The sequence below is a fragment of the Bradyrhizobium sp. McL0616 genome, from assembly GCF_049993385.1.
Lineage (GTDB): Bacteria > Pseudomonadota > Alphaproteobacteria > Rhizobiales > Xanthobacteraceae > Bradyrhizobium.
Genome location: NZ_CP188255.1, coordinates 7,961,084 through 8,010,000 on the forward strand (window position 1 = coordinate 7,961,084; position 48,917 = coordinate 8,010,000).

Annotated in this window: 51 protein-coding genes and 1 pseudogene (2 of these 52 running past the window's edge); 19 read left to right on the forward strand and 33 right to left on the reverse strand. The window is 62.7% G+C overall.

Features of this window, described 5'->3' with window-relative positions; all coding sequences use genetic code 11:
• From ACPPVR_RS38425 to ACPPVR_RS38460, 8 genes are all read right to left on the reverse strand, one after another.
• A protein-coding gene (locus ACPPVR_RS38425; RefSeq protein WP_426611682.1) for a CobW family GTP-binding protein crosses the window boundary here: on the reverse strand, positions 1-936 show its 5' portion. The gene continues 108 nt to the left of window position 1, outside the view; the window shows 936 of its 1,044 coding nt (coding positions 1-936); its start codon is at positions 934-936; its stop codon lies beyond the left edge, outside the window.
• A 54-nt stretch (positions 937-990) separates the two neighbouring features.
• Positions 991-1,854: a metal ABC transporter substrate-binding protein gene (locus ACPPVR_RS38430; protein WP_426611683.1), complete on the reverse strand. Its 864-nt coding sequence runs from the start codon at positions 1,852-1,854 to the stop codon at positions 991-993.
• A gap of 5 nt (positions 1,855-1,859) precedes the next feature.
• A complete protein-coding gene (locus ACPPVR_RS38435) occupies positions 1,860-2,729 on the reverse strand; it encodes a metal ABC transporter permease (RefSeq protein ID WP_426611684.1) in 870 nt (289 codons plus the stop codon).
• Positions 2,730-2,735: 6 nt separating this feature from the next.
• Entirely contained in the window at positions 2,736-3,491 is a 756-nt protein-coding gene (locus tag ACPPVR_RS38440; protein WP_426611685.1) for a metal ABC transporter ATP-binding protein, read from the reverse strand.
• Positions 3,492-3,493: 2 nt separating this feature from the next.
• Positions 3,494-3,742 (reverse strand): hypothetical protein, encoded by a 249-nt coding sequence (locus tag ACPPVR_RS38445; protein ID WP_426611686.1) that lies wholly within the window; start codon positions 3,740-3,742, stop codon positions 3,494-3,496.
• Between the two features lie 43 nt (positions 3,743-3,785).
• The gene (locus ACPPVR_RS38450; protein WP_008138982.1) at positions 3,786-4,286 is read right to left on the reverse strand and encodes a hypothetical protein; all 501 of its coding nucleotides are present in this window, start codon (positions 4,284-4,286) and stop codon (positions 3,786-3,788) included.
• Entirely contained in the window at positions 4,283-4,894 is a 612-nt protein-coding gene (locus ACPPVR_RS38455) for a permease (protein WP_426611687.1), read from the reverse strand. Before ACPPVR_RS38455 ends, ACPPVR_RS38450 begins: the two co-directional genes overlap by 4 nt.
• A gap of 203 nt (positions 4,895-5,097) precedes the next feature.
• Positions 5,098-5,694: a superoxide dismutase gene (locus tag ACPPVR_RS38460; RefSeq protein WP_045004075.1), complete on the reverse strand. Its 597-nt coding sequence runs from the start codon at positions 5,692-5,694 to the stop codon at positions 5,098-5,100.
• Between the two features lie 244 nt (positions 5,695-5,938).
• On the opposite strand from ACPPVR_RS38460, the gene ACPPVR_RS38465 reads away from it, so the two are divergent.
• On the forward strand, positions 5,939-6,466 hold the full coding sequence (locus tag ACPPVR_RS38465; protein WP_426611688.1) for a GNAT family N-acetyltransferase: 528 nt from the start codon (positions 5,939-5,941) through the stop codon (positions 6,464-6,466).
• Between the two features lie 102 nt (positions 6,467-6,568).
• On the forward strand, positions 6,569-7,003 hold the full coding sequence (locus tag ACPPVR_RS38470) for a DUF2147 domain-containing protein (RefSeq protein WP_426611689.1): 435 nt from the start codon (positions 6,569-6,571) through the stop codon (positions 7,001-7,003).
• On the opposite strand, the gene ACPPVR_RS38475 is transcribed toward ACPPVR_RS38470, so the two are convergent.
• On the reverse strand, positions 7,000-8,154 hold the full coding sequence (locus tag ACPPVR_RS38475; protein WP_426611690.1) for a DUF3095 domain-containing protein: 1,155 nt from the start codon (positions 8,152-8,154) through the stop codon (positions 7,000-7,002). The genes ACPPVR_RS38470 and ACPPVR_RS38475 overlap by 4 nt on opposite strands.
• Positions 8,155-8,379: 225 nt before the next feature.
• On the opposite strand from ACPPVR_RS38475, the gene ACPPVR_RS38480 reads away from it, so the two are divergent.
• Positions 8,380-8,757 (forward strand): hypothetical protein, encoded by a 378-nt coding sequence (locus ACPPVR_RS38480; protein ID WP_426611691.1) that lies wholly within the window; start codon positions 8,380-8,382, stop codon positions 8,755-8,757.
• A gap of 13 nt (positions 8,758-8,770) precedes the next feature.
• Here ACPPVR_RS38480 and ACPPVR_RS38485 read toward each other — a convergent pair whose 3' ends face one another.
• The 5 genes from ACPPVR_RS38485 to ACPPVR_RS38505 form a co-directional block, all read right to left on the reverse strand.
• Positions 8,771-8,980: a hypothetical protein gene (locus tag ACPPVR_RS38485; protein WP_426611692.1), complete on the reverse strand. Its 210-nt coding sequence runs from the start codon at positions 8,978-8,980 to the stop codon at positions 8,771-8,773.
• Positions 8,981-9,108: 128 nt separating this feature from the next.
• Positions 9,109-9,831: an SDR family NAD(P)-dependent oxidoreductase gene (locus ACPPVR_RS38490; protein WP_426611693.1), complete on the reverse strand. Its 723-nt coding sequence runs from the start codon at positions 9,829-9,831 to the stop codon at positions 9,109-9,111.
• Complete coding sequence (locus ACPPVR_RS38495; protein ID WP_426611694.1) at positions 9,824-11,206, reverse strand: class I adenylate-forming enzyme family protein; 1,383 nt, start codon at positions 11,204-11,206, stop codon at positions 9,824-9,826. The genes ACPPVR_RS38490 and ACPPVR_RS38495 overlap by 8 nt, the downstream gene beginning before the upstream one ends.
• Positions 11,193-11,438, reverse strand: coding sequence for an acyl carrier protein (locus ACPPVR_RS38500; RefSeq protein ID WP_426611695.1), 246 nt, complete (start codon positions 11,436-11,438; stop codon positions 11,193-11,195). Before ACPPVR_RS38500 ends, ACPPVR_RS38495 begins: the two co-directional genes overlap by 14 nt.
• 144 nt (positions 11,439-11,582) lie before the next feature.
• Complete coding sequence (locus ACPPVR_RS38505; protein ID WP_426611696.1) at positions 11,583-13,394, reverse strand: long-chain-acyl-CoA synthetase; 1,812 nt, start codon at positions 13,392-13,394, stop codon at positions 11,583-11,585.
• Positions 13,395-13,626: 232 nt separating this feature from the next.
• Here ACPPVR_RS38505 and ACPPVR_RS38510 point away from each other — a divergent pair, with 232 nt between their 5' ends.
• Positions 13,627-14,607, forward strand: coding sequence for a Bug family tripartite tricarboxylate transporter substrate binding protein (locus tag ACPPVR_RS38510; protein WP_426616272.1), 981 nt, complete (start codon positions 13,627-13,629; stop codon positions 14,605-14,607).
• A 9-nt stretch (positions 14,608-14,616) separates the two neighbouring features.
• Here ACPPVR_RS38510 and ACPPVR_RS38515 read toward each other — a convergent pair whose 3' ends face one another.
• The 5 genes from ACPPVR_RS38515 to ACPPVR_RS38535 all read right to left on the reverse strand — a co-directional run bounded on the left by ACPPVR_RS38515 (position 14,617) and on the right by ACPPVR_RS38535 (position 18,600).
• A complete protein-coding gene (locus ACPPVR_RS38515) occupies positions 14,617-14,886 on the reverse strand; it encodes a DUF3551 domain-containing protein (RefSeq protein ID WP_426611697.1) in 270 nt (89 codons plus the stop codon).
• Between the two features lie 33 nt (positions 14,887-14,919).
• Positions 14,920-15,198, reverse strand: coding sequence for a DUF3551 domain-containing protein (locus ACPPVR_RS38520; protein WP_426611698.1), 279 nt, complete (start codon positions 15,196-15,198; stop codon positions 14,920-14,922).
• A gap of 156 nt (positions 15,199-15,354) precedes the next feature.
• Positions 15,355-17,232, reverse strand: a complete 1,878-nt coding sequence (gene htpG, locus ACPPVR_RS38525; protein ID WP_426611699.1) for a molecular chaperone HtpG — start codon at positions 17,230-17,232, stop codon at positions 15,355-15,357.
• 123 nt (positions 17,233-17,355) lie between these two features.
• The gene (locus ACPPVR_RS38530; protein ID WP_426611700.1) at positions 17,356-17,748 is read right to left on the reverse strand and encodes a hypothetical protein; all 393 of its coding nucleotides are present in this window, start codon (positions 17,746-17,748) and stop codon (positions 17,356-17,358) included.
• Positions 17,749-18,000: 252 nt separating this feature from the next.
• Entirely contained in the window at positions 18,001-18,600 is a 600-nt protein-coding gene (locus tag ACPPVR_RS38535; protein WP_426616273.1) for a nuclear transport factor 2 family protein, read from the reverse strand.
• Positions 18,601-18,785: 185 nt separating this feature from the next.
• Here ACPPVR_RS38535 and ACPPVR_RS38540 point away from each other — a divergent pair, with 185 nt between their 5' ends.
• Positions 18,786-19,751 carry an energy transducer TonB family protein gene (locus ACPPVR_RS38540; protein WP_426611701.1) on the forward strand — a complete coding sequence of 322 codons (966 nt, stop codon included), beginning with the start codon at positions 18,786-18,788 and terminating at the stop codon, positions 19,749-19,751.
• A gap of 73 nt (positions 19,752-19,824) precedes the next feature.
• Here ACPPVR_RS38540 and ACPPVR_RS38545 read toward each other — a convergent pair whose 3' ends face one another.
• On the reverse strand, positions 19,825-20,631 hold the full coding sequence (locus ACPPVR_RS38545) for a response regulator (protein WP_426611702.1): 807 nt from the start codon (positions 20,629-20,631) through the stop codon (positions 19,825-19,827).
• A gap of 221 nt (positions 20,632-20,852) precedes the next feature.
• Between ACPPVR_RS38545 and ACPPVR_RS38550 the strand changes: the two genes are divergently transcribed.
• Both ACPPVR_RS38550 and ACPPVR_RS38555 read left to right on the forward strand, forming a co-directional pair.
• Positions 20,853-21,086 carry a NepR family anti-sigma factor gene (locus tag ACPPVR_RS38550; RefSeq protein ID WP_426611703.1) on the forward strand — a complete coding sequence of 78 codons (234 nt, stop codon included), beginning with the start codon at positions 20,853-20,855 and terminating at the stop codon, positions 21,084-21,086.
• Positions 21,086-21,634 (forward strand): sigma-70 family RNA polymerase sigma factor, encoded by a 549-nt coding sequence (locus tag ACPPVR_RS38555; RefSeq protein ID WP_426611704.1) that lies wholly within the window; start codon positions 21,086-21,088, stop codon positions 21,632-21,634. Before ACPPVR_RS38550 ends, ACPPVR_RS38555 begins: the two co-directional genes overlap by 1 nt.
• A gap of 97 nt (positions 21,635-21,731) precedes the next feature.
• On the opposite strand, the gene ACPPVR_RS38560 is transcribed toward ACPPVR_RS38555, so the two are convergent.
• From ACPPVR_RS38560 to ACPPVR_RS38595, 8 genes are all read right to left on the reverse strand, one after another.
• A complete protein-coding gene (locus tag ACPPVR_RS38560) occupies positions 21,732-22,430 on the reverse strand; it encodes a nitroreductase (RefSeq protein WP_426611705.1) in 699 nt (232 codons plus the stop codon).
• Between the two features lie 148 nt (positions 22,431-22,578).
• Complete coding sequence (locus tag ACPPVR_RS38565; protein ID WP_426611706.1) at positions 22,579-23,823, reverse strand: acyl-CoA dehydrogenase; 1,245 nt, start codon at positions 23,821-23,823, stop codon at positions 22,579-22,581.
• Between the two features lie 9 nt (positions 23,824-23,832).
• A complete protein-coding gene (locus ACPPVR_RS38570) occupies positions 23,833-25,080 on the reverse strand; it encodes an acyl-CoA dehydrogenase (RefSeq protein WP_426611707.1) in 1,248 nt (415 codons plus the stop codon).
• Positions 25,081-25,095: 15 nt separating this feature from the next.
• Positions 25,096-26,223, reverse strand: coding sequence for an acyl-CoA dehydrogenase family protein (locus ACPPVR_RS38575; protein ID WP_426611708.1), 1,128 nt, complete (start codon positions 26,221-26,223; stop codon positions 25,096-25,098).
• A gap of 28 nt (positions 26,224-26,251) precedes the next feature.
• Complete coding sequence (locus tag ACPPVR_RS38580) at positions 26,252-28,123, reverse strand: AMP-binding protein (RefSeq protein ID WP_426611709.1); 1,872 nt, start codon at positions 28,121-28,123, stop codon at positions 26,252-26,254.
• A 43-nt stretch (positions 28,124-28,166) separates the two neighbouring features.
• Positions 28,167-28,973, reverse strand: a complete 807-nt coding sequence (locus ACPPVR_RS38585) for an enoyl-CoA hydratase/isomerase family protein (RefSeq protein WP_426611710.1) — start codon at positions 28,971-28,973, stop codon at positions 28,167-28,169.
• A gap of 180 nt (positions 28,974-29,153) precedes the next feature.
• Positions 29,154-29,912: an SDR family NAD(P)-dependent oxidoreductase gene (locus tag ACPPVR_RS38590; RefSeq protein WP_426611711.1), complete on the reverse strand. Its 759-nt coding sequence runs from the start codon at positions 29,910-29,912 to the stop codon at positions 29,154-29,156.
• Positions 29,913-29,966: 54 nt separating this feature from the next.
• Positions 29,967-30,569 (reverse strand): TetR family transcriptional regulator, encoded by a 603-nt coding sequence (locus ACPPVR_RS38595; RefSeq protein ID WP_426611712.1) that lies wholly within the window; start codon positions 30,567-30,569, stop codon positions 29,967-29,969.
• 209 nt (positions 30,570-30,778) lie between these two features.
• Between ACPPVR_RS38595 and ACPPVR_RS38600 the strand changes: the two genes are divergently transcribed.
• Together ACPPVR_RS38600 and ACPPVR_RS38605 are read left to right on the forward strand one after the other, a co-directional pair.
• Positions 30,779-31,951, forward strand: coding sequence for an acetyl-CoA C-acetyltransferase (locus tag ACPPVR_RS38600; RefSeq protein ID WP_426611713.1), 1,173 nt, complete (start codon positions 30,779-30,781; stop codon positions 31,949-31,951).
• 101 nt (positions 31,952-32,052) lie between these two features.
• The gene (locus tag ACPPVR_RS38605) at positions 32,053-33,597 is read left to right on the forward strand and encodes an acyl-CoA synthetase (RefSeq protein ID WP_426611714.1); all 1,545 of its coding nucleotides are present in this window, start codon (positions 32,053-32,055) and stop codon (positions 33,595-33,597) included.
• A gap of 10 nt (positions 33,598-33,607) precedes the next feature.
• Here ACPPVR_RS38605 and ACPPVR_RS38610 read toward each other — a convergent pair whose 3' ends face one another.
• A complete protein-coding gene (locus tag ACPPVR_RS38610) occupies positions 33,608-34,150 on the reverse strand; it encodes a methylated-DNA--[protein]-cysteine S-methyltransferase (protein WP_426611715.1) in 543 nt (180 codons plus the stop codon).
• Between the two features lie 141 nt (positions 34,151-34,291).
• Here ACPPVR_RS38610 and ACPPVR_RS38615 point away from each other — a divergent pair, with 141 nt between their 5' ends.
• From ACPPVR_RS38615 to ACPPVR_RS38645, 7 genes are all read left to right on the forward strand, one after another.
• A complete protein-coding gene (locus tag ACPPVR_RS38615; protein ID WP_426611716.1) occupies positions 34,292-35,110 on the forward strand; it encodes an alpha/beta fold hydrolase in 819 nt (272 codons plus the stop codon).
• Positions 35,111-35,112: 2 nt separating this feature from the next.
• Entirely contained in the window at positions 35,113-35,925 is an 813-nt protein-coding gene (locus ACPPVR_RS38620) for an alpha/beta fold hydrolase (protein WP_426611717.1), read from the forward strand.
• 186 nt (positions 35,926-36,111) lie between these two features.
• Positions 36,112-36,789, forward strand: coding sequence for a GntR family transcriptional regulator (locus ACPPVR_RS38625; protein ID WP_426611718.1), 678 nt, complete (start codon positions 36,112-36,114; stop codon positions 36,787-36,789).
• 146 nt (positions 36,790-36,935) lie between these two features.
• Positions 36,936-37,736, forward strand: a complete 801-nt coding sequence (locus tag ACPPVR_RS38630; RefSeq protein WP_426611719.1) for a phytanoyl-CoA dioxygenase family protein — start codon at positions 36,936-36,938, stop codon at positions 37,734-37,736.
• Between the two features lie 168 nt (positions 37,737-37,904).
• Positions 37,905-39,212 carry an NAD(P)H-dependent oxidoreductase gene (locus ACPPVR_RS38635; RefSeq protein WP_426611720.1) on the forward strand — a complete coding sequence of 436 codons (1,308 nt, stop codon included), beginning with the start codon at positions 37,905-37,907 and terminating at the stop codon, positions 39,210-39,212.
• Positions 39,213-39,434: 222 nt separating this feature from the next.
• Entirely contained in the window at positions 39,435-39,785 is a 351-nt protein-coding gene (locus ACPPVR_RS38640) for a response regulator (protein ID WP_426611721.1), read from the forward strand.
• 255 nt (positions 39,786-40,040) lie between these two features.
• The gene (locus ACPPVR_RS38645; protein ID WP_426611722.1) at positions 40,041-42,599 is read left to right on the forward strand and encodes an HWE histidine kinase domain-containing protein; all 2,559 of its coding nucleotides are present in this window, start codon (positions 40,041-40,043) and stop codon (positions 42,597-42,599) included.
• On the opposite strand, the gene ACPPVR_RS38650 is transcribed toward ACPPVR_RS38645, so the two are convergent.
• Complete coding sequence (locus tag ACPPVR_RS38650) at positions 42,596-43,141, reverse strand: biliverdin-producing heme oxygenase (protein WP_426611723.1); 546 nt, start codon at positions 43,139-43,141, stop codon at positions 42,596-42,598. The genes ACPPVR_RS38645 and ACPPVR_RS38650 overlap by 4 nt on opposite strands.
• 96 nt (positions 43,142-43,237) lie before the next feature.
• Between ACPPVR_RS38650 and ACPPVR_RS38655 the strand changes: the two are divergent.
• Positions 43,238-43,396, forward strand: a pseudogene (locus ACPPVR_RS38655) (flagellar biosynthesis protein FlgA); the annotation flags it as partial.
• A gap of 26 nt (positions 43,397-43,422) precedes the next feature.
• Here ACPPVR_RS38655 and ACPPVR_RS38660 read toward each other — a convergent pair.
• Positions 43,423-44,412, reverse strand: coding sequence for an alpha/beta fold hydrolase (locus tag ACPPVR_RS38660; RefSeq protein WP_426611724.1), 990 nt, complete (start codon positions 44,410-44,412; stop codon positions 43,423-43,425).
• Positions 44,413-44,674: 262 nt separating this feature from the next.
• On the opposite strand from ACPPVR_RS38660, the gene ACPPVR_RS38665 reads away from it, so the two are divergent.
• A complete protein-coding gene (locus tag ACPPVR_RS38665) occupies positions 44,675-45,295 on the forward strand; it encodes a TetR/AcrR family transcriptional regulator (protein WP_426611725.1) in 621 nt (206 codons plus the stop codon).
• Positions 45,296-45,489: 194 nt separating this feature from the next.
• On the opposite strand, the gene ACPPVR_RS38670 is transcribed toward ACPPVR_RS38665, so the two are convergent.
• Positions 45,490-47,214, reverse strand: coding sequence for a sulfatase-like hydrolase/transferase (locus tag ACPPVR_RS38670; RefSeq protein WP_426611726.1), 1,725 nt, complete (start codon positions 47,212-47,214; stop codon positions 45,490-45,492).
• Between the two features lie 126 nt (positions 47,215-47,340).
• Positions 47,341-48,426: an SDR family oxidoreductase gene (locus ACPPVR_RS38675; protein ID WP_426611727.1), complete on the reverse strand. Its 1,086-nt coding sequence runs from the start codon at positions 48,424-48,426 to the stop codon at positions 47,341-47,343.
• A gap of 292 nt (positions 48,427-48,718) precedes the next feature.
• On the opposite strand from ACPPVR_RS38675, the gene ACPPVR_RS38680 reads away from it, so the two are divergent.
• A protein-coding gene (locus ACPPVR_RS38680) for a TRAP transporter substrate-binding protein (protein ID WP_426611728.1) crosses the window boundary here: on the forward strand, positions 48,719-48,917 show its 5' end (the start). 893 nt of this gene lie beyond the right edge of the window; the window shows 199 of its 1,092 coding nt (coding positions 1-199); its start codon is at positions 48,719-48,721; its stop codon lies off the right edge, out of view.

The following is a 48,917-nucleotide window of genomic DNA, read 5'->3' on the forward strand; positions in this document are numbered from 1 at the left end:
CTGGTGGTTGCCCTCTAGCATCATGTGGACGCCCTGGAAGACGTAGCGGTCGTCATCGTCGTGGAAGGCGAGGATGCCCTTGGAGCGCAGGATCTTCCCGCCCTCGACCTGCACCAGGTTCTGGAGCCAGGGCATGAACACGTTCGGGTCGAGCGGCTTGTCGGTCTTGAGCGACAGCGATTGCATGTCCTCGTCGTGATAGTGCTTCAGGCCATGGCCGTGATCATGATGGTGATGATGGTCGTGGCCGTGATGATCATGATCGTGGTCATGATCGTCGACTTGCAGGAAGTCCGGCTCGATGTCGAGGATGCGGTCGAGGTCGAAGGCGCCGCGATCGAGCACGTCGGCCAGCGCCACCGAGCAGCGCTCGGTGCGATGCAGCTTGGCATAGGGGTTGATGGCGCGGATGCGGGCCTCGACCTCGGCAAGCTCCGCCTTGGTGACGAGATCGGTCTTGTTCAGCACGATGACGTCGGCGAAGGCGATCTGGTTCTTGGCTTCGGGCGCATCCTTCAGCCGGTCAGACAGCCATTTGGCGTCGGCAACCGTGACCACCGCGTCGAGCCGGGCGTTCTTCTGCACGTCCTCGTCGACGAAGAAGGTCTGGGCGACCGGCGCCGGATCGGCAAGGCCAGTGGTCTCGACGATGATGGCGTCGAACTTGCCCTTGCGCTTCATCAAGCCGTCCATGATGCGCACGAGGTCACCGCGCACGGTGCAGCAGATGCAACCATTGTTCATCTCGAACACTTCCTCATCGGCGCCGATGATGAGGTCGTTGTCGATGCCGATCTCGCCGAATTCGTTGACGATGACAGCGTATTTCTTGCCGTGGTTTTCCGACAGGATGCGGTTCAACAGCGTGGTCTTGCCGGCACCGAGATAGCCGGTCAGGACGGTCACGGGAATTTTTGGCGAGGTCGCTTCAGACATAACTACTCCGGGGTCGGGCTTGTCGCGCGACGCGAGGCGGGGTGGCCCCCTGCCCTAGTGGTCAAGCGCGCTGGTCAGGGCCTTTATATTGTGCCTGACCATATCAATGTAAGTGGGTGCAGGGCCCTTTTCGCCGGTCAAACTGTCCGAAATCAGGGTCCCGCCGACCTTGGCCCCGGTCTCGGCCGCGATCCGCCGGATCAGCCGGTCGTCGCTGATGTTTTCCAGGAAAACCGCCGGGATCTTTTGGGCCTTGATCTGGCCGATGATGCCAGCGATGTCCCGCGCGCTCGGCTCGGTCTCGGTGGAGACCCCCAGGGGCGCGATGAACTGGACGCCGTATTCGGCGACGAAATAGCCGAAGGCGTCATGGGTGGAGATCACCTTGCGCCGCTCCGGCGGGATTTTGGCCACGGCCTCGCGGACCTCGCGATCGAGCGTTTCGAGCTTTTCCAGATAGGCCTTGGCCTGGGCGCGGAAGAACTCCCCATCGTCGGGGTCGGCCGTCGCCAGCGCGTTGGCGATGTCCGTCACGTAGATTTTGGCGTTGGGGACGGACTGCCAGGCGTGGGGGTCGGCGGCCGAGCCGAGCTTGTGGGGCGCGATGCCCGCGCTTGCGGTGACGACCGTCGCCTTGCTGCCGGAGGACTGCACGAGGCGCGGCAGCCAGCCCTCCAGCCCAAGCCCATTGACGATGACGAGCTTTGCGTCCGCGATCCGCTTCGCATCGCTCGGCGCCGGCGTGTAGACGTGGACGTCGCTATCGGGGCCAACCAGCGTCGTCACGTTGACCCGGTCGCCGCCAATGGTGCGGACGAAATCGCCGAGGATCGAGAAGCTCGCGACGACGTTGAGCCGCTCGGCTGCGTGCAGCGGCGAGGCGATCAGCAGGAGCACACAAAGCAGGATACGCCGCATCGCCGTCACGCTTCCAGATGCCGGCCGGGAAACAACTGCCGGACGATGCCGCCGACCCGTCCGAACAGGACGGAGACGATGTAGAGCACACTCGCCACGAGAATGATCGCGGGGCCGGACGGAACGCGGGTCTGGAACGACAGCACGAGGCCGGCATAGCCGGAAACGGTGGCAGCAATCACGGCGATGCAGATCATCGCCGTCAGATCACGTGACCAGAATCGGGCGATGCCGGCCGGCAGGATCATCAATCCTACCGCGAGCAGAGTACCGAGCGCCTGAAAGCCGTTGACGAGGTTGATCACGACCAGCGCCAGGAAGGCGAGATGCGCGGGGCCCCCAGCGCGGCTCACGGTGCGCAGGAACAGCGGATCAACGCTCTCGATCACCAGAGGGCGGTAGATCACCGCGAGCACCAGCAGCGTGACCGTGGCGTTGAAGGCGACCACCAGCAGCGTCTGGTCATCCATCGCGAGGATGTTGCCGAACAGCACGTGCAACAGGTCGATATTGGTGCCTTTGATCGAGACGATGGTGACGCCCAGCGCCAGCGAGGCCAGATAGAAGGTCGCAAGCGAAGCATCCTCCTTCAGCCCGGTCGAGCGCGCGACGAGGCCTGAGAGGATCGCGACCGCAAAGCCGGCGATCAGGCCGCCGGCCGTCATCGCGAACAGGTTGAGGCCGGAGAGCAGGAAGCCGACGGCAGCACCCGGCAGGATCGCATGCGCCATGGCGTCGCCGACGAGGCTCATCCGCCGCAGCATCAGGAACACGCCGATCGGCGCGCCAGCCAGCGACAGCGCGATCACGGCGGCGAGCGCGCGCCGCATAAACTCGAATTCGGTGAACGGACCGATCAGCGCGTCAAAAATCATTGGATATCACGCCGCCCGCGAGCGGGCATCGTCGGCCGCGCAGGCGGTGGCGCTGTCGTCAAAGGCCTCGCACATCCGCATCGCGACCAGCAGGTTTTCCGGCGTCAGCACCTCCGCCGTAGGACCCCAGGCCACAGGGCCCCGCGCCAGGACCAGGGTCTCGGCGAAGTGGGTGCGGACCATCTCCATGTCGTGCAGCGCGGCGAGCACCGTGCGGCCTTCGCCATGCCAGTGCTTCACCAGCGCGAGCAGGTCGGCCGTGGTCTTGCTGTCGATGGCATTGAAGGGCTCGTCGAGCACGATCAGGCGCGCGTCCTGGAGCAGCACGCGCGCGAACAGCACGCGCTGCATCTGCCCGCCGGAGAGCGTGCCGATCGGACGGTTCTCGAAACCGTTGAGACCGACGGCCGCGATCGTATGCAATATCTTGTCGCGCGCAGCCTTGCCGATGCCGCCGAACAAGCCGGTCGCACGCCACAGCCCGGTCGCGACGAAATCGAACACCGAAATCGGGAAGGTGCGGTCGATCTCCGCACTCTGCGGCAGATAGGCGATGTCGCGGGCATCGAGCCCGCCGAGATGAATGCTGCCGTCAAGCGGCTTGAGGATGCCGACGATGCCGCGCAGCAGCGTCGACTTGCCGGCGCCGTTCGGGCCGATCACGGCGACCAGCGCGCCGGAGACGACCTCGCCGTTGAGGTGGTGCACGGCTGGGTGGCGGTCGTAGCCAAGCGTGACGTTGTGGAAGTGCACGGCTGCCATGGTCACCTCATCGCCAGCCAGACCACGACCCAGAGCACGGCACAGACGGCCACCGCGGCCGAGAGGCGCGCGGCCATGGTCATGCGCAGGATCGACCAGGGCGCCGCCTGGGCCGGATGCGGCGAAGTCGCATCGTGGACATGGGCGTGGCTGTGGTCGTGCCCATGCGCGTGGGCGTGGGCGTGGTCATGATGATGGCCATGCGCATGGTCGTGATCGTGATCGTGGGCGGGGGACGCGGCGGGAACCATGCCAAATACGTTATATTATAACATTACGCCTGTCCACGCCGGCTCAAGGCTTGCCGATCACCATCGCGATGGCGGCGGCCACGAACGGGAACGGCACCGAGACCGCGCACCGGAACCAAACGAAACGCGCGGGCATGAACGGGATTTCCCACAGAATCACCCGCTGGAAGGCAAACAGCGCCCAGGCGACGACATAGGCGACCACCTGGGGCACCCCGCCACCTGACTTCAGCGCCACCGTGCCGATGGAGAAGCCGATCACGGGACCGCCGGGCGTGGCGGCGCCGGCGACCACGGCGGTCGCCACCCCAAGCCAGCCGCTGTCCGGCCCGAGCCAGCCGGTGATCACCTCCTGCGGGATGATGGCTGCGATGTAGCCGGAGCCGATCACCCCGAGCGCGATCCGCGGCACGATATTGATGAAGTCCATCGAGCCTTCGCGCAGCGAGGCCTTGAACACCGGAGGACCGCGGCGGAAGGCGATCAGGCCGACGCCGAACACCGAGCCCCACAGCAGGATGTCGATGAGGAGTGCGGCGCTCAATTCGCCTCCTCGTCGTTCTCGCGCCTGGGATAGAGCCGGACATAGACGAAGCGGCCGAGTGCGCCGGCCAGCACCGGCAGTGGCAGCGAGATCACGATGCGCCACAGCGTGAAGTCGGTGCCCATGATCGGGATTTCCCAGGCCACCGCGCGGCCATAGCCGATCAGCGTCCAGCTTACGACCATGGCGATGGTGGCGCCGAAATCGGCGCCGACTGCGAGCAGCGCGCTCGCCACCGGATAGGCAGTGAAGGGCCCGCCCGGCAGGATCGCGCCGAAGGCGGTGCCGATCAAAAGGCCCTTCAGCCCGGATTTCGGCCCGAGCGAGCGCGAGACTTTTTCGTGCGGCAGGATCTCGGAGATGAAGGCGCCGAGCAGGCAGCCGGCCAGCACGCGCGGCAGGATGCCGCCGAACAGCGAGAGATCGTGGGTCAGGATGTCGAGAACACCGTCAGTACCGTCACGCCGCCAGACCAGCGCTGCGCTCACCGCCACCAGCACCGCGATCATGATGGTCGACCAGCCGATCGGCTTGCGCACACGTCCCGGCCGCGGCTCGGATTCTGCGTCGTCGGCAGGCGAAGGACTTCTCGGGGAAAGTTCTGACAATGGGCGCGGATCGACCAGGTGGGATGCCCGTCTTGATTAGGGGCGCCGTCCGACTGATGCAAACGGAACGATCACAGGTCGATGCGCGCAGGCTGCAGGGCTGGTTTAGTGAATTCCGCACAGCAAAAAGGCGGCCGCGCATGCGACCGCCTGATCTGCCGGGTTTGGCGCTGACGCACCATCCCGGAATGACCGAGTAAAACTCAGACCTTGTCGAACAGGGACTCGACGTATTCCCAGTTCACGAGGTTTTCGACGAACGCCTTCAGATAGTCGGGACGGCGGTTGCGATAATCGATGTAGTAGGAGTGCTCCCAGACGTCGACGCCGAGGATCGGGGTGGCGCCGTGCACCAGCGGATTCTCGCCGTTCGGGGTCTTGGCAATTTCGAGCTTGCCGTTCTTGACCTGGAGCCAGGCCCAGCCGGAGCCGAACTGGCCGACGCCGGCCGCCTGGAAGTCGGTCTTGAACTTCTCGAAGCCGCCGAGGTCTTCGTTGATCTTCTTCTCGAGCTTGCCGGGCAGCTTGGTGCCGCCGCCATTGGGCTTCATCCAGCTCCAGAAGTGGATATGGTTGTAGTGCTGGCCGGCATTGTTGAACACCGCGGGGTTCTTGCCGAACGAGCCCGTGACGATCTCCTCAAGGGATTTGCCTTCCCATTCGGTGCCCTTGAGCGCGTTGTTGCCGTTGGTGACGTAGGCCTGATGATGCTTGTCGTGGTGGAATTCCAGCGTTTCCTTCGACATGAATTGCCCGAGGGCGTCATAGGCGTAAGGAAGGGGGGGCAGCGTGAATGTCATGGGTTCTCGTCCGCAACTGATGGGAACTGGCTTAACGGTCACCCCTTATAGAAGGTTCCGCCGCCGTTAAATACCGCCAATTTGCGAAAAGGCGTGATGCAGTCGCTTGGCCGGATTGCATAAAATCAGCGCAAGGATGCAGGCATTTCAACCGTGTCTGGTCGCTGCTGGAAAAATATCATTCCCTTTGAGGCGCTTATGGCAGAACGAACGCCCCCGACGCGGAGATGCGAAAGAGAGAGCGATGAGCATCGAGATCGACATTCTGAACGGCGACGCCTCATGGTCGATCGCGGAGCCGCTGCATAGCGCGGTCTGGCCGCGCCACCGGGTCGAGAAGCAGCCCTGGGGTCACGTCATGTGGGCCCACGCCGATCTGCGCGTGCTGATCGAGACGCCCGAGGACGGCCTGGTCTGCCATGTCGGCATCTATTTCCGCACCGCGACCTGGAATGGACAGAAAGTGCATGTCGGCGGCATCGGCGGGGTCTGCACACGCGAGGACCGCCGCGGCCGCGGCTACGCCACCATGGCGATCGACGCGGCGGTGCATACCATGCGCGCCAACGAGGCGGTTCGATTTGCGATCCTGTTCTGCGAGCCGCACAATGTCGCGTTCTACGAGGCCCGCAACTGGCGGGCCTTCACCGGCGAGGTCTATTGCGAACAGCCGGAGGGGCGGGTCCGCTTTACCCACATGGCGCCCTACGTGTTCGACATCGTCCGCGCGCCGACGCTCGGCACCATCGACCTCTGCGGCCTGCCCTGGTGAAGCTTTATGCCGGGGCAAATCGGCGCAGGAATGTGATTCTATCAGGCGTTGCACTATCCTGATTTACTGCTATGGAGACCCCTCCATTCCAGGGTTCGCTCCATGACATTCAGATTTGCCGCTCTCACCGTCCTCCTGGCTGCGCTGCTTGGCGCGACTGCCGCGCATGCGCAGAGCGCCGACGGGACCTGGCTGACCCAGGCGGGCGATGCGCGTGTCAAGATCAGCAAATGCGGCGGCGGCATCTGCGGCGCCATCGTCTGGCTGAAGGAGCCCTACGACACCGCGACCGGCCAGCCCGCGACCGACAGCAAGAATCCCAATCCCGCGCTCGCAAAGCGCTCGATGATCGGTCTGCCGCTGTTCAGCGGCATGCAGCCAGCAGGGCCGAACAAATGGTCGGGCCAGATCTACAATGCCGATGACGGCAGCAATTATGCGAGCAGCGTCACCGTGACCGGCGCGGAAGCGCTGCGGGTCGAAGGCTGCGTCGGCACGCTCTGCGGCGGCGAGACCTGGACACGGGCGGGACGCTAGCTCGCGCCGGTCAGCATCGCCTTCAACGCCGTTGCCGCCGAGGCGTAGCCGCCGCGGGCGCCGTCGATGAAGTGCACGTGATCGCTGCGCAACGCCGAGGGCGTGAAGCAGGTCATCATCGCGGCATCCTGCTGGTAGAGGCCGTAATGAACGACGCCGTCGCGTGCAGCAGTCGCAAGGCGATCGCTCAAGGCGCGCTCGAGCTCCGGCGTACAGTCGAGGATCATGCGCAGGCCGTCGTCATATTTGCGGAAGTCTGAATTCTCGACCAGCTGACGCTTGTAGACCTTTGGCACGAAGCCCCCGACCTTGATGTCGAAGCGCATCAGGAGATAAGCAAAAAATGTATAGGCAAGCACGCCCGCGCGGCGCTTGAACAACGAGCCACCCCGCTTCGCGCGGGCTTCATAGTCCAGCCCCTGCGGCGGCCATGTCAGCGGCGGCCCCTGTGGCGGCACGGGACGGCCGGCATCCGGGCTGCGCTCGACGAGGTGGATGATATCCTCGATGACGTTGCGGAAGGCCTGCGGGTCGGCGCCGCGCGCGGGCATCACCAGCACCGACAGGATCAGGCCGCGCGAGGCCGGGATCACCTCGAAACGGCAGGACAGGCCGGAGAGATCGGGCTGCGTGCCGGCGGGCGCCTCGGGGACGGCGAACTCGCCGCGCTTCATCGCGGCATCGGCCCAGCTCAGCCCGCCGCCGGAAAACATCGCATAGGACAAATTGGCCGACGGACCGAAGCGGGCGACGCGCACATCCAGGCCTTGCGCGCGGATGGCGCTGACCGGCACAAGCGCGACGCGCATGGTCAGATCGAGGTCTACGCGCACCCAGGTCGCGGTCGCGGCCAACGCTTCGCGGGCAGATTCGAGATCGGCCGGCGCAATCGCAAAACTCGCGCCGTCGCCGCCGAACACGAAGGGGAATTCGCGCCCCTCCAGCGCATTCGTCACGGCCGCGATCACGGCAGCGCCGGCCATGTTCACCGCCTTGTAGCGCTGCGCCGCAATCGCCTTGGTGGAATCGACGATGTCGGCGACGCCGACGCTCCAGTCGTCCGGCAGCGGCGCATAGAGCTTGGGCTCCATCAGGCTGGTGAAGCCGCGGAAGACGGGAATGCCGCCATAAAAGGATTCGCCTGATGTCATCGGGTGATGCCGGATGGTTGGTGCGTTTCCGAGCGAGATACGGGGTAGGATCGATCGGGGTTCGCCGGCCGGCGTCCCCTTTTCAATCTTTGGCCGAAATGAGCCCGGACAACAAGATCGCGCCGCGCTGCAATGCCGCAGCGGATCATTGATCGGCATCAAACAGCCGGTCGCGGAGAGCGATTACAGTTGGGTCATCTCCACGGATTGCATGGGACGATCGAAGTGCCCGACCTCGGCAACAAGGACTCCACCGCTTCGGTCCGCCCGCATACGCGGCTTGACCCGATCAGCGCGGTGAAGATGCCGGAAAGACTAACCGCTGCCGTCGACGCCTGGGCCAAAACTCAACACCTGTCGCGCTCAGATGCGATCTGCAAGCTGGTCGAATTGGGACTGAAGATCGCGCCCCCGGGGCTCACGCCGACGCATTCGATCGCATCGGATGCCACCAAACTCGAAGAGTTGGCGGTGCAGGAGATCGGAGGGCTGCTCCATCCCGCATTGCCGGTGGACGAGCGCGAGCGCCGCATCCGCCGCCTGACCGAGGGGCCGCCGGAATTCTCGCACGAGCGGATTGATCTGCCGAAAAATCGGACGTGAGCACCGACGCGCGTCAGTGCAGCTTCTCGTCCTCGCGCTCGCGCGATGCGTCTGCGGGCACGTTGTGACAGCCGACCAGCCGCACGAATTGCTGCGGATACATCTCGTGGCCATGGTCGCCGGAATTTTGATGCGACATCGGCGGGCAGCGGACGTCATCCGACTTTGCGCGGGATTGCTCAGTCCGACCCTGATTTGAAGCGGTCATGTTCGACGCGGTCATGGACTGCTCCCTGTCGATTAGGGCAGATCGATTGACGTAACCCAACCGATTGCGGCGCATCTTACGACCAAATCCGGCTCGATGTCATTGAGCCGGATCAACTCAATTGTGGCGGCGGAGTTCCCGCCTTACGCCGTGTTGCCTGCGTCAATCGTGAACACCGTGCCAGTCACATTGCGCCCGCCCTCGCCGAGCAGATATTCCACCATGCGCGCGACGTCATCGGTCTCCGGCAGGCGCCGCAGCGCGCTACGGCCGGCGATGCGCTTGCGGCTCTCGTCAGAGAGATTGTGCGTGAGTTCGGTGTCGATGAAACCGGGCGCGACCGCATTCACGGTGATGCCGAGCTTGCCGACCTCGCGCGCGAGCGAACGGGTGAAGCCGGTGGCGGCGGCCTTGGTCGCGCCGTAGACCGAGAGCCCATTATAGCCCGTGGTCGCGATGATCGAGGAGATGTTGACGATGCGGCCCGCACCATCCGCCATCATCTGGCGCGCGACATATTTGGTGAGGATGATCGGTGACAGCACGTTGAGCTGCACCAGCGCCTCGATCTCCGAATTGTGCATGGTGGCGAGCAGGCCTTCGGTGCCGAGGCCGGCATTGTTGACGAGGCCGTAGATCGGGCCGAACTCGCTGCGCACGAGCTTTGCGTAAGCCGGGATCGCGTCGATCACGGCGAGGTCGCAGGCACGGAAATGCAGCCGGCCTTCTGAGACGGCGATTGCGGCCTGGAGCTCATCGCTCTCGCGGCGCGCCGCCGCAATCACGTTGTAGCCGGCACCAACCAGGCGCCTGCCGATCGCAAGGCCAATGCCGCGGCTGCCGCCGGTGACGAGAACATTATGCATCGGTACGCGCCAATTTGCCGGCCGGGGTGACGTCGAGCGCCTCGACGAAGCGGATCACCGCCGGCACCTTGTGGGAGGCGAGCTGCGCGCGGCACTGATCCAGGATCTGGTCGCGGATCTCCTTCGCGCGCGCCGGATCGGTGCCGTCGGCGAGGACCACGTCGGCAACGACGATACCGCCGGTGATCGGACTCTTTCGCGATTTCGCCCGCGACATCCGCACGTCGGGATGACGGTTGATCACCGCCTCGATCTCCTCGGGATGGACCTTGAGGCCACCGATATTGATGATGCCGCCACGGCGGCCGACGAAATAATAGCGATCGCCGCGCAGTTCGACCATGTCACCGCTGTCGACGAAGCCGTCGGCATCGGTGAGCGCGGCCGCGTCGCGGCCGATATAGGCATGCGCGGTGCGGCTCGAACGGATACGGAGCGAGCCATCGACGACCTTCATCTCAACGCCGTTGCGGTTGCCGAGATAGTTGGCCGGAAAACCTTCCAGTCCGTCATTGACGGCAAAGCCGACGCCGGCTTCGGTCGAGGCGTAGGCGTGGCCGACCGAAGATCCCGGGAATGCGGCCTTCAATCCATCGAGCACCGCCTGGTCGGCGATCTCGCCGGAGAGGCGGACGTAACCCGGTGCGAATTGCGCGGCCGAGCCGCTCATCAAAAGCTTGCGCCAATGCGAGGGCGTACCGGAGATGTGCGAGACACTGCGCGCATTGAGCCGCGCGACGTGATCGGTTAGCGCCTCATGCGGGTCCGACAGCACCATCGAGCCGCCGGAGAGAATGGCACGGAGGAAGATTTGCAGGCCGCCATAGCGGCGGATGTCGTAGAACGTCGCCCACACCGGCGCGGGTCCGCGCGCGGGGCCTTCGGCGACGATGGCACCGGTGAGCGCTTCCAGGGTATGGCCGACGATTTTCGGCACGCCCGAAGTGCCCGAGGTGAGCATCAGCCATTCGGTGGCGCGCTCGGTCTGCGCGCGTACGGCTGATACGAGCGGCAATTGTGCGGTGACGACGAGCGGCATGCCGGTCACGGCCCAGCGGTCGGGCTCGTCGGTGACGACGGCATTGATCCCGGCATCGGCGATCAGCGCGTCCAGATGCGCGGGATTGAGATCCGGCGGACACAGCAGCATGCGGCGCGCGATGCCGTCGAGCTCGATCATGGCAAGGCCCGACCGGAGCTGATCGGACAATTTGAGCAGCACGCTGCGGCCGGACAGCGCGCGCAGGCGACCGCCCAGGACCGTCTGCGACAGGATGTCGGTCAGCGACACGACGTCGTGCGCATCCGACAACGTTCTGCCCTTCAGCTCCGCGCCGAGATGGTCACGGAGCGCAAAGATCTCACGCGGGGACATTTTCGTAGGCCCGCACGAAATCGCCCACGGTGGCGGGGAACGCGGCGTCCTCGGAAATGGTAAAGGGGTCGATGCCGGTCTCGTCCTCGAGACGCGCGACCAGAATCGCGAAGGCGAGCGAGTCGAAGCCCGTCTCGTGCAGGGACAGGTCGTCCGAGAGTGCGGGAAGCGTGACGTGCTGCTCTTTGGCGATCTGCTGGATCGTTTCAATAACCTTAGACCTTACCGACATGGCTGGCTCGCTTTTGTTATCGATCGTTCGTGTTGCGGCGGCTCTTGATGACCGCCTCCCATGACCCGCTGTTTACCGGACAGAAGTAAATGGCTTCTTGGACAATTCAGATAAAATTGGACCTATCTCCCGATTTTGCTGCGGTTACAGCCTGATCGCACCCTCCAGGACCTGCGCATATGCCTCCGCGTCCACCGCGACATAGGCCCCGGATTTCGGCTCGGCCATGAACAGCGGATCGGCTATCGCGCTCGGATCAAATCCCTCACGCGCGAGCTCGCCCTTCTTTTGCTTGAACGTCTCGGTGGCATCGAGCTCGCGGGAGATGCGGATGAAGACCGGGCGGGCATAGGCCGGCAGACGCTGTGCGAGATGCGCGGGCAGTCTCGCGATATCAAAGCCCTCGTTCACGACGATCGCGCTCATGCCGGCACGGCCGTCAGCGCCGGGGATGCTGACGCCGTAGGTGGTGGCATCGACCACGCCGGTGAAATCGCGCACGGTGTCGTTGACCTCCGAGGTCGCGACGTTCTCGCCTTTCCAACGAAAGGTATCGCCGATGCGATCGACGAAATGGAAGAAGCCCTTGTCGTCGATCCGCATCAAATCGCCGGTGCGGAACCAGGCATCGCCCTCGGCGAAGACGTCGCGCAGGACTTTCTTCTCGGTCTCGCCGGCATCGGTGTAGCCTTCGAAGCGGCCACCGCCCTGATCGGCCGTGCCGATGCGGCCGATGGCCTCGCCGGCTTCCCCGCGCGTGCAGGCGATGCAGAGTCCATCTTCATTGCGCAGCGGCGCGCCGCTGTCGGGATCGAGCTTAACCAGGCTTGCGGGGAAGCGGTGCGCGAGCAGCGGCGGGATGCGGCCGATCGCGCCGGGCTGACCCTCGACGTTGAACAGCGAGAAATTGCCTTCGGTTGCGGCATAGAATTCGAGGATGCGGGGAATGGCAAAGCGCGCCTGAAAATCTTCCCAGATGTCGCCGCGCAGGCCGTTGCCGCAGGCGAGCCGCAAACGATGGCGGTTCTCGTATTCCGACGGGGGCGCCTTGAGCAGATAGCGGCAGAGCTCGCCGATATACTGGAACATCGTGCAGTCATGCCGCTCGATGTCGGACCAGAAATTCGAAGCCGAAAATCTTTCCGCAATCACCATCGAGCCACCGGCGGCGAGCATGCTGCAGGGCGCGACGATGCCGCCGACCGAGTGGAACAGCGGCAGGCAGTCATAGAGCCGGTCCTGCGGCGAAGCGCCCGTGAGGCCGGCGAACCAAAAGCCCCAATTGAGGATGCGGCGGTGGCTGATGCTGGCGGCCTTCGGCAGGCCGGTGGTGCCCGACGTATAGATCAGCAGCGCGCGGTCATCGATCGTGACATGGCCATGCTCTTCCGGCGAGAGCGGGCCGTCATCGAGCGCGGCAAGGGCGACGTCGATGGCACGCTCGCTGCGGGCATCGCCATGGGTCCAGATTTTTGCATCCGTGTTCAGATGCGGCGTTGCGCTCTCGAGCATCTCCGTCAGCTCATACGCGACGATGATATGCGAGGGCTTGGCGACATCGATGCAATGGGCGAGCGATTGGCCTACGAGTTTCGTATTGATCAGCGCGACCACGCCGCCGACGCGGCTGATGCCGAGCCATGCCGCGACATAGTCGATGCCGTTCGGCATGATCAGGCCGACGGTGTTGCCCTTGGCGACGCCGACCGAGAGCGCCCAGCGCGCATAGCGGTTAATGCGCTTCGACAGGCAGTCATAGTCGAGATTTGCGTCGTCCATGACCAGCGCGACTCGGTCAGGCTGGCGCCGAGCCCAATCGTCAATGACGTCGGCAAACAATCGGCCCGGCAGCGTCTCGATCCGCGCGGTCAGCTCGATCGCCTTCAGCCAGATCTTTGAGGCCGAGTGTGTGCGCGCTTTCGGTTGCTCGGTGACGCCGGTGGTCATGCCGTTCATTCTTTCGGGCGGTATCTGCTGGTTCCCGCAAGCTTAGCCCCCGCGCCCTGCCCAGGTGTTAAGAGACAAGGTAAAACTCGGTTAGCTCTCGATTAACTGCGATCATCCTTTACCAAGCCGGCGGGAACAGCATGCGGCCTGGCGCGATTCTTGCGATAGCAAATCCACGCAGCCGAATGACGTGCTTCCCTCTCCCTGCGAGAGACGTGAAGCGAAAGCGGGGATTTGGATGATGATCACCAGGCGACATTTCCTTCAGACTGCTGCCTGCGCCGCAGCGGTGCTCGCAGCACCACGTGCTTTCGCCGTAGGCAACCCGTCCTATCCGTCGCGCAGCGTGAAATGGGTGGTGCCTTATGCACCGGGCGGGGCCACCGACGTGCTGTCGCGACTGATCTGCCAGCGGCTATCCGATCGTCTCGGCCAGACCTTTGTGGTCGAGAACAAGCCCGGCGCCGGCAGCAATATCGGCACACAGGCTGTGATCACCTCGGCCCCCGATGGCTACACGCTGCTGCTGACCTCGACTGCGAATGCGATCAACGCGTCGTTCGACCCGGCACTGCCTTACGATTTCACCAAGGGCATCGCACCCGTTGCCGGCGTCGCGCGCATTCCGCTGGTGCTGATCGTCAACAACGATGTTCCGGTGAAAAGCGTCGCCGACTTCATCGCCTACGCCAAGGCCAATCCCGGCAAGATGTCGATCGCCTCCTCCGGCATCGGCACCTCGCTGCATCTGTCCGGCGAGCTGTTCAAGTCGCTGGCCGCCGTGCAGTTCACGCACGTGCCCTATCGCGGCTCCGCACCGGGATTGACCGACGTGATGAGCGGCCAGATCCAGGGCATGTTCGACAACGTCACCTCGTCGTTCGAACTGGTGCGCGCCGGCAAGCTACGCGCGCTCGGCGTCACCACGCGCGAGCGCTCGGAGATTTTGCCGGAGGTGCCGCCGATCGCGGAGACGCTTGCAGGCTACGAGACCTCATCGTTCTACGGCGTCGGCGCTCCGCGCGACACGCCGCGCGAGATTGTCGACCTGCTCAATCGCGAGATCGACACGGCACTGTCCGATCCCGAGATCAGGGCCCGCATCGCCGAGCTCGGCGCAATCCCGCTGCATGGCAATGCGAACGAGTTCGGCGGCATGCTGACCGCGGAGACCGACCGCTGGCGCAAGGTGGTGGAACTGTCGGGGATCAAGAAGGAGTAGCGTCCGGCGCTAACCGCTTCTGCGGTGCCGCGGGCGCGGCTGCGGCACGTTCACAGGATAATAGGGATTGGGATCGCAGGTCGCGGCGCGGCCGGAAGCCGTGGCGCGACACTGCGGCAGCGAGGTGAAGGAGCAATCATACCACTCCCCGCCGCCGCCGCTCGCGCCGGTATAGACGTGCATGCAGACGGGATAGCGGGGATCGAAAGTCTGCGCGTGCGACGGCGCCGCCGCGAGCAATGCACCGACGGTCGCGATCAGGCCGAATGAGCGACGCATAAAGACTGTTTCTGGAAGTCGCATTGCGAATCTCTACTGGACCTTCTTGTGGCGCCGGCGCGCAGGTGGCGGCGGCTCATTGAAGGCGTAGTAGGGATTGACATCGCAGCTCGCGGCGCGACCCGAGGCCGTCGCCTGGCACTGCGGCAGCGAGGTGAAGGAACAGTCGAAATAGTCGCCGCCACCGCCGAAGCCGCCGGGCGCAAAGACATGCATGCAGACCGGATAGCGCGGATCGTAGGTTTGGGCGCGGGCGTCCGCCGCAACAAACAGCGCGGCAATCGCGGTGAGGGTCAAGATCGGCAAACGCATGGAGGCATCCTCGAATCGGTGGCGTCGGCGACGTGATGCCAACGGGTTCCTATGGCACAACACTCCGCCGGAGGCGACTGTTTGTGGTGACGTATGACGGCAAGGTGAGTTGCGGTGCGTGATGCGCTGCACGGAAGCGACGGGCTTCGCCAGGCGCTAGCCGCTCAGTCCCTGCAGCACCAACCGGTTCAGCCTTGACGCGAATGCCGCCGGATCCTCCGGCAACTCCCCATCCAGAATCTGCGCCTGTTCGAGCAGCAGCAGGCTGAGATCGTCGACCACCTTCGAGCCGGCCTGCGCCTTGGTGATCGCCGTGACCAGCGGGTGGCGCAGATTGATCTCCAGGATCGGCCTGGTGCGCATGCCGCGGTTCTGCTGTGCCAGGATTCGCTCAAGCTCGCGGCTCGGGCCCTGGCTGTCGGCGACGAGACAGGAGGCGGAGCTGGTGAGGCGCGTCGAGGCCTTGACGTCGCTGACGCGTTCGCCGAGCGCGGCCTTTATCACCGCAATCGTCGCGGCCTCGTCCGCCTCCGGCTCGTCCTTTTTCGCCTCGTCGGTCTCGTCGACCCGCGGAATCAGATCGAGATTGAGATCGCCCTGGCTCAACGACTTCAGCGGCTTGCCCTCGAAATCCGTCGGCATCGAGGTCCAGAACGCATCGACGGGGTCGGACAGCAGCAGCACCTCGATGCCGCGCGCGGTGGCAGCCTCCAGCCGCGGACTGGACTTCAGGCGCTCGATGCTGTCGCCGACGAGATAATAGATCTCGGTCTGGTTCGGCTTGAAATCGGCGATGACGTCCTTGAGAGAACGTTTCTCGCCTGTCGTGGTGGTGAAGCGCGACAGGGCCAGCAGCTTTTCGCGACGCTCGAAATCCTCGTAGATGCCCTCCTTCAGCACCGCGCCAAAGGCCTCCCAGATTTTTGCAAAATTCTCGGCGTCTTTCTCGGCGAGGCTTTCGAGCTCGTTGACGACACGGGTCGCGACGGCTTTGCGGATCTGCGCCAGCTGCGGATTGTTCTGGAGCATCTCGCGCGAGATGTTGAGCGGAAGGTCCTCGCTGTCGACGACGCCGCGAATGAAGCGCAGATAGCCCGGTAACAGATCGGCATCATCGGTGATGAAGACGCGCCGGACATAGAGTTTGACACGCCCCTTGCGCGAGGGCTCGAACAGGTCGAACGGCTTTGTCGACGGCGCGAACAGCAGCACGGCGTAGGAGTAGCGGCCTTCGGCGCGATAATGCAGCGTCATGGCGGGATCGTCGAAGGCCGACGCAATCTGCTGATAGGCCTTCTTGTAGTCCTCGGCCGCAAGCTCGGATTTCGAGCGTTGCCACAGCGCGCTTGCCGAATTGATCTGGCGCGGCTCACCCTCTTCCGGCACGAGCTCGATGGGGAAGAGGATGTTGTCGGAATAGGCACTGACGACACGCTCGATCTCGTGGGTCTCGAGATATTTTTTGGCGTCGTCCTTGAGGTGCAAGACGATCTCGGTGCCGCGCGTCACGCGCGCCGCTTCCTCGTCGCTGACGCGCGCGATCTCGAAGCCGGAGCCGCCCGAAGACGTCCAGGTCCAGACGTCGCTCTCGCCGGCGCGGCGGCTGACGACGACGATCTTGTCGGCAACCATGAAGGCGGAATAGAAGCCGACGCCGAACTGGCCGATCAGGCCGAGCCCTTCCTTGGCCTCCTTCAACTTCGATACGAATGCCTTGGTGCCGGACCGGGCGATGGTGCCGAGATGGTCGATCAGCTCCTGCCGCTCCATGCCGATGCCGTTGTCGGCGATGGTGAGCGTCCCCGCCGTCTTGTTCGGGATGATGCGGATCTTGAGCGCGTCGCCCTCGCCCATCAGCTCAGGACTTGCGATCGCCTCGTAACGCAGCTTGTCGCAGGCGTCCGAGGCGTTGGAGATCAGCTCGCGCAGGAAGATGTCGGTCTCCGAATAGACGGAATGCACCATCAGGTGCAGAAGCTCGGAAACCTCGGCCTGGAAGGGCTGTGTGTGCGCAGCCGTATCGGACGTCGTCATGCGTTTACCCGGTCAATATGAAGGGAAAGAAACCCGGGATATAACGCGAGGGGATAGGGGATCAAGTGGACATAAGGGATCGCCCTCCCGGCGGAAGGGCGATTTGTCCATAGCCATTGCGGATCAGGTCACGCAGCGGCCCGGCTGGAGCAGTTTTGCGACCTCGGTCAGGGAGCTGACCATCGGCTCGCAGGCGACCGTCGGCCTGCCGCGGCCCGGCTTCTGCACCAAGGGAGCCGGCTTGGCATTGCCGGCCTTAATGACCGCTGGAACGCGCAACAACACTGACGTATCGGCAAGGTCGTTCAGCCGCATCGCGACGGTGCGGGTGGGAACTCCCGCCGGCTTCAGATCGGCCAGCCGGTCGGATTTGCCAGAGCGATTGACGACATCGACCGGCTTGTTGGAAACCGCCTGCCAACGGTCGCTGAGATCATGGCCAAAGGCCAGCTGCACGGCGCCAAGCGTCGTGGCAATCGCGACGGCGCCCAAAAATGCTTTGTAAATCTGTGACATGACTGTCGACCCCTCGCCCCATGGCGATTGCGGGAACAACGCAATGAGGGGACCGGGAGTTCTCAGTCGTTAAGATCACTTAACCGTGTGCGAAAAGGGCGCGAGCACGCGCAAAAAAATTCGCAACCGCCGGGAACGACTCCCCTTCCTAAGGAGTCATGTCAACAGCCGGCTATTCCCCCCTGCCCCATAAGCCGGCGACGTAGGGCGCGACTGTGGTGATGCCAGTCGCGCCTTACTTTTGTCTGCGGCTCACTTCGCCTTCCCAGCGAGCCAGTCCCGCCCCTCGCCATAGAGCTTCTCGACTTCGGCACCGGTCAGGCCCGGCATGTCGCGCTTGACCTTGTAGCCGATCAATTCCTGGATGTAGGCAAGATGGCGGTAGCCTTCGGGCAGCGCGGCGAGCGCCTGCTGATCGAGGCGAAGTGTCGCGGCGGGATCGACCGGATCGATCCGGTCCTTCTCGTAGATCGGCTGGCGGCGGACGATGCCCCATTTGCTCTGCCGCTTTTCCAGGAAATCGTAGAAGCGCCCGGTGCAGACGACGTCGCAGAGCACGTCCTGCACCGGGGCGCGCTGCGAGATCGTCATCTTGGTCTGCGCGATGGCGCGCTCGCCAGCAAGGTCGATGCTGGTGCCGCCGAGGAAATGCAGGATGCGCACGCCCTTGGCGAACCCCTCCTGGCTGACGCGGATGAAATCCCGCGCCGGCCCCTGAAACCAGGTGGCGGACATCCAGCCTTCCTCATGCCAGACAGTCGCAAAGCGCGCCCAGTCGCCGGCGTCGCGCCACACCGCCCAGTTCTCGACGAGATCGCGGATGGCGAGGCGATCGAGCAGCGCTTGGTCCAGCATTTGTCTCTCCTGGTGGATCGGAAACTGCGATGGAGATGTCATCGCGCCGACGTATCAACGGCGCAATTTACTTGCCGTCAAGCTGCGAGGCTTTTGCCGCCTGGAAGTTGCACTAAACCCGGCAAACTCCGTACGAGCAACGGGTATTGCAATCAACCTGAACGCGATTAATATTCGAACCGATGCAGATGAAATTCACTTTGCTTGGCGTGCTTCTCGGATTGCTCCTGGCGTTCCCAAATGGCGCCTATGCGCAGGATGATTCTATCCAGGTCTGGAAGAAGATGCTGGTCGAGCAGGTGGCCAGCAGGAGATTCTACCCACCCGAGGCAAACGGCGAGCCAGGTTCGACGCGCGTCCTGTTCGTCATGGATCGCTCGGGTAATCTGATTTCGAGAGTCTTGGTGGAGAGCACGGGTTCTCAAGTCCTCGATGCGGCGGCGCTTGCGATCGTCGAGCGAGCCGCGCCATTTCCCAAGCCGCCGCTTGAGGTGACGGAAGACCAGCCGGGTGTGATCGTGCCAATCGTCTTCCAGGGACGCAGGCTGCCAGCGCCGCCCGATCGCAAATTGTTGGACGCCTGGCTCGAGAGGCAGGCCAAGGAGTGCGAAAAAACGCCGTCGTCGGACAAGGACGACGCCAGATTGAATTCCAAGCTTCACAGCATCTGCCATGCTGCTGAGACATTGGGCCCGGCGCCGCAAAACATGCAGATCAAACATCTCCTGATGACCGGCTTGTTCGGATTAGTGCTGGCCGGACCGACTCCCGGCTTTGCGGAGTCAGAAGCCATGGCCGCATGGCGCAAGACGGTCACTGAGCATGTCTGGCGCAACAGAGAGTTTCCGCCGGAGGCGATCGGGCAGAGAGGGGATGCCGGCGTCACGTTCGTGGTCGACCGCTCAGGCAAACTGATCTCGCGCGTGCTGGTGGAAAGCACGGGTTCGGGGCTGCTGGATGGCGCGGCCCTCAAGATGATCGAGCGCAGCGAGCCCTTTCCAAAGCCACCTCCTGATGCGACCGACGACTTGCAGAGGGTCACGATCCTCATGACCCTCGACGGGACACAGCCCAAAGGATCGTGGTCGTGGGCCGAGGACGAAGCCAAGTTGAAGCCCAAGCTTAACGGCGTCTGCCGAGGTTGCTGAAGCAGAGCGCCGACGAACGCAAAAAACGGCGCACCTTGCGACGCGCCGTTTCCCATTTTCAATCCAGGCTTCGTTACGCCGCAGGCGCCTTCGGCGTGCGGTTGCGCGAGTTGCGCTGGAAGAACAGCGCCTGGCTTGCCACCGCCGACACCATCGCCGGCTGGAACGGCTTTGAGATCAGGAAGGCGGGCTCCGGCCGTTCGCCGGTGAGGAAGCGTTCCGGATAGGCGGTGATGAATACCACCGGCACCTCGAAAGTGCGCAGCAGCTCGTTGACGGCATCCAGTCCGGATGAGCCGTCGGCGAGCTGGATATCGGCGAGGATCAGGCCGGGCCGCTTGTTCTTTGCGAGCGCCACCGCATCGGCATGGGTGCGCGCGACGCCGACGACGTTGTGGCCGAGATTCTTCACCAGGCTCTCGAGGTCCATGGCGATGAAGGTCTCGTCCTCGATGATCAGCACGTCGGTGGCGATCTCGGCCGCCATCTCGCGTCCGGCGGTGTCCGCAAACCGCCGCGTCTCGGCAACATCGGTGCCGAGGACGTAGGCGACTTCCTCTTCCGAAAATCCCTCGAGCGACAGCAGCAGGAACGCTTGCCGCGGCAACGGCGTGATGTTCGACAGCCGTCGCTCCGGCGGCATCGGCAATGTCGCCACCTCGGCGGCGTCATTGACGGAGACCGAATTCCAGATTTGGGTGAACAGCCGGAACAGACCGGCCCGGGGCCCATGGCTCTCATCGAGCACGGAGGGATCTCCGAGGATGGCTTCCAACATGGCTGCGACATAGGCGTCACCGGAGGCCTGGTTGCCTGTCAGGGCGCGCGCATACCTGCGCAACAACGGTAAGTGCTCAGCAACAAGCTGCGAACGGGACATCCCCACTCCATTCATTTCGGGCCAAACCTTAAAAAAAGGGAACTGCGAGAGGAGGTCCGGGTTCCCCTACTAGGGCTGATTACGCTTCAGGATAAGAAAAGTTCCCCCGGTCCGGGAACTTTTTGTCGAACCTGGAATTGAACTCATCCAGGGAACGGCTCCCGGTTGAGAAAACTTCTCGACTTTGCAGTCACTTAACCCGGGAAAACGTGGAACAGGTCATGAAAGATCTCAAGTCTCAAGCCAACAAAAGCACGCCCCCCGGCAAGGGCGGCCTCACACCGGAGATCCAATCCCGGATCGGGCATCAACTCCGTGCCATGTACGACGACGTCGTGCGGCAGGGGGTTCCCGACCGGTTCGCGGAGCTCATCAAGAAGCTGGATGCGCCGGGAGGCGGATCTCAGGATGAGAATGGCGCTGGGGGCTCCAACGACAACCATGGGAGGGATTAATGCCTCTCACGAACTCCCTGCGTGACGACATCCTCGCGGCTGTGCCAAGTCTTCGCGCGTTCGCCATCTCGCTCAGCGGCAACGCGGACCGCGCGGACGATCTGGTGCAGGAAACGCTGCTGCGCGCGCTCGCCAACATCGACTCGTTCCAGCCCGGCTCCAACCTGCCGGCGTGGCTGTTCACGATCCTGCGCAACCTGTTCCGCTCGGACTATCGCAAGCGGCGGCGCGAGGTCGAGGATGCCGAGGGCAACTACGCCAAGACGCTGAAGACGCAGCCCTCGCAGAACGCCCATCTCGAGTTCGAGGAGTTTCGCACCGCGCTCGAGAAGCTTCCGCAGGACCAGCGCGAAGCGCTTATCCTGGTCGGCGCCTCCGGCTTCTCCTATGAGGATGCTGCATCGATCTGCGGCTGCGCAGTCGGCACCATCAAGAGCCGCGTCAACCGCGCGCGCTCGAAGCTCGCAGCGCTGCTCTATGTCGACGGCGCCGACGATTTCGGGCCCGACGAGACCGTGCGCGCCGTGATCGGCGGCAGCGGCGGGTAGCGACCGGCCGTCATCGGACCAAAACGACAGCTGTGAAGGCGGCCGTTCACTCGGCCGTCTTTGCATGCGTCTGAAAGTCTGATGGCGTCCCGCTCAATCACTCCTCGACGAACGTCACCGTGTCGACGACGCTCGCGCGCGAGGTGCGGTAGCTGTTGACCTTGTGCGCATCGTCGGCATAGCCGAACGAGATGCCGCAAACGACGCGGCGATCCTCGGGCAGATTGAAGTGGCGGCGGATCAGGCCGGAATGGCGTGCCAATGCTGCCTGCGGAATGGTGCCGAGCCCAAGCGCCTGCGCGGCCAGCATGAAGTTCGAGACGTAAGCGCCGCAATCGATCGCGCCATAGATGCCGAGCGGCTCGTTGGTGTGGATGATCGCGACATGCGGCGCGCCGAAGAAATTGTAGTTCTCCAGCGCCTGCTTGCCATAAGCGGCCTTGTCACCCCTGGCGATTCCCAGCGTGTTGTAGAGCTGAAAGCCGCTCTCGCGGCGGCGCTCCTGATAGACGCCGACATACTCGCGCGGCGGCGTGAAATCGTGGTCGTCCTTGCCGCCGGATGCCGCCTCCGCATAGATCGCTTTGCGGAAGCGTTCCTTGGCATCACCGCTCGCGATCAGCACCTGCCAGGGCTGGCTGTTGCACCAGGACGCGGTGCGCTGCGCCGTGGTCAGCACATGCTCGACGGTGGCGCGGTCGACTTCTTTTGGAAGGAAAGCGCGGACGGAGTAGCGCTCGTTGAGGAGTTCTTCGAGCACGCCGATGCGGTCGTTTTGGTTTACTTTTGCGTCCATGGATCGGTTCTCTTCGTAGGGTGGATTAGCCGAAGGCGTAACCCACCTCTTTTGTTTCCGCTGAGATAGACAGTGGTGGGTTACGCCTAGCGGATTGCGCTTCGCGCATCCGCGGGGCTAACCCACCCTGCGATTCCACCATCCGGGATCATCGCCCCTTCGTCGGGATCTTGTTATACGGCACGTCCTTGTCGACGCGAATATCGCCGGGCAGGCCCAGCACGCGCTCGGCGATGATGTTGCGCAAAATCTCATCGGTGCCGCCGGCAATGCGCATCGAGGGCGAGGACAGCAGCATCTGCTGGAATTGGCCCTGCACCGTCTCCTCGTCCGTGCCGGTGAGAGCACCGGCCGCGCCCTGGAGATCCATGGCGTAGGTCGCGATGTCCTGGAGCATCATGCCGGAAACAAGCTTGCCGATCGAGTTCTCCGGCCCCGGCCGTTCGCCCTTCGACAGCGACGAGATCGCGCGGTAGCTGGTGTATTTCAGCCCGCTCGACTTCACCGCCCAGCTCGCAAGTTTTGAGCGCACGGCGGGATCGTCGATGGCGAGCCCGTCCTCCAGCATCAGGTTCGAGCAGAACTCGAACAGTTCAGGCACGCCGGTCGCAAGCCGCGAACCGATCGACATGCGCTCGTTCATCAGCGTGGTCAGCGAGACGCCCCAGCCTTCTCCGACGGCGCCGAGGCGCTGGCTGTCGGGGATCACCACGTCGGTGAAATAGACCTCGTTGAACTCCTGCATGCCGTTGGCCTGCTTGATCGGGCGGACCTCGACGCCCGGGCTCTTCATGTCCAGGAAGAACATGGTGAGGCCCTTGTGCTTCTGCACATTGGGATCGGTGCGCGCGATCAAAAGACCGAAGTCCGAGTAGTGCGCGCCCGAGGTCCAGATCTTCTGGCCGTTGACGACCCAATTGTCGCCCTTCTTCTCGGCGCGCGTGCGCAGGCCCGCGACGTCGGAGCCTGCCGACGGCTCGGAGAACAGCTGACACCAGATCTCCTCGCCCGAAGCCAGCTTCGGCAGATGGCGGCGCTTGGCATCCTCACTGCCCCAGGCCATCACGGTCGGGCCACACATGCCTTCGCCGATCTGGAACGGCTGCGTCAGCTTGCCGTAGACGCCTTCTTCCTGCTGCCAGATCACCCGCTCGATCGGGGTGGCGCCACGGCCGCCATATTCCTTCGGCCAGTGCAGGCAGGCCCAACCACCCTCGGCCTTCTTCTTCTGCCAGGCCTTGCCGACATCGACGATGTCGTGCTTGGCGAGCCGGATGCGGCCGAGCGAGGATTTTGACAACTCGGCGTGCAGCTCTTTCGGCGCATTGGCGTCGACCCATTTGCGCGCGGTCGCGCGGAATGCGGCTTCCTGCGGCGTATCGTCGAAATTCATGGCGAACCTCTAACCTCTTCCCTTCGTCGGGATCTTGTTGAACGGCACGTCCTTGTCGACACGGATATCGCCAGGCAGGCCCAGCACCCGCTCGGCGATGATGTTGCGCATGATCTCGTCGGTGCCGCCTTCAACGCGGGTGCCCGGCGCGCGCAGCAGCATCGCCTGGAAGCGGCCGGCCACTTCGGCATCCTCCGGACCGCTGACCACGCCGGCCGCGCCCTGCAAGTCGAGCGCATAGGTCGCGACGTCCTGGATCATCGATCCCGCCACCAGCTTACCGATCGAATTCTCCGGCCCCGGCCGCTCGCCCTTCGACAGCGCCGAGATCGCGCGCATGCTGGTGTAGCGCAAGCCACTCGCCTTTACGGCCCAGTTCGCAAGCTTCGAGCGCACCGCGCGGTCCTCGATCGCAGGACCATCCTCCAGCATCAGGCTGGAGCAATAGTCGAACAGCTCCGGGAAGCCGGTCGAGACGCCCGCGCCGATCGACATGCGCTCGTTCATCAGCGTGGTCAGCGAGACGTTCCAGCCGTCATTGACCTCGCCGAGGCGCTGATGGTCAGGAATACGCACGTTGGTGAAATAGACTTCGTTGAAGTCCGAGGCACCGCTCGCCTGCTTGATCGGTCGCACCTCGACGCCCGGGCTCTTCATGTCCAGGAAGAACATGGTGAGGCCCTTGTGCTTGGCCACATTGGGATCGGTGCGGGTGAGCAGGATGCCGTAATCGGAATAATGCGCGCCGGACGTCCAGATCTTCTGGCCGTTGATCACCCACTCGTCGCCGTCTTTCTCGGCGCGCGTGCGCAGGCCCGCGACATCCGAGCCGCCGGCGGGCTCGGAGAACAACTGGCACCAGACTTTTTCACCGGAAGCGAGCGGCGGCAGGTAGCTGCGCTTATGCTCCTCGCGCGCGAACGCCATCATGGTCGGCCCGCACATGCCGTGGCCGATGATGAACATGCCGGAGAGCTTACCGAACGGCCCCTCCTCCTGCTGCCAGATCACGCGCTCGATCGGCGAGGAACCGCGCCCGCCATAGTCCTTCGGCCAGTGCAGGCAGGCCCAGCCGGCATCGGCCTTTTTCTTCTGCCAGGCCTTTGCGACTTCCAGGATATTGGCGTTCTTGAGCTGCGTGCGGCCGAGCGAAGACTTGCGCAGCTCTTCCTCATATTGCTTCGGCGCGTTCGCCGCGATCCAGGCGCGGGCCGTAGTGCGGAATTCGGCCTCTTGCGGGGTGTCGTCGAAGTTCATGACGCTGTCCTTCGCTTACGCCGCGTTCTTCTTGCGCATACGGTCGATCAACTGGTCTTCCCAATAGGACAGGCTGCCGAGCCCGAGCGCCATCGCGTTGGCGCGGCGGTAGTACATGTGGCAGTCGAACTCCCAGGTGAAGCCCATGCCGCCGTGAACCTGGATGTTGTTCTTGGCGCAATGCTGGAACGCCTGTGTCGCGCTGATGCGCGCGGCGGCTGCCGCTTCGGGCAACTCGCCCGCGTTGGTCGAGAGCGCCCAGGCGCCGTAATAGCTGTTGGAGCGCGCCAGCGTCGCCGACACATACATGTCGGCGAGCATGTGCTTGACCGCCTGGAACGAGCCGATCTGGCGGCCGAAGGCGATGCGGTCGAGCGCGTAGTCTCGGCCCATTTCCAGCGCGCGGTCGGAGCCGCCCACCTGTTCGAAGGCGCACAGCACCGCGGCGCGGTCGAGAACCTGGGTCAGGATGCTCCAGCCTTCGCCGGCAGTGCCGAGCGGTTCGGCCTTGCAGTCTTTGAAAGCGATCTCGGCTTGCCCGCGGGTCGGATCGAGATTGGTGAGGCTTTTGATCTCGACACCACCAGCTTTGAGATCGACCAGGAACAGCGAGATGTCGCTGTCGCGCCCGGCCGATCCCGTGCGCGCGGCAACCACCGCGAAGTCGGAGATCGCGCCATCGGCGACCGGCTTCTTCACTCCGTTGAGCACACCATTGGCGGCAGTAAGCTTGACGTTCTTCGGCGACGGATTGCCCTTGCCCTCGAACAGCGCCAGCGTGCCGATCGCCTCGCCCGAGGCAATCGCCGGCAGCCACTTCTTCTTCTGCGCAGCGCTGCCTGCGATCAGCAGCGCTTCGGCCGCGAGATAGACAGTCGACGAGAACGGCACCGGCGCGTTTGCCCGGCCCATCTCCTCTGCAATCACGCAGAGCTCAAGATGACCCGCGCCTGCACCGCCAAAGTCCTCAGGGATCGCGACGCCGAGAAAGCCCATCTCGGCGAGACCCTTCCAAAGCTCCTTGTCATACGGCGCCTTGCCGTCGAGCACGACACGCACCGCCTTCGGCGAACATTTTTCGGTGAGGAATTTGCGCGCCTGATCGCGGAGCTGCTTCTGGTCGTCAGAGAAATCGAAGTTCATGGCGGCGTACCCGTGTTGATGATGTCGATTACTTGAAAATGATGACGTCTTGATCCGGCGCGTCCGCATAGAGCCGCGCCACCAGCGCGGCACGGCGTTCCAGGCCGGCGCGCTGGTTGATGTAGCCCTTGTCGGTGAGCTCGTTGCCGTCGATCGAAGGTGGCTCGGCCATCAGCATCGCGCGCGCGATGATGCGGCTGCTGGCGCCTTCGCATTCCCTGTTATGAGCTTCCAGCCCGCGCTTGAAGCAGGCGATCACCTCAGGATGCTTCACGGCGTCCTCAAAACTCAAATCGGGATTGCCGACGAGCTGCCGACAGGCGTGCAGGTTCGGCCAGGCAAGCAGACCGATGAAGGGAAGATCCTGTCCCGCGACCAGCGCATCATGCACAGCCGGGGTCGCGGCAGCGATCGCATCAGTGCGAAGCGACCCGACATGAACGAAGGTCCCGGTGGTGAGCTTGAAGTCCTCAACCACGCGGCCGAAAAAGATGATGCCCTTCACCGGATCAGAATCATCGACGAAAATGCCGGCGTCGCCGATGCAGTAAAAGCCTTCCTCGTCGAACATCTTCTTCGTCAGATCCGGCTGGCCAAAATAGCCGGGCGTGACGTTGACGCCGCGCAGGCGCAGCTCGTATTTCGAGCCGCATGGCACCATCTTCAGTTCGACACCGGGGAACGGCAGGCCGATCAGGCCGACGCGCTCGGTGTCCCAATAGGTTCCGGTCGAGGTTGGCGCGGTCTCGGTCGAGCCCCAGCCGGTGTAAAACACGATGCGCTCGCCAGTGGTCTTCACGGCGAGGGCCTGCATGCGGTCGTAGAGATCGTCCGGCAGCCGCGCACCGCCATAGGCCATGATTGAGAGATTCTTGAAGAAGGAGCGGCAGAGCGCGTCGTCCTTCTCCATCGCCGCCGCAAGCGCGGCGTAGCCTGCCGGCACGTTGGCGTAATAGGTCGGCGAGATCTCGCGGAGATTCTTGATCGTCTCCTCGAGCTGGCCAGGCATCGGACGGCCGTCGTCGATATAGAGCGTTCCGCCATCGACCAGCACAGGATGGAACGCGGCATTGCCGCCCATGGTGTGATTCCAGGGCATCCAGTCGAGCACAGTCGCCAGCGGTCCACCCGCCGTGCGCGGCCGCACCTGCATCATCATCGCCGCATTGGCGCACATCATCTCTTGCGTGTTGATGACCGCCTTTGGCATGCCGGTCGAGCCGGAGGTGAAGAGCAGCTTGCCGACGGTGTCGGGCGTGATCTTCGCGATCGACGCGTCGACATCCTTCGTGACAGGCGTCGCCGCGAGCTCGGCAAAGCTGACGCTCTTGACGCCCTCGCAGGGCCGCACGACGTGAACGACAGTGACGCCGGTGAGATCGAGTGCGTTGAGCGCCTTCGCGAAGGTCGGGCCATCCTGCACCATCACCACGGCTGGCTTGATCAGGTCGAACAGGTACTTCAGCTTGACGTGATCGTGACTCATCAAGGAGTAGGCCGGCGACACCGGTGCTGCCGGCGAGCGTGCCTGCATCGCAGCCTGCGTCATCAGCGCATGCTCGATCGAATTGCCGGAGAGGATCGCGACCGGCCGGCCATTGAGTTTGAGATTCAGCAGCGCTTGCGTCAGTGCATCGGCGGTGCGCTTGGCGTCGCCGTAGGAGACCTTGCGCCATTCACGGTTCGGGCCACCGCGCTGCGCGAGCCAGATGCGCTCGGGCGCTTCCTTCGCCCATTTTGTCAGCGAGGCCGGAAGGTGCGTCTCGTAAGCCTGCAAGGGAATGCGCGACTTCAGCACCACCGTGCCGTCGCCGCGGCGCTCGACATCGATGTCGCGCGCCAGCCACTCAACCTTGCGAAAGGCGGGCTTTGACATCACCGCCGCCGCGCTTCCACTCATTTTGCGTCTCCCGGAATTATTGTCCTTTGCGGATCTTCGTCGTTCAGCGCTGGATATAGACAGGCTTTCGCTTCTCAAGGAAGGCCCTGATGCCTTCTGAGAATTCCTCGGAGCGGCTGCACAGGACCTGGTTGCGGTCCTCCATCGCGATGACAGCCTCCAGCGATCCGGCATCCACGCTCATGTTGAGACACTCCTTCGACAGTCGCAGGCCTACGGGCGATGCCGTGATCATGGCGTCGATGTACGGCTCGGCGGCGTCATCGAGCTTGTCTTCGTCCACGACCTCCGAGACCAGCCCGACTGCGAGCGCACGCTCGGCGCCGATAAAGCGTCCTGTCAGGATCAGCTCCGACGCAACGGAGACACCGACGAGGCGCGGCAGGAAGTAGCTGGTGCCGATGTCGCAGCCGCCAAGACCGAGCTTGATGAAAGCGCAATTCATCCGCGCGGACTTCGTCGCGATGCGGATGTCGGACGCAAGCGCCAACGCAAAGCCGCCGCCGGCCGCCGCGCCCTGCACCAGCGCCAGGATCGGCTGCGGACAGCGCCGCATCAGCATCACGATGTCCGCGATGCGCCGCTGCGAGTCGAGCGACTCGGTGACGCCGGGTGGCTCCTGCTGGCCAGCACGCCGCGCCATCGCAGCCTTGAGATCGAGGCCCGCGCAGAAATTCTTGCCCGCCCCCTTCAGCACCACCACGCGCGTGTCGCGGTTGCGCTGGAGGCCTTGGAAATAGATGTTGAGCGCATCGATCAGCGCCGGATCGAGCGCGTTGAGGTGTTCGGGACGATTGAGCGTCACCCGGTCGACGCCGTCGTTGTGCTCGATCAGCAGCGGTTGGGACATGGGATCCTCGTACATCCGCGCGTGAGATGGCTGTTGTTGCGCCCTCTCCCCCTGTGGGAGAGGGCATGTACGTCGCTGACCAGGTACTCACTTGGGTGAGGGGTCTGTCTCTGCGGATGCAAACCCCTCATCCGGCGCTTCGCGCCACCTTCTCCCACAAGGGGAGAAGGGAAGAAGAGTCTACCTTGGCGCCATACGAATCGCGCCGTCGAGGCGGATGGTCTCGCCATTCAGCATCGCGTTCTCGACGATGTGCACGGCGAGCGAGCCGTATTCATTGGCGTCGCCGAGGCGTGCGGGATGCGGCACCTGGGCACCCAGGCTCTTGCGAGCCTCTTCGTTCAGGCCCATCAGCAGCGGCGTCAGAAACAGGCCGGGCGCGATGGTGTTGACGCGGATTTTCTGGCTGGCGAGGTCGCGCGCTGCCGGCAACGTCAGGCCGACAACGCCGCCCTTCGACGCCGCATAGGCGATCTGGCCGATCTGGCCTTCGTAAGCGGCAACCGATGCCGTGTTGATGATGACGCCGCGTTCTTCACCGACCGGCTCGATCGTGACGAGACGTTCCGCGAACAGCCGCAGGCAATTGAAAGTGCCGATCAGATTGACGTTGATGATGCGCGCGAACTTTGCCAGCGGATAGACACCGTCCTTGCCGACGATCCGCTGCGAGCCGCCGATGCCGGCGCAGTTCATCAATACGCGCGCGACGCCGTGCGCGGCTTCGGCCTTGGCAATCGCGGCCTTGATGCCATCCTCGTCGGTGACATCGGCATGAAGGGCCACGCCCTTCACTTCGGCTGCTACCTTCTCGGCGTTTTCCTTGCTCTGGTCGATCACGCCGATCTTGGCGCCCTTGACGGCCATGGCGCGGGCGGTCGCGGCACCGAGGCCCGAGCCACCGCCGGTGATGAGAACGGCAACGTCTTTCAACTGCATCGTAACTACCTTTCCTTGGGCGTTTCTTCTCTAGACTTCTAAGTTCCGGCCGGATTATCCGGCCGCGACAGCTTCCTCGATCTTCGTGAGGATGCCGCCGCAGATCAGCGTTTCCATGTGCTTGATATATTGCCGGCAAACTTCGTCGGTGACCGGGCCGACGCCGGTCGCTCGAGACATCGCGTGCCGGCCGAAGAACAGATGATCGCAAGCGCCGATCAGACTGGTGTAGAACAGCACCGGATCGGTTTGGCGAAACTCGTCGCGGCTGACGCCTTCGGCCAGCAGGCGGCGATGGAAGTCGAGCAGCGGCGCCACGAAGAATTTCGAGACTTCGTCCGCGGAGCCCGCAACGCTCTCGTGCAGGAGATAGTGGATCAACCGGTTCATGTAGGGAAACCGGTGATAGGCGCGGATGATGCCGGCGATATGCAGCTTCAGCTTCGCGGTCGGCGTGATCGGCTGGGCCAGCAGATATTCGAGATTGGACAGCTCCGTCCCCGCGTCGCGCTCGAGCAGCGCCAGGAGCAAGCCGTCCTTGTTGCCGAAATGATATTTGACCAGGGCGGCGTTGGCGCCGGATTTTTGCGCGATGTCGCTCAGCGAAATCTCGATCGAGGAGCGTTCGATCATCAGCTCGCTCGCGGCCACGAGCAATTTCTCTGCCGTGGAATTCTTTCCGCTGGGGAGCCTGTTCGGTACGCTGGTAGTCACGGAGATCCCTGATGTGCCCTAGGCAGCGCGCAGATAAGCCGAAGCAGCGCCTCCCCACAAGAGTTAATTGATCGATTGACTAAACGATCTCTCGCCCCTTAAATCCGCGCCGACAAACAATTCGATACAGAACAATCCAGGGAGAGACCGAGATGGCCGAGGCTTACATCGTCGCCGCTGCGCGTACCGCCGGCGGGCGCAAGGGGGGCCGCCTCGCCGGCTGGCATCCGGCCGATCTCGCCGCAAAGGTGCTGGACGAGCTGGTCGACCGCACCAAGCTTGATCCTGCTTTGGTCGAAGACGTGATCATGGGCTGCGTGATGCAGGTCGGTGAGCAATCCAACAACGTCGCACGCAACGCCATCATGGCATCAAAACTGCCGGAGAGCGTACCGGGCACATCGATCGACCGCCAGTGCGGCTCGTCGCAGCAGGCGCTGCACTTTGCCGCGCAAGCCGTGATGTCCGGCACGATGGACGTGGTGATCGCCGCCGGCGTGGAATCGATGACACGCGTGCCGATGGGCCTGTCGTCGCAGCTTCCGGCCAAGAACGGCTTTGGCAACTACAAGAGCCCGGGCATCGAGCATCGTTATCCGAACATCGTGTTCAGCCAGTTCACCGGCGCGGAGATGATGGCCGAGAAGTACGGCCTCTCCAAGAACGAGCTCGACGAATATTCCTACAACAGCCATCAACGCGCGATCGCGGCAACGCAAGCCGGTCACTTCAAGAAGGAGATCGTGCCGCTCGAGATCACCCGCGCCGACGGCAGCAAGGACACCCACCACATCGATGAAGGCATCCGCTTCGACGCCACGCTCGATGGCATCAAGGGTGTCAAGCTGATCGCTGAGAACGGCAAGCTGACCGCAGCCAGCGCCAGCCAAATCTGCGACGGCGCATCCGGCGTCATGGTGGTGAACGAGCGCGGCCTGAAGCAACTCGGCGTGAAGCCGCTCGCGCGCATCCACCACATGACCATGATGGGCGGCGATCCCGTGATCATGCTCGACGCGCCGCTGCACGCCACCAAGCGTGCGCTGGAGAAGGCCGGCATGAAGATCGACGACATCGATTTGTTCGAGGTCAACGAGGCCTTCGCGTCAGTGCCGACTGGATGGCTGAAGACCACCGGCGCCGACCCGGAACGTCTCAACGTCAATGGCGGCGCCATCGCACTCGGCCATCCGCTCGGCGGCTCCGGCACCAAGCTGATGACGACGCTGGTCCACGCCCTGCACCAGCGCGGCAAGCGCTATGGTCTCCAGACCATGTGCGAAGGCGGCGGCATGGCGAATGTAACGATCGTCGAACGACTGTAAGAAGAAAAGCGGAGACCGAATGGCGAGTGGTGAGTGGTGATAGGGAGCGGCATCCGCCCCTTTCGCCATTCACCGCTCGCCTCTTTTTTTGAGGAAACGCCATGACCCATCCATCCGTCTACGCGAAGACCACGCCCGACAAGATCGCCTACCAGATGGCCGGAACCGGCAAGGCGATCACCTATCGCGAGCTCGACGAACTCTCGAACCAGGGCGCACACCTGTTCCGCTCGCTCGGGCTGAAGGCCGGTGACCACATCGCGCTGCTGATGGAGAACCGCCTCGCTTTCATGGAGATCTGCTGGGCCGCGCAACGCAGCGGGCTCTATTACACTGCGATCAGCCGCTACCTGAAGCAGGACGAGATCGACTACATCATCGGCGATTGCGGCGCCAAGATCGTGATCACCACGCCGAAATGCGCCGACCAGATCAAAGGCCTGATCAAGGGCACGGCCGACGAGCCGATCTTCTACATGGTTGACGAGCCGCTCCCCGGCTTCCGCTCCTATGACAAGGAAGCGGCCGCGCAGCCGGTGACGCCGGTCGCCGACGAGGTCGCCGGCTACGACATGCTGTATTCGTCGGGCACGACCGGCCGACCCAAGGGCATCAAGAAGGCTTTCGAGGGCAACAAGATCGACGTGCCGAACGCGTTCCTGCGGGTGCTCTGCGCCGACATGTGCGGCATGAACGCCGACAGCACTTATCTATCGCCGGCGCCGCTCTATCACGCGGCTCCCCTGCGCTTCAACATGATGGCGATCGTGCTCGGCGGCACTTCCATCATCATGGAGCATTTCGACGCCGAAGAATTCTTGAAGCTGGTCGAGAAATACAAGGTCACGCAGTCGCAGCTGGTGCCGACCATGTTCGTGCGCATGCTGAAGCTGCCCGACGATATTCGCACCAAGTACAACGTCTCGACACTCAAGGGCGCGATCCACGCCGCGGCGCCGTGCCCGGTCGACGTCAAGGCAAAGATGATCGAATGGTGGGGACCGATCCTGATCGAGTACTACGCGGGCTCGGAAGGCAACGGCGTCACCGTCTGCAATTCGCAGCAATGGCTGGAGCATCGCGGCAGCGTCGGCCGCGCCGTGGTCGGCAAGATCAAGATTCTGGACGAGAACGACGAGGAGCAGCCGCTAGGTGAGATCGGCACGGTGTACTTCGCCGACGCGCCGGCGTTCACCTATCACAACGATCCCGAGAAGACGAAGAAGGCCTACAACGCGAAAGGCTGGTCGACGCTCGGCGACGTCGGCTATCTCGACAAGGACGGCTTCCTGTTTCTCACCGACCGCAAGTCCTACATGATCATCTCGGGCGGCGTGAACATCTATCCGCAGGAGACCGAGGACGTGCTGATCACCCACCCCGAGGTCGCAGATGTCGCTGTATTCGGCGTACCGAACGAGGAGATGGGCGAGGAGGTGAAGGCGGTGGTGCAGCCGCACGATCCGAAGCGCGCCGGCAAGGAACTCGAGGCCGACCTGATCGCGTTCTGCAAGACGCGCCTCTCCGGGATCAAATGCCCGCGCTCGGTCGATTTCGAAGCCGAGCTGCCGCGCACGCCGACCGGCAAGCTGGTGAAGCGCCATCTGCGCGACAAATATTGGCCGAAGACGGCGGCGAAGATATAGCGCTCAAGCCTCAATCAAACAGGCTCGGCGTGTGGTTCACCAGCGCGCCTTCGATCTCGAGCATCTTCAGCTTCGTCACCACGCCGCCATTGGCCGAGAAGCCGCCCGGCTTGTTGCCGGCCGCGAGCACGCGGTGGCAGGGCACGACGATCGGGCACGGATTGTGTCCGAGCGCCTGGCCGACATCGCGCGACAGCTGGACGCCGCCGAGGCGCTTCGCAATATCCCCATAGGTCAGGGTCTTGCCGGGCGGGATGGTACGGGCGATCGCGTAGACGCCGCGGTTGAAGTCGGGGACACCATCGAGATCGAGCGGGATGTCGATGAGGTCGTCCGGCTCACCCGCGAGCAGCTTGACGATGCGATCGATCGCCTGCTGCACTTCGGCCGTGGGTTCGGCCTCGCTGGCCTCAGCATGGCGCTGGGTGATGCGGGTGCGGATCTTCTGCTCGCCGCCCATCGGCAATTGCGTGCCGTTGATGCCGCGCGGGCCCCAGGCCACGGCGCACAGGCCGATCTTGGTGTCGAACAGAACGAAATGCTGGTCGGTCATGACTTGGTTCCCGGCTTTGCGTCCTCGTCGCATGCCCCCATTGTGATCTCTGGCCAAATGTAGGCTTGGAAATAGTTGCGATCCACCCGGTTTCCGGGAATCTTGCACAGGAGTTCCGCCTCCCCTTTTCGCGAGCCCAGAATGCAAAGCCTCCACGTCAACGGTTACGACATGCCCTATCTCGACGTGGGCGAGGACGAAGGCGGCCCGGCGCTGGTCTGCGTGCACGGCTCGCTTTCCGACTTCCGCGTCTGGGGCTGCGTGCTGGGCCCACTGACGCAGCGGCACCGGGTCATCAGCGTCAGCCTGCGCCACTTCTTCCCCGACCGCTGGGACGGCGTCGGCGACACCTATTCGATCGCCCAGCATGTCGACGACGTGATCGCCTTCATCGAGCAGCTCGACCTCGGCCCGGTCGATCTGATGGGCCATTCGCGCGGCGGGCATATCTGTTTCCGCGTGGCGCAAGCGCGGCCGGATCTGCTGCGGCGGCTGATCCTGGCCGAGCCCGGCGGCGAACTCGATGCCAGCCTCGATCCCGACTATGCCGGCGGGCCCTCGCCGCTGCTGGCGCGCTTCACGGCCTCCGCAGAGAAGATATCGGCCGGTGACGTCGACGGCGGCCTCGCCGTCTTCGTCGACACGCTGGAGGGCCCCGGCACCTGGCCGCGGCTCCCGGCGATGGTGAAGCAGAACCTGCGCGACAACGCCTTCACGCTGATCGGCCAGGTCCGCGACAATCGCCCGCCGTTCTCGAAGGCCGATGCGGAGTCGATTCTGATGCCGACGCTGTTCATCCTGGGCGCGCGGACCAAGGGCCTGCTGCCGAAGGTGCTGCATGCGCTGGCTGCGCACGTGCCCTATTCCAAGACGGCGATCATCCCGAACGCGACGCATCCGATGTTCGAGCAGGCGCCGCAAAAATACTCCGAAGTCGTCCTCGATTTTCTGGCGAGCTGAACATGCAGACATTTCGCGTCAACGGATACGACATGGCCTATCTCGAAGTCGGCGAGGGCCCGCCGCTGGTCTGCGTGCACGGCACGTTAGGGGATTTCCGCACCTGGTACTCAGTGCTCGGCCCGCTGTCGAAATCCCATCGCGTGATCTCGGTCAGCCTGCGGCACTTCTTTCCCGAGCATTGGGATGCCGTCGGCGACGATTACAAGATGGCCCAGCACGTCGCGGACACGATCGCGTTTATCGAGCAGGTCAGGCCCGGACCTATCGACTTGATGGGCCACTCGCGCGGCGGCCACATCGCGTTTCGGGTCGCGCAAGCGCGGCCTGATCTGTTGCGAAAGCTGGTGCTGGCTGAGCCCGGCGGCGATCTCGATGCCAGTCTGCCGGTGCCGGAAGGCACGCCCGCGCATCCACCGCTGGCCGCGCGCACGGCGCGTTCGGTCGAGATGATCCGCGCCGGCGACATCGAGGGCGCGCTGCAGAATTTCTACGAAGGCATCGAGGGCGACGGCTCGTGGCGGCGGGTGCCGGCGGCGGCCAAGCAGCAACTGCGCGACAACGCCATCACCTTCCTCGGCCAGATCAACGAGCAGCGCCGGTCCTACACGCTCGCGGATGCGCAGGCGATCAGGACACCGACGCTGCTGATCGGCGGCGGCGCCACCACCGGCAGCCTGTCGGTGATGTGGCGCGTGCTGGCCGAGCACATTGCAGGCAGCAGCACGGCGGTGATCCCGAATGCCGGGCACTGGATGTTCGAGCAGGCGCCGAAGGAGTTTGGCGCGGCGGTGAACGCGTTTTTGGCGGAGTAGCGCGCCGCCGACAAACGCTTTTTAGCGAAAACAACCCCATGCACAGTAGCCGGGCCCAGCAAGATCAATAGCTTAGCCGTCCCTCAAAGAGCGACGCGCGCGGTATCCAGGTAGCGCTTGACGCTCTCGACCTTCCTCCGTAGTTTCGAATACGGAATTCCGTATTCCCTTTTCGGAGCTGCCGGCGTGATCCCTCTCGACCCGCTCCCGAACCTGATCGATCAGGTCTATGCCCGGATCCTGGAGGCGATCGCCGACCGCACGCTTCAGCCTGGCCAGCGCATTCGCCAGAACGAACTCGCCGACAAGCTCGGCGTCTCGCGCCAGCCGGTGTCGCACGCGTTGCACCTGTTGCACCGGCAGGGACTCGTCGCCGAGAGCGGCCGGCGCGGCTTTGAAGTCACCCAGCTTGATCCTTCCCGCATCCGCCAGCTCTACGAAGTGCGCGGCGCGATCGATGCGCTGGCGGCGCGGCTCGCAGCGATGCGTGCCGCAAGCGACGCAGCAGGACGCGCGCGGCTCGACGCGGCGCTCGCCGCCGGACGCGGCATCGACCGCAACACGACGCTTGCCGAGCTGATCACGCTCGATGTCGATTTTCACCGCGCGATCTATCAGCTCGCCGGCAATCCCGTGATCGAGGAGACGATCACGCCGCAATGGCCGCATATGCGCCGCTCGATGGCGACGGTGCTCTCAGAGCTCGACTATCGCGGCAGCGCCTGGGCCGAGCATGCGGCGATCGCTGGACACATTCTCGCGGGCGATGCGAAGGCGGCCGAGCGCGCCGCGCTCGCGCATGCGCAGACGGCGGGACGGATGACTGAGGAGAGATTGAGGGCGACGGACGAGGTGGCGGCGTAGCGACGCATACGCGGTCATTCCGGGGCGGTCCGTAGGACCGAGCCCGGAATCCATCAGGCGGCAGAGACTGCAGATAAATGGATTCCGGGCTCACGCTTCGCGTGCCCCGGAATGACAAAAAATAAACAAACGAAGGAGGACGACCCATGAAATTGTCTCAGGAGCAATTGGAGTTCTTCCACCGCGAGGGCTGGCTGTTCCTGCCAGAACTGTTCAGCCAGGAGGAGGTCGATTTCCTCGCGCGCGAGGCGGTCGGCATCTATGACGCCAACCGGCCCGAGGTCTGGCGCGAGAAGAGCGGCGCGCCGCGCACGGCCTTTGCCGCGCATCTCTATAATGAGGCTTTCGGCATTCTGGGCGCGCATCCGCGCATGATCGATCCGGTCGAGCAGCTGTTCGGCGAGCCGGTCTACATGCACCAGTTCAAGATCAACGCAAAATCGGCCTTCACCGGCGACGTCTGGCAGTGGCACCAGGATTACGGCACCTGGAAGCGCGACGACGGCATGCCGGAGCCGCGCGCGATGAACATCGCGATCTTCCTCGACGAGGTGATGCCGATCAACGGCCCCTTGATGCTGGTGCCGCAGAGCCAGAATGCCGGCGATCTCCAGGCCTCGCATGACCTTGCCACCACGTCCTATCCGCTGTGGACCCTGGATGAGGAGACCGTGACGCGGCTGGTCAAGCAGGGCGGCATCGTCGCACCGACCGGCAAGGGCGGCGGCATGCTGATGTTCCACGGCAATCTCGTGCACGGCTCGGCCGGCAACATCACGCCTTATCCGCGCAAGATCGTGTACCTGACGCTGAACGCGGTCTCGAACTACATCCGCACACCGACGCGGCCGGAGTATATCGCGCATCGCGACTTCGCGCCGATCAGGACGGTCGACGACGACGCGTTGGTGCGGCTCGCACGAGCGCCGCGGCAAGCGGCGGAGTAACCTGTCATTCCGGGGCGACGCGACGGGACCGCGCGAAGCTCGGCCCGGAAGCGTCGAGCCCGGAATCCATTTGCCCGCAATCTCTGCGGCCCGATGGATTCCGGGTTCGCGCTTCGCGCGCCCCGGAATGACGAACTTTGATTGTTTCGATTACTGGACATTCCCCCCATGAACCTCTTCCGACTCCTCCAGGCCCGCGCCGCCACCGGCAAGCCTGTCCGTGTCGCGCTGATCGGCGCCGGCAAATTCGGCTCGATGTTTCTGGCGCAGGTGCCGCACACGCCGGGGCTGGAGGTGCCGATCATCATCGACATCGACCGCGAGCGCGCGCGCGAGGCTTGCCGCACGGTCGGCTGGACCGCCGAGCGGATCGCGGCGACCACATTCACCGATGACGGCGCGCGCGCTATTGCCGGCGGTGCGATGGATGTGGTGGTGGAGGCGACCGGCAATCCGGCCGTCGGCATCAGGCATGCGCGCGCCGCGATCGCGGCGGGCAAGCATATCGTCATGGTCAATGTCGAGGCCGACGTGCTGGCGGGTCCGCTGCTCGCCGAGGAAGCGCGCAAGGCAGGCGTGGTCTACTCGCTTGCCTATGGCGACCAGCCGGCGCTGACGGCAGAGATGGTCGACTGGGCCCGCGCCACCGGCTTTCGCGTCGTCGCCGCCGGCAAGGGCACGAAATATCTGCCGGCCTATCACGACGTGACGCCGGACGGCGTCTGGCAACATTACGGACTCACCGCGGGCGAGGCGCAGTCGGCCGGGATGAATCCGCAGATGTTCAACTCCTTCCTCGACGGCACCAAGTCCGCGATCGAGATGGCGGCGATTGCGAACGCCTGCGGCCTCGACGTGCCCTCGGAAGGACTGCTGTTCCCGCCCTGCGGCGTTGACGACCTCCCGCACATCATGCGCCCGCGCTCGCGCGGTGGCGTGCTGGAGCGGTCCGGCGTGGTGGAGGTGGTGTCGTCACTCGAGCGCGACGGACGACCGGTGTTTCGCGACCTACGCTGGGGCGTCTATGTCGTGCTGGAGGCGCCGAACGACTACGCGGCGGACTGCTTCAGGCAATATGGCCTGAAGACTGACGGCAGCGGACGTTTCGCGGCGATGTACAAGCCGTACCACCTGATCGGGCTCGAGCTGAACATCTCGATCCTCTCGGCCGCGCTGCGCGGCGAGCCGACCGGCCAGCCCGACGGCTTCCGCGGCGACGTCGCAGCCGTGGCCAAGCGCAATCTGCGCGCCGGCGAGATGCTGGACGGCGAAGGCGGCTACACCGTGTGGGGCAAGTTGGTGCCGGCGGCCGCGAGCCTCAAAGCAAGCGCCCTGCCGATCGGGCTGGCGCATCGCCTCAAGCTGAAGCACGACGTCGCGCATGGTGAGATCGTGCGTTGGAGTGACGTGGAGTTTGACGCCAACAACGAGACCATCAAGACGAGGAAGGCGATGGAGGCGGCTTTCGCGCGCTAAGGGTTGACCAAGATAGCCGCGATCGAATCGTGTCGCCCGGCCGACCAGCGGCCTGGGAACGTTTGGCTCATAAGACGATTATTCGGCAGATAGCTGAGGGAATGGCCGGCAAAGAGCCGTTGGCCGGTACATCGTCCGGAGGCTACCAGTATCAAGGACACCTAACGACTTCAGACCTCAGCAGTCGCGGTCTGCTTGCTTCTTACCACTGGGAATGTGCGGATGCCGACTGTACTGGTTGTCGAGGACGAACCGTTTGTTCGTGAGTTCATCAGCGGAGAACTGGTAGCAGAAGGCTATAGTGTGATTGAAGCTCGTGATGCCGACACGGCGATTGCCGTCCTGGAAACGCGAGAAGATATCCATCTGGTCTTCACAGACATCGATATGCCTGGCTCGATGGACGGACTCAAACTCGCCGCCTACGTGCGCGACAGATGGCCTCCCGTCCATATCATCGTGACCACAGGCAAATCCCGACCGCTGACAATCCCCGCAAATGCCCTGTTCATTTCAAAGCCCTATCGCAGCGAAACGGTGGTTGCGGCAATCAGGACTTTTCAGAGTATGTAGCAAGTCGAAAAGAACTGATTACGGTGCGTCTGTTCACAAGTGACCAGATCTTTTAAATCACTGAAATTATTTTGAAACTTAGCCTGTCAACCGAGCGCGGCCTTGATCAGATGGCAAACGGGAACCCAAAAGACGTGAAATCGTTTTATAGGTGGGCTCTTTGATCCCTACAGCTCGTTCATAACTGCTCCGCATTCGCGGAGGAGCCAAAACGCATGCTTGTATCGTCATCATCACCATAAGAGCAGGCCTCCCGTGAATCCGCCCGTCGATCTTACAAACTGCGACCGCGAGCCCATTCATACGCCTGGTAGCATTCAGCCCCACGGCGCCATGATTATTTGTGATCCCAATACGGGCATCATTTCTCATGCGTCGGCGAATGCTGCCGCCTTTCTAGGTTTGGACGAGAGTGGCATCATCGGAAAAACCTTGGGCGACGCGATCGGCGAAACGGCCGCGCATGATCTGCGGAATGCGGCAGCAAAGGCGGGTGGCTCTCAAACAGCCGGCGCGCTGCGGGCTCATAAGTTGCCGAATATTGAAACGCCGTTTGATATTGCGATCCATACGCACAATCAAATGCTGTTCGTCGAACTTGAAGTTTCGGCCCCTCTTGCGCCAAACGCGGACGATCCCCTGGATATGACGCAATCGGCGGTTCGCCGCATCGGACTGGAAAACAGTATCGATAGGATCGCTGCCACGGCCGCCAAGCTCGTGAGGGCTATGCTTGGTTACGACCGGGTCATGGTATACCGGTTCCTGCACAACGGGGCCGGGCAAGTCATCGCCGAAGCGAAGAGCGCCGGCTTGCACAGTTTCATGGGTCAATTTTTCCCTGCCTCAGACATCCCGGTTCAGGCACGTCGGCTCTATCTCCTGAATTGGATCAGGATGATTGCCGACGCCGGCTATACACCTGTGCCAATCCTTCCGCTTTCCCAAGCGGAAGTTTCGCCCATAGACATGTCGCATGCGCACTTGAGGAGCGTTTCTCCGATACACTGCGAGTACCTGAGCAACATCGGCGTAGCCGGCTCCCTGTCCATTTCGATTGTCGTTGATGAACAATTATGGGGCCTGATCGCCTGCCATCACGACCAGCCTCGGATTATACCGCTACCGCAACGCTTGGGCGCCGAACTGTTTGGCCAATACTTTTCGCTTCAAGTCGCCGGCGCCGAGCGTCGCGCGGAATTCATCGCTGCGAGCGCGGCCCGAGAGAAGCTGGATTCCATTATCGCATTGCTCGCGCCCGATGAGCCTGTCAATGAAATCATGGCAAGCCGGCTTGCCGACTTTGCATCGCTTATTCCCTGCAATGGCGCCGGACTGTGGATTGATGGCAAATGGAGCCACACCGGCGTCGTTCCGCCGGCAGCCAATATTCCCGAGCTTACGGACTTGATCGACAAAGACGGCGACGACGCGATTTGGCAAACGCACGAACTGCGGGCGCTGCTCGGATCGACGGAATATGGAAAGGCTGTGGCCGGTGCCCTTGCGGTACCGTTGTCTTCGCACGGCCGGGATTATCTTCTCTATTTCCGGAGTGAAGAATCCTACAACATCGAATGGGCAGGCGAGCCGAAAAAGCAGATCGTTAGCAGCCCACTCGGAGATCGGCTCACGCCTCGTGGAAGTTTTGAAACGTGGCGCGAAGAAGTGCGTGGACAGTCGAAGCCATGGACCGACGCTGATCGCACGGTCGCAGAATCGGTCCGCAATTATCTTCGCGACGTCGTTCTCCGCCACGCCGAGGCGACGGCCGAGGAACGCGCTCGCGCCGATCGGCGCCGGCGCATGCTCAACGACGAGCTGAACCATCGGGTCAAAAACATCATTGCGCTGGTGAAATCGATTGCACTACAGACCGGCGCAAACGCGAAAACAGTTGAGGACTATTCGCGCTCTCTTGAAGGCCGATTGCGCGCTCTCGCTTTCGCTCACGATCAGTCATTGAGCGGCCGCGGGGGCGATTTGCTTGCGTTGATGGAAGCCGAAGCCAGCCTTCATCGTTACGGCAACGATGAAGATCATGTCGCGGTCAACGGCCCTCCGCTCGGATTGAACGACAGAGCCTTCGGCGTCGTCGCCTTGCTGATGCACGAGATGATGACAAACGCCGCGAAGTACGGAGCTCTTTCAAAGCCGGAAGGACATTTGTCCATCAAATGGATTTTAACCGATGCCGGCGAATGCGAGATCTATTGGGTCGAAACTGGCGGTCCTGTTGTCGCCGCCCCATCCACGACGGGGTTTGGCAGCAAGCTCATTCGCACGTCAGTGGAGTATGACCTTGGCGGCGAGGTAAGCATCGACTACCGCTCCACCGGCCTTGTGGGACACTTCAAAATTCCGGCACGGCATGTCATGCCGCCATTCATGACCCGGTCAGTCCCGCAATCTACCCCGACCTCGGTGGACAATAGCCAATTGAAGGGGCAAACAATCCTCCTCGTCGAGGACCAAGCATTAATCGCAATGGATATCGAAGAAGCGCTTCTCAAGCTCGGAGCGACTAAAGTGCACTCGGTGCCGAACGTATCGGCCGCACTCGCGATCCTGGCTGAAGGTGTGCCAGACCTCGCGGTGCTGGACTTGAATCTGGACGGAGAAACGTCGTCGCCACTTGCGGATGATTTGAAGCAGCGGGGCGTGCCGTTCTTATTTGCGACGGGCTATGGTGACTCCGTAACGATACCTTCCCGATTTGCAGACGTCCCTGTCGTTCGCAAGCCGGTTACGCTCGCTGACCTGGCGGCAAAGGTTTGCATAGCCTTGGCCGCCAGAGCATTTGGCGAGGGCTAAGCTTCCATCGTGTTCGAAAAGGCAGACCGAGCAACATGAAATGCTCGGTTGGCTGCGTGTGAAGCATCATCGACGTTGAACTGCGCTGAATCCTCAAGGACGGCGAGAAACATTTGCCAATTTGCTGGGGTGCTCGTCTGTAGCCCAAGGTGTCGGGCGCCAAAGCTTTCGGACAACCCGAGCTGCCTGGCCCGATTCGACAGAAGCTTCGCGCCCAACATCGAGCCTTCCAACACATAGAGCGTGCCAAACACGCTATCTGGATCGGGAGAGAGGGTGAAATCATCCATCATGGAGTGCGGCTGCAGGCTGAAATCGGCCAAGTCGGCGCTTAACGCCGCGCCGATCATCACGGGCCGCCAGTTCCCGAAAACAGGTGGCCACGTCAGGCTCGACAGCCAGGCTTCGAGCGGAATCCGGAACGAGTGCATTCCGCGAAGGTATCGATGATAGTCACCGATGGTGTCAAATGCACCAATCAACCCTTCCAAGGCCGCATGGGATTGCGAGGTCTTCTCGCGTAGCTTGAACCGTCTATCCATGTTTCATCTGTCTTGGGCTGATCATCAGATTCTAACTTTTCTGGTGATCCGCGGTTCCCGAGGCGGAGGGATGGCGAGAGAAGACATGCCGACACGTATCATGCCGTGACGCAGGATGGCGTCTGGCGGCATTGCGATCTCACTGCGGGCGAGGCGCAGTCGGCCGGCATGCACCCGCTGATGTTCAGCTTCTTCCTCGACGGCACCAAGTCGGCGATCGAGATGGCCGCGATTGCGAACGCCTGCGGCCTCGACGATTTGCCGGCACCGCAAGATCGAGCTCAGCTTCCTAAATTTTTCAACCAGGAGGCAATCGTCTGATTAAGGTAGTCCGGCACTTCATGCTGGATGAAGTGTCCAACTCCAGGCACGATTTTGACCGTGAGATTGTCGGGATTTTCAATCCATGACTTTTCCAAATCAATAGTGCTTAGCAAAGCGTGGCTCTCCTCGATTCCGTGCACATGCAAGACCGGGCATTTGATCACGGCACCGTAGAGTTTCTTCATCGTTGGATCGAAAAGATTCAGCGCAAGCTGAGAAAACGCATAGTTGGCTTTGTAATAACTCATCATGGACAAGATGGAAGATTTCGCGAAAGCCTGGATGTATCGACTCTTAACCTGCGGATCTACAACCCAGTATGCCAGATCTTGCGCAGTCAAATTGTCGCCTTTGCCTTGAGCGAAGAACCGTGTGGCGTAGGCGCTGGCCCTGGCCTGCGCGATAGGATGGTTCCAAGGGAGCAATTCCCTCGTGATGGCGCCAGGATGAGGAACGCTGAGGACTACAAGTCTTTCGATCAGATCCGGATTTTGCCCGGTGAATAGCCACGACAAAGCGGCGCCCCAGTCGTGCCCAATCAGGATGGCCTTGCGACCGTTTCCCTCTGCATTGATCACGGCACGAACGTCATCAAGGAGAACCGGAAACTTATAGTTCTCGACACCTTCTGGCCGATCGCTCAAATCGTACCCGCGCAGATCAAGAGCGACCACCTGATAATTTGCTGAAAATGCCTGGATCTGATTTCGCCAAGAATACCAAAAGTCGGGAAATCCGTGCACGAACACCATAAGCGGTTTTTGATTGGACCCCATTGTGACGTAGTGGATCTTCGTTCCCGCATTTTCCGCATACTTGTGCAGAAGGTTCGGATCCTTATCGATATCAACGGCAGGCTCACTCAAGGCGACAGGGATTTTATTGTGCCAGATGGCATCGCTTGAAGTCTCTCCGGAAACAACGCGAGTGAACATCGCAGTGGACATGGCAGCTCCTAAAAGCATCATCGCGCAGGTTCTAGAGGCCATCTCAGTGATCCCGTTCGCTAGAGCAGTTGCCGAAATCGAAGTTGCTCGAACTCATTTGAGTATTTCCTGCGCAGCAATCTGGGAGGGTGGCATACGCCTGTGTGCAACTTCTGGATTACGACTTGATAAGGGTGATACGGCGGGACACATTTACTATGGTGATCGCCATAGTATGGCGATCACCATAGATGTGTCAAGCTAGGCGTGGTACGCTTACGGGATGCCCCGTAAGACTGACGCCCGCGATCGCGCGATTGCCACTGCCGAGCGACTGTTTCGCATCCAAGGCTACACTGCGACGGGATTGAACCAGATCATTGAAGAAAGCGGCTCGCCTAAAGGATCGTTCTATTTTCATTTTCCGCGCGGCAAGGCACAGCTCGCAGAAGAAGCTATCGATCATTACGTTACGAGTAGAATTGCTGTGTTGCGGGGTATCTCGGCGAATACGACGGGTGATGCCCTGAGTTTTGTTCATCAGCTTTTTGGCACGTTCGCGGCGGAAATGGTCGCCTCTGATTTCCAGTATGGATGTCTCATGCAAAATCTGGCGAATGAGCTTCCTGCACTCGACGCTGATCTGACCAAACGGGTAGCGCGCGGATTTGTTGATTCAACCGAGATAGTTGCAGAGCATTTTAGGGGGTGCGGTTTCACTTCCGCGCGCGCATCTTCTACCGCAGCCGCATTGGTAGCTGCCCTCGAAGGCGCACGTACGATCGCGCGCCTGGAACGCACAGCGGCTATATTCGACGCGCTGGCGGATGTTAGTGTCCAGGGGTGGGCGGCCCCCGAGGGGAGACCCGGTATCGAGGTTAGCTCTCGGCGGCGCGGACGGTAGCTACAACCCCGGACTTCCTTGCCGCTGCAATTGCCCGGCCGTCGTCACGCTGTCTCCCGATAGCGTCGATGTCAGCTTCGGGGCAAACGGAGAAGGACTCTCATTGAGCAAAACGAGTCCGCTCTTGCCACGAATGCTGACGTGCAAGCGGGCATGGATCGAGAGGAATCCATGTCGCGGCAGACCACGCCGAGCTAGCGAGCTTGCTTGACGTTGGGCAGCAGGTCTATCAAGCCCAGATCCACGAGCGTGCGATGGAAACGACGCTTCCGTTCGGAAGCTGACGCGAAGTAGGCTTCTCCGCAATCATCAAGCAAGCTCGCGCGCGTGGCAAATATCGGGTCAAGCGCAATGCCCGCCCGTTGCAAAGCAACGGTTCCGAGAAAGGCGATATCGAGGTCGGCGCCCCTTCCGGGGCTGAGGTGGGGGATGTTCAAAGCTTCTATCGCATAGAATGTACCAAACGGGCGCCGCCCATCTCCCGGTCGTTTCAGGTGTCGATCGATCTGTTTGGTCAACACGGGTTGATGGTCCCCGTAGTGCACTATGAGAACAGGCCGCCCGGGGAAGCTGCTTGCCAGCTTGGCCCTGAGCGTTTGCCAGGTAGACGCGGTCTCTGCCAGTCGGGTGTAATACTCGATGTATCCAGCATCGGGGAAGCTGGCCTTGGCAAAGGCGCGCTCCCTCTCAAATTGACCTGATGGCACCAGCTGCCGATGATGCGGACCGTGATTGAAATTGGTCAACGCATAAAGAAATCTCGGTGTCGGGTCGCTAGCAACCCTCCTGGTATGTGCATCGATGACCGCATCCAGAAATATCGCATCAGAATTTGTTGCCTCGAATTGCCGGACATCGAATGGTGGCGGGAGGTCGTCGACGAAGATGCGCTCGTCGATGCCGATCGAACTGTAGAATTTATCGTAACTGAGAAACCCGCGGCGACAGCTGGATATGAGTGTTGTCTTGTAGCCGAGCGACGCCAACGAACGTGGCAAGCTGCTATGAAATCGGCCGGCGCCCTTCTTGAAGAGGTAGTAGGCGCTTGAACCGAAGCTAGCACTTGAAAGACCGGTTAGCAGGCTAAATTCCGATTGCCACGAACCTCCGCCAAAGATGTCGACGTTCAGCCGCCCAAATTCCCCATCTGGCGGGGACAGGAAAGCTTCGACGACTGGCTCGACCGGCAGCCCGAAAATGCGCGGGTCGAAGACGGACTCGTGCTGGATGACGATAATGTCTGGAGAGTCGGCGGAACGCGAAGGCGTGGCCTCCCTCAATGGCAGCGGTTCGTTTGCGATATCGCTCAGAGCCAACCCGCCGAACTGTCGCCAGCAAGCGGGGTCACCCAGCGAGGCCATGAAGGTCGCGTAGAAGCACCGCCCTTGCGTCAGATTCAGCCGCAAAAACGTGGCACCCTTTGACGCGGAAGCCTTTGCAAAGCCAATGAGCGCCAGAAGGAACAAAAGAATTCGAAACGCGATGGAAATCGGAGATCCAGCCGCGTAGAGCAGAACCGCGCTCGAAGAAAAGGCGAATAACGCACTTCCTGCCAGAACACCCAGCATCATGCGTGGGTATTGCAGCACAAAAAATGGGACTGTGCCCGCAAACGCCAGAGGCAAATCGGAAACGGTCAGCTTGAGCGCGCTGTGATTGAATTTGACGATTGATATGCCGGCGATTGCTACTGCCAGCATAGCGGACAGCAGGATCGCTCTCTCGGCATCGGCAAGCAACACCAGCAGCAGAGCAGCATTGAAGAGAAGAGCCGCGACCGCAAACGGCAGATGTTCAACGCTCCGTTCCGTCAGCGCAACGGCGGCGATGGCCGCCACAAGAATTAAAACCGAAATCATGGGATCAACATGCCCCGAGCATTTGAATTTTTCAATTTGGGTCGCGGGCTCTTCGAGCATCGTGCGCCGTCAGCGGCGCCAACCGATTCTGCACCGCAACAAGACACGCTCCCACCTACATCATCTTGGCGATGCTGTGCGCGTCATTGCGGGTTCCGTGGAGGCGAGCGACCTAAATTCCACGCTTCAAGGCAGCAGCCGCTCTTCCCTCGCCTGCCTGAACCACTTCCGGAACATGTCCTCGGTGTCCATCATCTCGGTGAAGCCGGCGCGGTTGATCTTCACGGTCGAGACGATCGAGGGCGGGCCGGATTCGCTCTGGCCGTGGCGCATGCTGTAATCTGCGTATTGGAACGAGAGGCCGACGAATTCGGCGAGGTCCGGCGACACGAGGCCGTGCTTGCGGCGCAGTGCATCCCAAGGGCCGACCCAGTTTGGAAACTCCTTGGCGAGCGATAACGGGACCGGCTTGCCGGGCTTCATGTCCAGCGCGTCCGCCACCGCGGGCCAGATGTTCTCCCAGGTGAAGACGTCGCCGTTGGTCACATTGAAGACCTCGTTCTGCGCCGCCTTCGCCTCGCCGGACCAGGCGATCGCGCGCGCGAGGAGATCGACGTCGACGGCTTGCGACACCCGCGCGGCGCCGCCGGGAAAATCAAGCGGCCTGCCCTGCTCGCGCAGCATCGCGGCATAGACGCCGAGCGGCGGGATCAGATCCATGGCGCCGCCCATGGCGAGGCCCACGATCAGCACCGGCCGCAGGATGCTCCAATGCCACGCTTTACCGGCCTGGAGCTCGCGCAGGAAGTTTTCCTGCGCCCAATAAAAATTCGGCTGCTCGTACATTTCGGAACGGCCTTCGCGTGCCGGGACCGTCAGGGGGCGAACGTGAACGCCATAGGCTTTGGTGCCCTGCAACAGGGCGACATGCCGGAGATCCGGCGCGACGGGCTTGAGCGCGCCCATCAGATTGCGCAGCATCAGGTCGTTGGTCCTGATCTGCTGCGGGTCGCGCCAGCCATCGACGAGCTGCGGCGCCTCGTAGAGCGCGGCGTAGATGAGGTGGGTCGCTCCTTGCAACTCGGCCGCAGCGCCGCGGCAATCGGCTTGACTGGTCAGGTCGATCGAGACGTGACGTGCACCGTAGAGATCGCGCGGCCTGCGCCGCGACAACGCGACGACGTCGCAGGGGGCGGATGCGCCGAAGTGTCGCAAGGCGGCGTTGCCAACGAGACCCGTTGCGCCGGCGACCACGACCTTCTTGCCGGCCATGCTCGTTTCTCCCTTTGATTATAGTCCAATTGCGTAGCAGATCGCTGCTACTCGCGACTTGCGTCTGGCCAGCGTTCGCAGATGCGAGGGCGGCATCAGGCTTGATTCCCGTAAAGCGGCCCGTCATCCTCGCCTTGGGAACCGCAATGATCGGAATTCCAACAACAAGAGCCCCTGAGGGGCCGCTTCGGAAGCGCTCACAAGTCTCAAACAAACAGAGTCGGTCTCGACGAAGAAAGAACGACAGCAAGATCGTTCCCTGGTCGAAGCATCGGCATCACGGAGGGTACGCATGAAACGTCGTGAATTCCTGAAGGTGACCGGCGCCAGCCTGGCTGCGAGCACAGCGGTCGCCGCGCCCGCGATCGCGCAGTCCTCGCCCGAGGTCAAATGGCGCTACGCCACGAGCTGGCCCAAGGCGCTCGATACGCTCTACGGCGGCTGCGAATATTTTTGCAAGAAAGTCGCCGACATCACCGACAATAAATTCC

Coding starts and splice junctions, on each gene's coding strand:
- ACPPVR_RS38430 (WP_426611683.1), bottom strand. CDS start 1,854: ATGCGGCGTATCCTGCTTTGTGTGCTCCTGCTGATCGCCTCGCCGCTG.
- ACPPVR_RS38435 (WP_426611684.1), bottom strand. CDS start 2,729: ATGATTTTTGACGCGCTGATCGGTCCGTTCACCGAATTCGAGTTTATG.
- ACPPVR_RS38440 (WP_426611685.1), bottom strand. CDS start 3,491: ATGGCAGCCGTGCACTTCCACAACGTCACGCTTGGCTACGACCGCCAC.
- ACPPVR_RS38445 (WP_426611686.1), bottom strand. CDS start 3,742: ATGGTTCCCGCCGCGTCCCCCGCCCACGATCACGATCACGACCATGCG.
- ACPPVR_RS38460 (WP_045004075.1), bottom strand. CDS start 5,694: ATGACATTCACGCTGCCCCCCCTTCCTTACGCCTATGACGCCCTCGGG.
- ACPPVR_RS38465 (WP_426611688.1), top strand. CDS start 5,939: ATGAGCATCGAGATCGACATTCTGAACGGCGACGCCTCATGGTCGATC.
- ACPPVR_RS38470 (WP_426611689.1), top strand. CDS start 6,569: ATGACATTCAGATTTGCCGCTCTCACCGTCCTCCTGGCTGCGCTGCTT.
- ACPPVR_RS38475 (WP_426611690.1), bottom strand. CDS start 8,154: ATGACATCAGGCGAATCCTTTTATGGCGGCATTCCCGTCTTCCGCGGC.
- ACPPVR_RS38485 (WP_426611692.1), bottom strand. CDS start 8,980: ATGACCGCGTCGAACATGACCGCTTCAAATCAGGGTCGGACTGAGCAA.
- ACPPVR_RS38490 (WP_426611693.1), bottom strand. CDS start 9,831: ATGCATAATGTTCTCGTCACCGGCGGCAGCCGCGGCATTGGCCTTGCG.
- ACPPVR_RS38495 (WP_426611694.1), bottom strand. CDS start 11,206: ATGTCCCCGCGTGAGATCTTTGCGCTCCGTGACCATCTCGGCGCGGAG.
- ACPPVR_RS38500 (WP_426611695.1), bottom strand. CDS start 11,438: ATGTCGGTAAGGTCTAAGGTTATTGAAACGATCCAGCAGATCGCCAAA.
- ACPPVR_RS38505 (WP_426611696.1), bottom strand. CDS start 13,394: ATGAACGGCATGACCACCGGCGTCACCGAGCAACCGAAAGCGCGCACA.
- ACPPVR_RS38510 (WP_426616272.1), top strand. CDS start 13,627: ATGATCACCAGGCGACATTTCCTTCAGACTGCTGCCTGCGCCGCAGCG.
- ACPPVR_RS38515 (WP_426611697.1), bottom strand. CDS start 14,886: ATGCGTCGCTCATTCGGCCTGATCGCGACCGTCGGTGCATTGCTCGCG.
- ACPPVR_RS38520 (WP_426611698.1), bottom strand. CDS start 15,198: ATGCGTTTGCCGATCTTGACCCTCACCGCGATTGCCGCGCTGTTTGTT.
- htpG (WP_426611699.1), bottom strand. CDS start 17,232: ATGACGACGTCCGATACGGCTGCGCACACACAGCCCTTCCAGGCCGAG.
- ACPPVR_RS38530 (WP_426611700.1), bottom strand. CDS start 17,748: ATGTCACAGATTTACAAAGCATTTTTGGGCGCCGTCGCGATTGCCACG.
- ACPPVR_RS38540 (WP_426611701.1), top strand. CDS start 18,786: ATGCAGATGAAATTCACTTTGCTTGGCGTGCTTCTCGGATTGCTCCTG.
- ACPPVR_RS38545 (WP_426611702.1), bottom strand. CDS start 20,631: ATGTCCCGTTCGCAGCTTGTTGCTGAGCACTTACCGTTGTTGCGCAGG.
- ACPPVR_RS38550 (WP_426611703.1), top strand. CDS start 20,853: ATGAAAGATCTCAAGTCTCAAGCCAACAAAAGCACGCCCCCCGGCAAG.
- ACPPVR_RS38555 (WP_426611704.1), top strand. CDS start 21,086: ATGCCTCTCACGAACTCCCTGCGTGACGACATCCTCGCGGCTGTGCCA.
- ACPPVR_RS38560 (WP_426611705.1), bottom strand. CDS start 22,430: ATGGACGCAAAAGTAAACCAAAACGACCGCATCGGCGTGCTCGAAGAA.
- ACPPVR_RS38565 (WP_426611706.1), bottom strand. CDS start 23,823: ATGAATTTCGACGATACGCCGCAGGAAGCCGCATTCCGCGCGACCGCG.
- ACPPVR_RS38570 (WP_426611707.1), bottom strand. CDS start 25,080: ATGAACTTCGACGACACCCCGCAAGAGGCCGAATTCCGCACTACGGCC.
- ACPPVR_RS38575 (WP_426611708.1), bottom strand. CDS start 26,223: ATGAACTTCGATTTCTCTGACGACCAGAAGCAGCTCCGCGATCAGGCG.
- ACPPVR_RS38580 (WP_426611709.1), bottom strand. CDS start 28,123: ATGAGTGGAAGCGCGGCGGCGGTGATGTCAAAGCCCGCCTTTCGCAAG.
- ACPPVR_RS38585 (WP_426611710.1), bottom strand. CDS start 28,973: ATGTCCCAACCGCTGCTGATCGAGCACAACGACGGCGTCGACCGGGTG.
- ACPPVR_RS38590 (WP_426611711.1), bottom strand. CDS start 29,912: ATGCAGTTGAAAGACGTTGCCGTTCTCATCACCGGCGGTGGCTCGGGC.
- ACPPVR_RS38600 (WP_426611713.1), top strand. CDS start 30,779: ATGGCCGAGGCTTACATCGTCGCCGCTGCGCGTACCGCCGGCGGGCGC.
- ACPPVR_RS38605 (WP_426611714.1), top strand. CDS start 32,053: ATGACCCATCCATCCGTCTACGCGAAGACCACGCCCGACAAGATCGCC.
- ACPPVR_RS38610 (WP_426611715.1), bottom strand. CDS start 34,150: ATGACCGACCAGCATTTCGTTCTGTTCGACACCAAGATCGGCCTGTGC.
- ACPPVR_RS38615 (WP_426611716.1), top strand. CDS start 34,292: ATGCAAAGCCTCCACGTCAACGGTTACGACATGCCCTATCTCGACGTG.
- ACPPVR_RS38620 (WP_426611717.1), top strand. CDS start 35,113: ATGCAGACATTTCGCGTCAACGGATACGACATGGCCTATCTCGAAGTC.
- ACPPVR_RS38630 (WP_426611719.1), top strand. CDS start 36,936: ATGAAATTGTCTCAGGAGCAATTGGAGTTCTTCCACCGCGAGGGCTGG.
- ACPPVR_RS38635 (WP_426611720.1), top strand. CDS start 37,905: ATGAACCTCTTCCGACTCCTCCAGGCCCGCGCCGCCACCGGCAAGCCT.
- ACPPVR_RS38640 (WP_426611721.1), top strand. CDS start 39,435: ATGCCGACTGTACTGGTTGTCGAGGACGAACCGTTTGTTCGTGAGTTC.
- ACPPVR_RS38650 (WP_426611723.1), bottom strand. CDS start 43,141: ATGGATAGACGGTTCAAGCTACGCGAGAAGACCTCGCAATCCCATGCG.
- ACPPVR_RS38660 (WP_426611724.1), bottom strand. CDS start 44,412: ATGTCCACTGCGATGTTCACTCGCGTTGTTTCCGGAGAGACTTCAAGC.
- ACPPVR_RS38665 (WP_426611725.1), top strand. CDS start 44,675: ATGCCCCGTAAGACTGACGCCCGCGATCGCGCGATTGCCACTGCCGAG.
- ACPPVR_RS38670 (WP_426611726.1), bottom strand. CDS start 47,214: ATGCTCGAAGAGCCCGCGACCCAAATTGAAAAATTCAAATGCTCGGGG.
- ACPPVR_RS38675 (WP_426611727.1), bottom strand. CDS start 48,426: ATGGCCGGCAAGAAGGTCGTGGTCGCCGGCGCAACGGGTCTCGTTGGC.